The sequence below is a fragment of the Actinomyces israelii DSM 43320 genome, from assembly GCF_000711965.1.
Lineage (GTDB): Bacteria > Actinomycetota > Actinomycetes > Actinomycetales > Actinomycetaceae > Actinomyces > Actinomyces israelii.
On the sequence record NZ_JONS01000002.1, the window covers coordinates 1 to 55,755 of the forward strand.

A 55,755-nucleotide genomic window follows, 5' to 3' on the forward strand; every position below is an offset into this window, starting at 1 on the left:
GCGGTCATGGTGTGTCTCCGGGGTTGAGGGGCAGGGTCAGGGCGAGGACCCACTGGTGGCCCGTATCAGTATGCGTCAGACGCCCGCCCAGCAAAGAGGCCCGCTCCTGCATGCCCAGCAGACCGTAACCGGAGGACACGACGGCATCGTCGGGCCGACGCCCATCAGCAACCGGATTGACCACAAGCAGACCGACCTCGCCGTCAGCGACCTCAATACGAATAGTGCACCGCGCATCGGCGGCGGCGTACTTGACCATATTGGCCACCGACTCCTCCAGACAACGAACAAGAGTCGTGGCGACCACCGACGGCAGATCCTCAAGATCACCATCGCACGTCACCGAGGCCCTCAGCCCGGCCCCCTCCAGCGCACGACGAGCACCAGCAAAAGCCTCAGCCGCACTCAAGGAGGACAACGGCACAAGATCCGCCACCTCACGACCCTCCTGACGCAGCACACGCAGCATCGCACGCAGATCCCGCACGGACGAGCACCCCGCCGCAATGATCTCATCAAGAGCCTGCGCGACCCGCTCGTCGGGCGGCCCGAGGGCCCGAGCCTGCCGAGCCCACAGAACGATCTGGGTATTGGTACGGGCAAGGGTGTCGTGAAGCTCACGAGCGATAAGAGCGCGCTGAGCGCGCAGAGCCTCAGCACCAGCCGCCTCAGCGCGCCTCACCCGCTCACGGGACCGCCGCAGCGCCAGACCCGAGCTCAAGCCCGCTCCGAGCAGAATAAAACTGAAGGCCTGGGCGTCCTCGACGACGTGACCGCGCATGACCGCAATGAGCTCTCCGGCGGGGAAGCACATTGCGAGCAGCACCGACTGCTGGCTGCGCCCCTCGACGACGAGGAGCGGAAAAACGAGGAGAGCGGTAAGCAAAGTCGCAGTAATATAGCCGGCGGCCAAGAACTGCAGAACCCCCAGCGAGAGCAACCCGGTGACCGTCCAGGGGAAGCGGTCGACGAGCAGCACAGACACACACGACACCGCGGAGGCCGCGGTGGGAAGGTCTGCGCCGTTAACGGCCAGGTCAGCGCAGGCAGCGGCCAAGATCAGACCCGCCATCGCCCAGCGGAGCACCCGCTGGACCGCCGAGGCGTCTGGCGCGCAGAGGAGGACGCGCCACCAGTCGCGTCGGGTCCGCGCAGCACAAGACACAGGGATCACCACTGGCATGAGGCAAGCCTATGCCCAAGATCACTACAGGTCCATGGGCTCACCGGGGCTGGGGGACGGGCGAAGCGCACAATCACCGTCCTCTCCTACCAAAACAGGAGCAGTGACCAGCAAAAGGCAGGATCCGCCAACGCGGTGCTCGAACAGATGCTTGCCGTATCAGCAGCGAGCCGCGGCTCGCCGAGCCGCCCCGGGCAGCGGTCCGCGGGATCGATCGAACCACGCCGCACCCCGGCGCTCGGGTGCCGAGCCTCGATCAGGCCCCCGCGTCCACGGCCCCGTCCTCGACCACATCGAACTCGCTGGAAAGGAACACGATGAGCTCCTTCAAGGCGCTGACCGCGTCTCTGGCGCGCGCCTCCTTGCGCGATCCCGCCACACTGCTCTTCTTCTTCATCTTCCTTCCGACCCTTCTCGTCGTGCTGGCGAACGCGGCGAGATGCTGTCCGGGAGCCGATGGACACGGGATCGTTAACTCCATCGGCCCCAACGTGATGGGCTTCGGTGTCGCCCTCATCGGCATGTTCGCCGGGATGACGAACATGGCGGGGTGGCGGGAGAAGGATGCGATCCGGATCCTGCGGTGCGCCCCGATGAGCGTGCCGGCCATCCGCGCCTCCGCGCTGACGGTTGCGCTCCTCTTCTCCGTCATTCTGTCGGTCATCATCATGATGGTGGGGGTCGTTCCCGTTGTGGGGATGAGCCTGACCCCGTGGGCGCCGCTCGTCATGGTACCCGTCTTCCTGGGAACCCTTGTCTTCTACTCCTTAGGAGTTCTAGTCGGAGCAGTCGCGCCGACTGCTCCGGCCGGTTTCCCGGTCATGGTGGGAGTCACCACGACCATGAGTATCGCCTCAGGGGCAGTGGTCCCCGTCGAGGTGCTCCCGCAGTGGGTGCAGGCGCTGAGCGGCTTTACTCCGATGACCTACCTGTTGGAGGGCCTGCGGTGGCCGCTAACCGGCGTCAACAGCCCCGATGAGGCGCTGACCGGCTGGGCCGTGACGGCGGCGGTCGGTCTCGTCTTCTTCTGGGCCACTTCCGGGCTCATGCGCTGGAGGTGAGGAACAGCTCTCTCGCACAAACCCGCTCGCGCAGACCGGCCCCTGCATGCACGCGCTCCCCAGGCCGTCTCACACGAGGACCCAGCCGCGGGCGCGGGTCCGCTGCTCCCAGAAGTCCCGGTAGGGGCCCGGCGCGCCCACGAGCTCCTCGTGCCGGCCGCGCTGGACGACATGACCGCCGCCGTCGAGGACGACCACCTGGTCCGCCGCGGCGATCGTCTCCAGCTTGTGGGCGATGACGATGAGCGTCGAGGTGCGCCGCAGCTCCTCCATGGCGGCCACGATATTGGCCTCGTTCTCCGCGTCCAGGGCGCTGGTGGCCTCGTCGAGCAGGACGATCGGCGCGCGCTTGAGCAGGGCCCGGGCGATGGAGACGCGCTGGCGCTCCCCGCCGGACAGGGCGCGCCCGCCCTCCCCCACGCGGGTGTCCCACCCGTGCGGCAGGCGGTCGATGATCTCGGTGACGCCGGCGAGGTCAGCGGCCCAGCGCACCTGCTCGTCGGTGGCCCTCGGGTCCCCGACGCGGATATTGGCGGCCAGGGTGTCGTCGAAGAGGTAGACGTCCTGGAAGACCATGGACAGCTGCTCCATGAGCTGGGCGGTCGGCATGTCGCGCACGTCGGTGCCGCCCACGCGCACGGCCCCGGAGCCGGCGTCCCAGAAGCGGGCGACCAGCCGGGCGATCGTCGTCTTGCCGCTGCCGGAGGGGCCCACGATCGCGCACATGCTGTGCGCGGGCACGCTCAGCGACACGCCGTCGAGCACTCTCTCGCCCGTCCGGTAGCCGAAGACGACGTCATCGAGCTCGACGGCCCCGGGCTCGGCCGGCTCGGAGCGGGCCTCCGGCTCGGCCATGAGCTCGGCGTCCATGACGGCGTCGAGATGGTTCATCATCTGCCGGCGCTCCTCCATGGCCATGACGGAGGCGCCGACGTTGTCGAGCATGGTGGTGAAGCGCAGGCACATGCCGATGGTGGCGACCGCGGGGAGCGGCCCCATGGAGCCGCCGACGGCGAGCGCGGCCGTCAGGACGATCATGGCGATGACAACGGCCTGGGTGAGCGCGCCGTTGACGATATTGCCCCCGGTCTCCCACCACAGGGCGCGCCTGGAGGCGCGGGCCCCGTCGTCGAAGGCGGCTCTCAGGCGCGAGTAGCTCGCGGTGGCTCGGCAGGCGCGCAGGGCGCCCTGGCAGCGGGCGACCTCGACCACGCGGACGGCGAGCTCGCGCTCGGCGGGCTCGGAGATCGACTTGCCGTGGTTCAGTAGGCGGCGCGAGCCGCGGATGAGCCCGGCGAACAGCGGGGCGGCGAGCGTGAGCAGGAGGCCCAGGCGCCAGTCCCACGCCCATGAGCCGACGCCGATGACCACGCAGGCCGCGATCGTGGAGGCGAGCGTGTACATGAAGTGGGCGGCGGACTCGCCCAGGGCCACCATCTCCTGGCTGACGGCCCGCGACAGGGTGCCGGCGGTCTCGGAGGTGAACCAGCGCAGGGGCAGGCGCGCGATCCGGTCGCCGATCGCGTGGTGGACGTCGTGCATGAAGCCGAGCGCCCCGGACATGCCCCGGCGCTGCCCCTGGAACTCCGTGACGCCGGCACCGATGACGCAGACGGCCAGGGCCACGAGCCAGCCGCGGAAGGACAGACCCCAGCAGGGCCCGCCGGTGGCCAGGGCGACGCAGGCGGGCAGCAGCGCCAGCAGGGCGAGGCCCGACACTGCGCCGTTGACGACCGCCAGGATGATGCAGGCCCTCGTCTGCCGCCACGAGGCCTCGGCCATGAGCCGGTGGAAGCGGGCCAGCAGGGAGCGCGGGGCCTCGCGGGGGGCCTGGGGCCCGGGTGCCGGGGGCTCGCCGGTGTCGTTCTGCGCGGAGCCCGGGCCGCCGGCAGCCTCAGCTGTCTCAGCGGTCTCGGCGGCCCCAGCGGAGTCCGCGGCGCCGCGCGCCTCGGCGGCACCGGGCGCGCCACCGCTCGCGGCGGAGCCCGGGGCCTCCTCGGCCAGCTCGCCGGACTGGCGCAGCAGGGCGCGGTAGTGGGGCTCCTCCAGCAGGTCGGAGTGGGCGCCGACGGCGACCACGCGCCCGGCCTCCATGACGACGATGCGGTGGGCGCCGCGCACCGCGGCCGGGCGGTGGGCGATGACCAGGACCGTGCGGTCCCGCACCAGGGCGCTCAGCGCCTCCTGGATCTCGGCCTCGGACTCGGGGTCGGCCATGGCGGTGGCCTCGTCGAGGAGAAGGACGGGGGTGTCCAGCAGGATGGCGCGGGCGATGGCGATGCGCTGCTCCTGGCCGCCGGACAGGGCCGTGTCCCGGCCCAGGACGGTGTCGTAGCCAGCGGGCAGGGCCATGATCTCCTCGTCAATGCGGGCGACCCGGGCGGCGGCGCGCACCTGGTCCAGGTCGGCGTCGGGCCGTCCGAGCGCGATGTTCTCCCGGACCGTGGCGCCGAGGAGCTGGGCGTCCTGGAGGACGAAGGAGACGGTGGAGTAGAGGGTCTCCTCGTCCATGTCGCGCAGGTCCACCCCGCCGATGCGCACGGTGCCGGAGTCGGGGTCGGCGAAGCGGGCGATGAGGGTGGCCAGCGTCGACTTGCCCGAGCCGGAGGGGCCCAGGAGCGCCGTGACGGTGCCGGGCTCCAGGGCTAGGGAGACGTCGTCGACGGCGAGGGTGTCCCCGTAGGAGAAGGAGACGCAGTCGATCGCCACGCGCGCCCCCTCGGGGCGCCGGGGCTGGTCGGTGGCGGACAGGACGGGGGTGTCGAGGACCTCACACAGGCGCAGCGCGGCCGCGCCGGCCAGCTGGTAGGACCAGGAGATCGACGCGATGGTGATGAGCGCCCCGGGCAGGACCAGGGCGATGAGGGTCGTGGCCAGGACCTGGGGCAGGGTGACGACCCCCACGCCCATCAGCAGCGCCCCGCCGCCGAGGTTGACCAGGAGCAGGACGGGGATCGAGACCCATGAGAAGGACAGGCAGGTGATGGTCACCAGGGGCATGGCCCAGGCTCGGTAGAAGGCGGAGAACTCGTCGGAGGCGTTCAGGTAGGCGGCGTGGGCGCGCCCGACGCGCCCGAAGGCCTTGACCACGCCGATCCCGGAGACGAACTCGACCATGGTGGAGGACACGGCGGCCAGCTTGCGGTCCATCTCGACGGTCTTCTCCTTCATGCCGCGCATGGACACGGAGTAGGTCAGCACGTACAGCACCACGGGCACCAGCGTCAGCAGGGCCAGGCGCCAGTCGATCCAGAAGGCGCAGGCGAGCAGTGCCAGCGGGGTGACGACGGCGTTGAGCTGCTCGACGGGCCCGTGGGCGATGACAGTGTGGACGGTGGTGGTGTCGTCCTGGACGGCCTTGCGGATGCGACCGGAGGTGGACTCGGTGAACCAGGACAGCGGGGCGCGGGAGATGCGCGCAACGATGTCGCGGCGCAGCCGGTCCCGCAGGGCGAGGTCGGCCACATGGGTGATGAGCAGCGCCACGAAGTACAGGAACAGGCGCGTGGAGTAGGCGCTCACGAGCATGATGACGACACCGCGCACCCGCTGCCCGTCCGGGGCGGCGCCGGCGTTGTAGGCGTCCAGGAGGACACCGCCGAGCCGGACCAGCGCGACATAGGGCGCCACGGCCAGGACCGCCGAGACCAGGACGAGAACCTGCCCCGCCCGCAGCCGGGCGCGCACGGGGGCGCCGAGGCGCCTGATGGCGGCCTGCCCCTCGCGGGAGCGCCTCTCGCGGGCGTCCCTGGTGTCGGCCTCCGGCGCCGCTTGCTTGCTCATCGAGTGCCTCGATCCAATGGTCAACCTAATACTGAAGTACTTTCAGACCTGACGAAGGGCGACCTTACTCCCAGCGCCGTCCTGCGGGCAACCGCCGTCACCACCCACTACGGTGACCCCATGACACGACTGGGGAAGCCCACCGGACCGAAGCCCGGATTCTCACGCGCGGACGTGGTCGAGGCTGCCCTCGCCCTCGGGGTGGCCGACTTCACCCTGACCGCGGTGGCCGGCCGCCTGGGGGTGGCGGTCTCCGGGCTGTACCGCACGATCGCCTCGCGCGAGGACCTTCTGGCGGCCTGCCTGGAGCAGATCGCGGCTCGGGCCGACTTCGCCCACCAGGGCACCACCTGGCAGGACGAGGTACGCGCCAGCGCCGAAAGCATGTGGGAGCTGCTCGAACAGCACCCGGGACTGGCCGGCGTCCTCATAGGCGTGCCCTGGGCCCACCAGCTCTTCGCCGGCCCCTTCGCCGAGGCCCACCAGACCCTGGTCGACCGCGGCCTGGACCCCGAGGACGCCGGCATCGTCCTCGACTTCGTGGGCGACACCGTCATCACCATGCACGCGCAGATCGAGGTCATGCGCTCCCCCGCCGACCAGACCGTATTCCCGTCTCCACCCGGGGCGGCGGACGGGGCGGACGGCAAGGCCCCCAAGACCCTGGAGGATCGGAAGACCCGCCCGACGGGACTGGAGGAGGCGAGCCGTTTCGCCGCCGCCTCCGGCCGCTCCCGCACCATACCCGCAGTGCTGCCCCCCAATGAGAGCTGGATCGAACGGGGCGGGCTGGACCGGAAGATCGAGATCATTATCCGCGGCGTTGAGGCCTCCATCCCGGGCCTGGAGGAGCCGAGCAGCGCCCGCGGCAGCCGGCGAGTGCTCAGTAGTGGGTGACCACCGTGGTCCCGACGTCGATCCAGTCGTAGATCCAGTGCGCGTCCTCCACGGGGATGTTGACGCAGCCGTGCGAGGACTCGTCGGTGCCGATGCCGAACTCGCCGGCCCACGGCGCGCCGTGCAGGGCGTAGTCCTTGTGCCAGTATGCGATCCAGGGGACGTCCTTCTCGCAGTAGGGCCACTCAGGGGTGCAGCCCATGTCCTGCTTCTCGCGCTTGAGGTAGACGCGGTACGTGCCGGTGATGGTCTCGTGCCCGACGCCGCCGTGGTTGATGAGGATCGGCCCGTGGACCTGCGTGGTCCCCTCATAGGCCGTCAGGGTGGAGTCGGTCAGGTTCACATCGACCCACTTCTCGCCTGGGGCCGCCTGGTAGGCGAAGCGCTCGGGGCCGGCCGGCACCACCCGCTGCTCCGTGCTCGCGGGGTCCTCCTCGACCGTCAGCGAGCCGGAGTAGGCCGTCCCCGCCTCCAGCGCCTCCACAATGGCGCTGGTCGCGGCATCACGGTCGGTGACGATCCTTCCGGGCTTGGGAGGGCGGGCCGGCTCCAGAACGGTGCCGGCGTCGTCGACATTGTCAATGCCGTTGATCGGCGCCCGCTCGGCCGAGGCGGCGACCCCGTCGACCCACTCCGCGACCCTCTCCCGCGACAGGCCCGGCTCCAGCCGCCCGGCCGCCGCGGAGGACTTCACCCAGGAGGCGCGCACGGAGACCTCGGCGCTCGCCGTCGTCTTGTCGGCGCTCAGGGCGACCTGCGGAGCGATGAGCCTGTTCGCGGCCTCGGCGGCGGCCTCGGCGTCCGCCAGGGACACCGCGGGGTCCATGTCCTCGGCGGGCAGGTCGATCGCCTGGTCGCTCAGGCTGGTGGCGGCCGCCTCCAGGGCGCCGGTGAGCGCGCCGCGATCCACTCCGCGCCCCGGAGCACCGGCGACCGCCTCGAAGGCGGAGCCGTCCTCCGTCAGGCGCATGGAGGCGTCGACCGGGGCGCCGCCGGTCTGGGAGTCGATGCGGCGCCCCAGCTCCTCGACGGCGTCCCGGTCGACGGCGGTTCGCACCGGGACCGAGCGGCCTCTCACCAGCGACAGGGCACTGCCCCTCCAGGTCCCCGAGCCCGCCATGGCGGCGTCGGCGGTCGCGGCCGCGTCGATGACCCCTCCGGCCTCAGCCAGGGAGACGCTGGTCGTATGGCCCTCGCTGACAACGGTGAGCGTCACGGCGAGTGCCTTGTCGCTCAGAAGGTCGACGACCTGGTCTCGGCTCATCCCCCCGACCTCGTGCCCGGCCACGGTGACGCCGCCCAGCACCGTGTCGCGCTGGGCGTGGACCTGCGCGACCCACGCCCCCACGGCCGCCAGCGCAATGATCACCAGCCCGGACGCCAGAAGCACCGGCCGGCGCCATCTGCTCCGCGCCGCTCGCCTCTTGTGTCGGGCTCTGTGCCGGGGCCCGCGCCGGAACGGGCGGGCGGACCCGCCATCAGCGCCACGCGTACTCATCAGACCTCCGGCGCGTGATTGTATCGCAGCCCGCGTCCCCGGTCACGGCCGCCCGGAGCTCGCTGGCGCGGGGCCGCCCCTCCCGGCGGCAGACCCCCCGCGCCGGTGGCGCGAGCCGGGGAGAATCGCTCAGGCGTGCGTCTTCTGCCCCTTCCACAGGGCGTGGCCCAGGTCGCGGTTGAGCCGGGTGATGACCTCCAGCGGCACCGACTTGGGGCACACCGCGGCGCACTCGCCGATGTTCGTGCAGCCGCCGAAGCCCTCGGCGTCGTGCTGTCCCAGCATGCTGACCACGCGGGCGAGGCGCTCTGGCTGGCCCTGCGGCAGCAGGCCCAGGTGCGAGATCTTCGCGCCGGTGAACAGCATGGCCGAGGCGTTCGGGCAGGCCGCCACGCAGGCGCCGCAGCCGATGCAGGCGGCGGCCTCGAAGGCGGCGTCGGCCTTCTCCTTGCGCACGGGCACCGAGTGGGCCTCGGGGGCCGCCCCGGTGTTGACCGAGATGTAGCCGCCGGCCTGGACGATGCGGTCCAGGGCGGAGCGGTCGACGATGAGGTCCTTGAGGATCGGGAAGCCCGCCGAGCGCCAGGGCTCGATGGTGATGGTGTCGCCGTCCTTGAAGGAGGGGTCCTCGGCCAGGTGGCGCATGTGCAGCTGGCAGGTCGTCGAGCGGATCGGGCCGTGGGCCTGGCCGTTGATAACCACGCCGCACTGGCCGCAGATGCCCTCGCGGCAGTCCGAGTCGAAGGCGACCGGCTCCCTGCCCTCGGCGAAGAGCTGCTCGTTGAGCAGGTCCAGGACCTCCAGGAAGCTCATGTGCTCCTCGATGCCGGACATCGGGTACTCCTCGAAGTGCCCCTCGGAGCTCTGGTTCTGCTGCCGCCAGATCTTAAGCTTGATGTTCACTTGTAACTCCGCTGCTTGAGCTCGATGTCCTTGTAGATGAGGTCCTCCTTGTGGAGGATCGGCGGCCGGCCCTCGCCGCCCCACTCCCACGCCCCGACGTAGAGGAACTCGTCGTCGTGGCGCAGTGCCTCGCCCTCAGGAGTCTGGGACTCAGCCCGGAAGTGGCCGCCGCAGGACTCGCGGCGGTGCAGGGCGTCGATGCACATGAGCTCGGCCAGCTCGAAGAAGTCGAGCAGGCGGCCCGCCTTCTCCAGGGCCTGGTTGAGCTCGTCGGCCCTGCCCGTGATGCGGGCGTCGCGCCAGAACTCCTCCTTCAGGGCCCGGATCTGCCCGATGGCCTCGCGCAGGCCTGCGTCCCGGCGCTCCATGCCGCAGTACTCCCACATAATGCGCCCCAGCGCCATGTGGAAGTCGTCCACGCTGCGGGTGCCGCGCAGGGCCATAAGCCGGGCGATGCGCTCCTCGACGCTCCGCCTGGCCTCGGCGATCTCCGGGGCGTTCGGGTCCACCTTGCCCAGGCGCAGCATGTCCGCCAGGTAGTCGTTCATGGTGTCCGGCAGGACGAAGTAGCCGTCGGCCAGGCCCTGCATGAGGGCGGAGGCGCCCAGGCGGTTCGCCCCGTGGTCGGAGAAGTTGGCCTCGCCGCCCACGTACAGCCCGGGGATGTTGGACTCCAGGTCGTAGTCGACCCACAGCCCGCCCATCGTGTAGTGGACCGCCGGGTAGATGCGCATGGGGACCTCGTAGGGGTCGTCGCCGGTGATGCGCTGGTACATCTCGAACAGGTTCCCGTAGCGGGCCGAGACGGCGTCCCGGCCCAGGCGCCCGATGGCCTCGGAGAAGTCGAGATAGACGCCGCGGCGCATCATGCGCTCGTTACCGCTCGCGTCGCGCTCCTTGATGGCCGGACCCACGCCGCGGCCCTCGTCGCACATGTTCTTCGCCTGGCGCGAGGCGATGTCGCGCGGGACCAGGTTGCCGAAGGCGGGGTAGATCCGCTCCAGGTAGTAGTCGCGGTCCTCCTCGGGGATCTCGCGCGGGTCCTTGTCGCAGTCCTCGGCCCGCTTGGGCACCCAGATGCGGCCGTCGTTGCGCAGCGACTCGCTCATGAGGGTGAGCTTGGACTGGAAGTCGCCGGACTGCGGGATGCAGGTGGGGTGGATCTGCGTGTAGCAGGGGTTGGCGAAGTAGGCGCCCTTGCGGTGCGCGCGCCAGATGGCTGTGGCGTTGCAGCCCATGGCATTGGTGGACAGGAAGAAGACGTTGCCGTAGCCGCCGGTGGCCAGCACGACGGCGTCGGCGGTGAAGGTCTCGATCTCGCCGGTGACCATGTCGCGGGTGACGATGCCGCGGGCCCGGCCGTCGATGACGATGAGCTCGACCATCTCGTGGCGGCGGTACTCCTTGACGGTGCCGGCGTGCACCTGGCGCTCCAGGGCCTGGTAGGCGCCGATGAGGAGCTGCTGGCCGGTCTGGCCGCGGGCGTAGAAGGTGCGCGAGACCTGGACGCCGCCGAAGGAGCGGTTGTCCAGCAGGCCGCCGTACTCGCGGGCGAAGGGCACGCCCTGGGCCACGCACTGGTCAATGATGTTGGCGCTCACCTCGGCCAGGCGGTAGACGTTGTCCTCGCGGGCGCGGTAGTCGCCGCCCTTGACCGTGTCGTAGAAGAGACGGTAGGTGGAGTCGCCGTCGTTGCGGTAGTTCTTGGCGGCGTTGATGCCGCCCTGGGCGGCGATGGAGTGCGCGCGGCGGGCGGAGTCCTGGTAGAAGAAGCACTTGACGTTGTAGCCCTGCTCCCCCAGGGAAGCGGCCGCGGCGCCGCCGGCCAGGCCGGAGCCGACGACGATAATGTCGAGCTTGCGGCGGTTGGCGGGGTTGACCAGCTGGGCCTCGAACTTGCGCTGCTCCCAGCGCTTGTCGATGGGGACGGAGTGGGGCGCCTTGGTGTCGGCGATCTTGTCGCCCTCGATGTACAGGCCCTCGATGAGTTCAGTCATGGTCGTTCGCTCTCAGTGGGAAAGGACGATGCCGGCCTCGGCGGCCTTGATCGTGTACTCGGCGGCGCTCATGGGCTCCGGCACCCAGCCGAAGAGGATCGCCGTGGGCACGCACATGAAGGCGACGAACAGGCCGAAGGCGACGACGAAGGCAATGAGGCGGACGAAGGGGACGGTGTTGCCGCGGGTGGCGCCCAGGGTCTGGAGGGCCGACCACACGCCGTGCCACACGTGCAGGCACAGGGCCGCGAGCGCGACGAGGTAGATGAGGTAGACCCACCACAGCTGGAAGCCGTACCACATGTTCATATAGGCGCGGCCGTGCTCGTAGCGGCCGCCGGGGGTGATCGTCAGGGTGGTGAACTGCAGGATGTGCCAGATGATGAACAGCAGCAGGATGACGCCGCCCCATCGCATGGTGCGCATGGCGTAGCGCGAGGCGAAGTACTCGGCGCCGGGCTTCTTGACCGCGTACCTGTCGGTGCCGCGCGCCCTCTTGTTGCGGGCCCACAGGTGGAAGGCGCTGCCGGCGTGGACCAGGAGGCAGGCCACGAGGGCGGCGCGCAGGATCCACAGGACGCCGGAGGGGGGCAGGATCGGCACGAGCAGCCGGCGCAGGAAGTAGGCGTAGTGGTCGTAGGCGATCTCGCCCTCGAAGTAGTGGGTGTTGCCGTAGGCGTGGAAGAGGACGAAGACGAGGAAGAACAGGCCCGACCAGGCCATCAGGCGTTTCATGAAGACCGTCGTCGTGTAGGCGGTCCTCTTGGAGGGAACAGACGTTTTGACCACGAGGACAGGTTAACGAAAGTCCGCGGGCGACGGACCCGCATCCTGCGGGCCTCCCGGACCCCTTGATGACGAAGCGCGCGATCGCGCCGAAAGAACCGGTTCTCCCGTGCTCGCCGAGAGGAAGCCGGGTCACGGTTCCGCAGCGCTGGAGGGCCGTGGACTGACCTATTTCGTGACGCGCTAGTCAGACAAATGAGGAGGGCGCCCGACGACGGCGTGGTCGGCTCGTCCGGCGGCCCCGGAGTCGGCCGCCGCCTCGGCCCCCACGGCGCCGGCGCGGCCCGCAGAGCTCGCGGAGTCTGCGCCCGCGCCGTGTCGCACACCGGTGTCCGCGCGCATGACGAGCGCGTCCTCGACCGGTGCGAGGTAGTAGCGCCGCCGTCTGCCGATGGGGGCGAAGCCCAGGCGGCGGTAGAGCGCCTGGGCGCCTGCGTTCGAGGCGCGCACCTCCAGCAGGACGGCGGTGCAGCCCGCCCGTCGGGCGCGCCGCAGGAGGTGGGCGATCATGGCGGTGGCGACGCCCCGCCTGCGCGCGGCGGGGAGGGTCGCCACGGTCAGCAGGTCGGCGTCGCCGTCGCCGTCGCCGAACCAGAGCCCGGCATAGCCCAGGAGCTCCCCGCCGCCGGCACCGTCTGCACCGCCCGGTGCGGTGCGCGCACCCCCACCGACCCGCTCGACGACGACGTAGCACCGGTCGGCGGCCGGCCCGGAGGCGGCCGCCAGCTCGGCGTGCAGCAGTGCCGGGCTCCAGGCCTCCGCGCCGAACAGGAGGGCCTCTGCGCGGGCGACGGCCCCCAGGTCGTGCCGCCCCATGGGCCTCAGGCGCGCTCCGTCGGGCGGGGCGCCCTCCCCCGCCCGGCCGGGCTCCCGAGCGGTCCGCTGCGGCGGGCCCGGCGGGCTCTGCGCAGCCACCGGACCCGTCACCGGACCCGCTTGGGCGCGGTGGGCGGCTGCACGTCGGCGTGGCGCAGGTACAGCGGCTCGGCGGGGAGCACCGCTCCCGGTCCGGCGGCCGCGAGCCGGGCCAGGGCGATGCGGCACTGGGCGCGGGCGTCGCCGGAGACGGGCGCAAGAACGGGGCGCCCCGCCGCGATCTGCGGGTACAGCGCCGCGCCGGAGCCGGCCACGGCGTCGACGCCGTCCAGATCGGCGGCCGCGTCGGGGGCCAGCACTGCCGGCTCGTCCATGCGTTCGACGTCGTCGGCGCCCCGGGCGCGGTAGCGGGCGGCATAGACCTCGCGGCGGCGGGCGTCGGTGACCACGAGGACGGCGGCGCTCCCGTCCGCAAACCGGTCGAAAGCGGCCCGCGCGACCGCGTCCAGGCTGGGCACGCCGTGGACGGGGATGCCGCGGGCGCGCCCGAGCGCGCGGGCGGTCACCAGGCCGGCGCGCAGCCCGGTGAAGGGCGCCGGCCCGGTGGCGGCCACGACGGCGTCGAGCCCGCGGTCGGCGACCCCCGGATCTCTCAGGGCCTCGGCGAGCATGACCCCCAGGGACTCCGCGTGGCGCCGGGAGTCGGGCTGCTCGGCGCAGCTGAGCGTCTTCAGGGTCACCCGGCTTCCGAAGTCCGCGTCCGCGACGAGGAGCCGGCTGCCGAAGGAGGAGTCGATGGAGACAATGCGCACGGCCACAGCCTAAATGATTGACTCCGAGGCGGGCGGACCGGGCGACCCGGGCCCCAGTCCGCCGGCTCACGGGGCTCTCACGGGGCCCGGTCGGCGTCCTCGGCGGCCCTCGAGTCGGGGCTCTCGCGCAGGGGGGCCATGACGCGCCGCTCGTGCACGAAGGTGGTGGTGACGATGACCGCGCCAATGGCGAGGACGCCCACGCCCGTGTAGACGATGGCCAGGTCCAGCGTGTGCGAGCCCTTCCGGGTATCGGTCTTGTCTGTGTCGACGATGCCGTGCGCCCGGTCGTGGAGGACCTGGGCGTAGGCCGACAGGCCGACCGGCCCTGCCAGGCCGGCCGCGGCCTGCTCGTCCAGCGCGGTGACGACGTCGTCGGTCAGGGCGTACCAGGCGTCGCTCGCGGCGGGGTCCGCGATGTCCGCGTAGGTGTCGGCACCGTCGTCGGCACCGCCCCCGTCGGCGTCATCCTGCGCCGTGGCCGCCGGGTCCTCCGCGGAGTCCGTCGTCGTCCCCGGCGAGGGCCGCGGTGAGGGCGTGGGCGACGCCGCCGCGGCGGCGGAGGGAGGAGCCGGTTCCCGCAGGACGATGGCCCGCTCGGGCAGCGCCGTCAGGGCGGCCGCGAGCTCGGGGTCGCGCTGCACCATCGCGGACGGTTCGGAGCCGTCGGCCTCGACGACGAGCACGCCGACCGGGCCCTCTGCGGTGGAGATGACGGCGGCCCAGGTGTTCGTCGGATCGGTGGGGTCCTCCAGGTCGGTGGCGTCGAGCACGCCGTCCGACCAGGTCTCGACGTTGACGGGGCTGCCCGCGGAGGCGTCCCGGGCGACCTCCTGGTGGATCATGTCCTGACCCCGGCGGTTGATCCACTCCTGGACCTGGGGGGCCGTCATGCCCGGCGCAGCCGGCTCGGGGGACGGCGGGGAGGTCTGGGCGAGCGCCTGGGGGCCCGCCAGGAGCGCAGCCAGCAGCAGGAGAGCGCCCAGACCGGGAAGCGCGCGCACGAATGGCCCCCTCATGCCTTCAGACGGCTCAGATCGACGTCGGCCCACCGGGGGCCGGTCGCGGCGACGGTCACGGTGCGCCGGGAGTCGTCCGCCTCGGCCAGGTCGGCGACGGCGGCGGAGCCGGGGCGGGCCGCGGGGGCGCCGTCCCCGCTCAGGCCGCCGCGGGGCCGGTCAACGGTGATCTCCAGGCGGTTCTCAGACAGCGCCTCGACCTTGCCGCGCCCCCACTCGACCAGGGTCACGGACTCGCCCATGGAGGAGTCCAGGTCGAGGGCGTCGACCTCCTCCAGGGAGCCCAGGCGGTAGGCGTCCACGTGGATGAGGTCCGGGCCACCCGCCGGCGCCGGGTGGACGCGGGCGATCGTGAAGGTCGGGGACGACACGCGCCCGCGCACCCCCATGGCGGCGCCCACGCCCTGGGCGAGGGTGGTCTTGCCCGCCCCCAGCGCCCCGGAGAGCACGACGAGGTCGCCGGCCCTCAGCAGGGCGGCCAGGCGAGCCCCCAGGTCCCTGGTGGCATCGGCGTCAGCGGTCTCGATGACCACCTCGCGGCCCCGTTCGTGCGGGGCCCGGCCGCTCATCGCCCCTCCTGGTGCTCGGCCCCGCCCTCGACCGCGGCGACTGGAGCCGACGGCGCGCCCCGGACGGGTCCGGCGTCCCCGGAGCCGTCCAGCCCGCCGCCGCGGGCCACGCGGGGCACGCGGGCGCCCAGGCGGGTGACGATCTCGTAGCCGATGGTGCCGCACGCCTGCGCCCAGTCCTGGGCGGTCGGGGTGGCGGGGTCGGCGCCGGCCGCCGTCGGATCGCCCCACAGCACGGCGAGGTCGCCCGCCGCGGCCGGCGCCCCGCCGCCGTCGTCGGGCCCCAGGTCGATGACGACCTGGTCCATGCACACCCTGCCGACCACGCTCGTGCGCACGCCGTTGACGGCGACGGGGCCGGCCGAGGAGGCGGCGCGCGGCAGGCCGTCGGCGTAGCCGAGCGGGACGAGGCCCAGCCACCGGTCGGTGGGCGCCGTCCACGTGCCGCCGTAGGAGACGGCCCGGCCCGCGGGCACGCGCTTGACCTGCGCCAGGGGCGCCTCCAGCCGCATGACGGGGCGCAGCCCCAGCTCGTCCGCGGTGGCGACACCCGGGTCGGGCGACAGCCCGTACAGGCCGATGCCCGCGCGCACCAGGTCCAGGCGGGCGGCGGGGTGCCACAGGAGCCCGCCGGTGGCCGCCAGGTGACGCACGCGCGGGCTCAGTCCGGCCTCGCGCACGACCTGCTCGGCGGCGCGGAAGCGGGACAGGTGCTCCTCGGTGGAGCCGGAGGCGGGCTCGTCGGCGCGCGAGAGGTGGGACCACAGGCCGACCACCTCGACGTCGCCCGCCTCCTGGGCCCCGCGCGCGGCGTCGGCCAGCGCTGGCAGCTCGGAGGCGACGGCGCCGGCCCGGGACATGCCGGTGTCGACCTTGAGATGGACGCGGGCGGGCGGCGCACCGGGGCGGGCGGCGCGGCCTGCGGCTCCGGCCGCGGCCACCGCCGCGAGCTGGCCGGTGGTGGACGCCGACAGGTCGAGGTCCGCCTCCAGGGCGGCGCGAAGCGGGGAGCCGGGAGCGGCGGCCCGCTCGGGAGAGAGCACCGGGGCGAGCCAGCACAGCAGGCGCGGGTGCCCGGGATCGGGGCCGCGTCCCGGGACCGGGCGGGCGACGCCCGCGGCATCGAGCAGGCCGCGCAGGCGGAGCGCCTCGGCGAGCTGGGCGACGCCGAGCCAGGTGGCGCCCGCCCGCAGGCAGGTCAGGGCCACCGGCCCCAGGCCGTGCCCGTAGGCGTCGGCCTTGACCACGGCCATCCAGGGCACGCCGGCGACGCCGGCCAGGACGCGGGCGTTGTGGGCCAGCGCGTCCAGGTCGATGACGGCCCGCGACGTAGCGGCGGGCCCGGCGGGTCCTGCGAGCTCTGCGGGGGCGGCGGGCGGGGCGGGTGCTGAGCGGGTCACGACGCCCATCCTCCCACCGCGGCGCAGGCATGGGGCAGGTGGTCGGCCAGGTCGAGGGCGGCCAGCGGGCGGCCGGGCGGGGCGTCGCGCAGGCCCGAGGCGAGCTCGGCGGCCACGGCGTGGAGGCGCACGGCCAGCGCAGCGCACTGGGGGGCGTCGACGGCGGGGCCGCCGCGCTCGGCGTCGCACTGCGCGGCCGCCAGCACGGTGCCGAGGACCCCCGCCAGCGCGTCGCCACTGCCGGCGGTGGCCAGCCACCCGGGCCCGGCGTCCACGGACAGCAGGCGCGGGCGCGCGGAGCCGGCGGGCGCGGAGGGGGCGTCAGGCGCAGCGATGAGCGTCGGCGCACCCTTGAGCAGGACGGTGCCCCCGGTCAGCCGGGCCAGCTCGAGGGCGCACGCGGCCGGCGCCGCCTCGACCCGGGCGCGGCTGGTCGGCCCGCCCAGCGTCGTCAGGAGGGCGGCGGCCTCCCCCGCGTGCGGTGTCAGGATGTGCGCGGGGGCGCAGCGCATCCCGCCCCGCAGGCGCTCGGCGAGCAGCAGGAGGGCGCCGGCGTCGAAGACGGCGGGCAGGGGCCCGCGGGCCGGGTCCGCGGGCGCCGCCGGGTCCGGCCCGTCGTCGTCCAGTGCCCTGACCACCACGGCGTCGAGCTCGGCGCCGCGCACGACGTCGGCCGGGTCGGTGCCCGGCCCGATGACGAGGGCCTGGCAGCGGCCGGGCGCGGGGACGACCTCGGGGCGGCGGGCCAGGACGAGGTCCTCCACGCGGTGCGGCGCGCTCAGGCGGACCATCCCGGCCCCGCAGCGCACGGCCGCCGAGGCGGTCAGGACCGCGGCCCCGGGATAGGTCCGGCTGCCGGCCCACAGGCCGACCACGCCGCGGGTGTACTTGTGGTCGGCGTCGCCGGGGACGCGCAGGAGGCGCCCGAGGTCGGCGTCGGCGGGCCGCGAGGCGACGACGGCGCCGGGGTCCGCGGGGACGGGCAGGCCGAGGTCGGCCACCTCGACGCGCCCGCAGGCGCCGGCCGCGGGCGGCAGGATGTGGGCACCCTTGAGGCAGGTGAAGGTGACCGACAGGTCCGCTGCCAGGACGGGGCCTGCCACGGTCCCGTCGTCCACGCCGGCGCCCGAGGGCAGGTCGACCGCCATGACCCGGAAGGGCCGCGCCCCCCGCCGCCCCGCCGCGGCCAGGGGCGCCACCAGGGCGGCCGCGCGGGCGCGCAGGGGGCCGGTCGCGCCGATGCCGGTCAGGCCGTCGATGACGAGGGCGGTCCCGCCGGCGGCGGCGCGCTCGCAGGCCGCCGCGGGCTCCGGGGCGGGGCGCACCCCGGCGCGCTCCGCCTCCCGCAGCGCGTCCGCGTGGGGGTGATCGGTGGCCAGCGCCGCGGTGACGGCGCAGCCGCGCCGGGCCAGCAGGGCACCCGCCAGCAGGGCGTCGCCGCCGTTGTGCCCGCCGCCGACCAGGAGGAGGACGTCGCGGCCGGTCGCGCGGCCTGCAGCGCCGCGCAGCTCGCGCGCGGCCGCGAGCGCGAGGGCGCGGGCGGCCAGGTGCATGTAGCGGTCCGTCGAGGCGGTCAGGTCGCGCTCGGCCCGGGCGACGGCCTCGGCGCGGTAGGCGGTGGCCGGCGAGAGGGTCGGGGAGGGGGGAGGCGCGGTGCTCACTGTGCTCACGGTCCCAATAGTGTCACCGGGCGGCGCCTGCGCGCGGCCTCACGCGCCTGGTCCGGCCGCGGGCCGGCGATCTCGTGGCCCGCGGCGCGGAGCCGGACCGGCCTCGGCGCGGGTTCCGAGCGATCGCGGCGCAGGAGGGCACACTGGCGGGTGTGATTCTGGGAATCGGCACGGACCTGGTCGCCGTCGGGAGGCTGGAGGCCCGCCTCGTATCCGTCCCGGCACTGGCCGGGCGCCTCTTCACCCCCCGGGAGCGCGCCGCCTGCGCCGGGCGCGCCGCCTGCCTGGCGGGCCGGTTCGCGGCCAAGGAGGCGGTGGTCAAGGCGCTCGGCTCGGCCCTGGCGGAGGCGGGCCGGGGCGCGCCGAGCGGCTGGCGCTACACCGACGTCGAGGTCGTCTCCGCCCCCGGCGCCCCGCCGCGGCTGGCCCTGCACGGGGTCGCGCGGGCCACCGCGGCCGGGCTGGGGGTCGCCGGCTGGCGCCTGTCCCTGACGCACGACGACGGCCGGGCCCTCGCCTTCGTCATCGCCGAGGGCGGTGGCGAGGGTCCGGACGCCCCGGGGAGCCGTGCCGCGCCGGGCGCCCCCGTCACTCCACGGTGACGGACTTGGCCAGGTTGCGCGGCTGGTCGACGTCCAGGCCCTTGGCCTTGGCCAGGGCGGCCGCGAAGATCTGCAGCGGGACGACCGTGAGCAGCGGCCACATGAGCGTCGGCGTGGCCGGGACGCGGATGACGTGGTCGGCGAAGGGCGTGACCGCCTCGTCGCCCTCCTCGGCGATGACAATGGTGCGGGCGCCGCGGGCGCGGACCTCCTGGATGTTGGAGATGACCTTGTCGTGCAGGACGGGGCGGCGCGGCGTGGGCACGATGACGAAGACCGGCAGGCCGTCCTCCACCAGGGCGATGGGGCCGTGCTTGAGCTCGCCGGCGGCGAAGCCCTCGGCGTGGACGTAGGCGACCTCCTTGAGCTTGAGCGCCCCCTCCAGGGCGACGGGGAAGCCGACGTGCCTCCCCAGGAAGAGGAAGGAGGCCCGGTCCGCCAGCATCGCGCCGAGCTCCTGGACGTCCTCCTCCTGCTCGTTCAGGAGCCGCTGGATCCTGGCGGGCATCCGCTCGAGCTGGGCCAGGTAGTCGGCGACCTCGTCGTGCCACTTGTTGCCGCGCAGCTGGGCCAGGTAGAGGCCCAGCAGGTAGCAGGCGGTGATCTGGGCGAGGAAGGCCTTGGTGGAGGCCACGGCGACCTCCGGCCCGGCGTGGGTGTACAGGACGGCGTCGGCCTCGCGGGCGATGGTCGAGCCGTAGGTGTTGACGATCGCCAGGACGCGCGAGCCCTGCTCGCGGGCGTGGCGCACCGCCTGGATGGTGTCCATGGTCTCCCCGGACTGGGAGATGGCCACGGTGAGGGTCTTCTCGCTCACAATGGGGTCGCGGTAGCGGAACTCGTGGGCGAGCTCGATCTCGACGGGGATGCGGCACCAGTGCTCGATGGCGTACTTGGCGACGTGCCCGGCGTAGGCGGCGGTGCCGCAGGCGACGACGATGATCTTGTCCACGCTGCGCAGCACGGAGGCCTCGATGCGCATCTCGTCCAGGATGAGGTCGCCCGCCTCGTTCACGCGTCCGCGCAGGGTGTCGGCCACGGCGGTGGGCTGGTCGTGGATCTCCTTGTCCATGAAGGTCTCGTAGCCGCCCTTGACGGCGGCCGAGGCGTCCCAGGAGACCTCCCAGGCGGCGGGCTCGACGGCGGTCCCGTCGGCGTCCCACACGCGGACCTCGTCGGCGGTCAGCAGCAGGACCTGGTCGTCGTCGACCTCGGCGGCGCGCCTGGTGAAGGCGACGAAGGCGGCCACGTCGCTGCCCAGGAAGTTCTCGCCCTCGCCCAGGCCGATGACCAGGGGGCTGGAGCGGCGGGCGGCGACGATGGCGCCGGGGGCCAGAGACGTGACGGCCAGGAGCGCGAAGGCGCCCTCCAGGCGGGAGGTGACCGCGCGCATGGACTCCACGAGCAGGGCGGCGACGCCGGCCTCCTCCAGGGCCTCGCCGGCGGCGTCGAGGCGGGCGGCCAGGTCGAGGTCGAGCAGGTGGGCGACGACCTCGGTGTCGGTGGCCGACAGCAGCTCGCGGCCGGCTGCCTCCACCTCGGCGCGCAGGGAGCGGAAGTTCTCAATGATGCCGTTGTGGACGACGGCGACGCTGCCGGCCCGGTGCGGGTGGGCGTTGACCGTCGTCGGGCCGCCGTGGGTCGCCCAGCGCGTGTGGCCGATGCCGCAGACCGCGGGGGGAGGCGGGGCGGCCGCCAGCGCCCCGCGCAGGTTGTCGAGCTTGCCCGCGGCCTTGACGACGTCGAGCCCGCCGGGGCCCACGAGGGCGACGCCGGCGGAGTCGTAGCCGCGGTACTCCAGGCGCCCCAGGCCGTCCATGAGGACGGCCAGGGAGCGCTCGGACGGGGTCGGGGGGCCGACATGGCCGACAATTCCACACATGGGGATGATGGAATCACGCCCGCCCCCACGAGACAACGGGTCATCCTCCGTATCACGTGAGACCTGCGGCATTCCGGGGCGCACGGTGCTCGCGCCTGAGCGGCGCCCGTGCGGATGCGTCAGACTTGGGCGGTGAGCTCCGCGCCGTCCCCCTACATCGAGTTCAGCCGCAACCAGTGGCGCGCACTCGCCTCGACCACTCCCCTGCCCCTGACCCAGGCCGACGTCGAGAAGCTGCGGGGCCTGGGGGACCCGATCGACCTGGCGGAGGTCGACGTCGTCTACCGGCCGTTGACGGCGCTGCTGGAGGACTACATCGCCACCTCCCGCGAGCGGGCCCGGCGCATCTCGGACTTCCTGGGGGTGGGCCCGCACCCGACGCCCTTCGTCATCGCCGTGGCCGGCTCGGTGGCGGTGGGCAAGTCGACGACGGCCCGCCTCATCGCCCACCTGCTGGCCCGCTTCCCCCAGACCCCGCAGGTCACGCTGGTGACCACCGACGGCTTCCTGCTGCCCAACGCGGTGCTGGAGGAGCGCGGGCTCAGCGCCCGCAAGGGCTTCCCGGAGTCCTACGACCGGCGGGCCCTGCTCGACTTCGTCGCGGCGGTCAAGTCGGGGGCCGAGCGGGTCGAGGCGCCGGTGTACTCGCACACCGTCTACGACATCGTGCCCGGGGGCTCCGTCGTGGTCGAGCGGCCCGACGTCCTGGTGCTGGAGGGGCTCAACGTCCTCCAGCCGGCGCCGCGCCCCCGCCGGGTCGACCGCGGATCCGGCCCGGCGGAGCGCGAGGCGGACGCCCCGGCGCTGGCCGTCAGCGATTTCATCGACTTCTCCATCTACGTGGACGCCGACCCCGAGGATATCCGCCGCTGGTACCTCGACCGGTTCCTCACGCTCAAGCGCACGGCCTTCAGAGAACCGGGCTCCTATTTCCAGCGCTATGCCACTATCCGCGACGACATCGCCGTGGCCGCGGCCAACGAGGTCTGGGAGAGCATCAACCTGGTCAATCTGCGCGAGAACATCGCTCCGACCCGGGGGCGGGCCACCCTGGTGCTGCACAAGGACTCCCAGCACCATATGCACCGGGTTCTGCTGCGTAAGATCTGAGTCCTGCCCGAATACTGTCTGGGTGCCGCCGGGTCGGCGCCGCCCCGGCGGCGCCGCGCATTCCCCCGCCCCCTCGGAACCACTGCCCATTTCCGCCCCACGGCCGAGTCCGCGCTCAAGAGCGCCCCATGTTGAAACCGACCAAGTCCCACGACATAACAACGGCACGGCTCAGCCTGAAAACCGCTTGCGTGTGACAGTATCGGCGCCATGAGCAGCACCGCCGATATCAGCAGCAATAACCCGGGTGATAACACGTCCTCCGGCCCCCGGCCGGCCGGCGCCCACGACGGCCGCAACGTTTACGACGTCGTGGTCATCGGCGCGGGCCCGGCCGGGGAGAACGTCGCCCAGTACGCCACCCAGGGAAGCGGACTGAGCGCCGTGCTCATTGAGGGCGGGCTGGTGGGCGGGGAGTGCTCGTACTACGCCTGCATGCCGAGCAAGGCCCTGCTCCGCCCCCTGGAGGTGGCCGCCGCCAGCGCCCACCTCACGGGCCTGGAGGCCGCCAGGATCTCGGTGCCCGGGCTGCTCGAGCGCCGTGACACGTGGGTGTCCCGCTACGACGACGCCGGGCAGGTGTTCTGGGCGGCCAGCGCGGGCATCGACGTGATACGCGGCTGGGCGCGCCTGGACGGGGAGCGCCGGGTGGTGGTGAGCACGCCCGAGGGCCTGCGCCTGCTGGAGGCCCGCCACGCCGTCGTCCTGGCCACCGGCTCGCACCCCGTCATCCCCCCCGAGCTGCAGGGCGTGCACGCGTGGGGGTCCCGCGACGTGACGGCCGTTCAGGAGGTGCCCAGCCGGCTCGTCATCGTCGGCGGCGGCGTGGTGGCCTGCGAGGCCGCGACCTGGATGTCCGCTCTGGGCAGCACGGTGACCATGCTGGTGCGGGGGCCGCGCCTGCTGAGCAGGGCCGAGCTCTTCGCCTCGAAGATCGTCACCGAGGCCCTGACCGAGCGCGGCATCAGGGTGGTCGCCGGGGCCCGGGTGTCCTCCTGCGAGCGGATCCAGGCCACCGACCGCGGCCTGGGCCGCCTCCACGGCGGCGCGGTGCGCGTGGCCTGCGGCCAGGAGGTCTTCGACGCCGACGAGGTCCTGGTCTCCACCGGGCGCAGGCCCGCCCTGAGCGGAGTCGGCCTGGACACGGTGGGGCTGAGCCCCGACGACGTCGTCGCCGGCATGCTCCCGGAGTGGCTCTACGCGGTGGGGGACGCCAGCGGCCAGGCGACGCTGACCCACATGGGCAAGTACCAGGCCCGGATCGTGGGCGAGCGGATCGGGGCGCGCGCCGCCGGGTGGGCGCCCGAGCCGGTGCCCACCGACGTCCCGATCCCCCAGGTGGTCTTCACCGACCCGCAGGTGGCCTCCAGCGGGCTGACGCAGGCGCAGGCGCGCGACGCGGGCATGAACATCGTCACCGCGCGCGTCGCCTACACCTCCGCCGCCGGCGCCGTCCTGCTGCGCGACGACGCCCAGGGGGAGGCGGGTCTCGTGGTGGACCGCGCCAGCCGCACCGTCGTGGGCGCCACCTTCGTGGGGCCGGAGGCCGGAGAGCTCATCCACGCCGCCACCATCGCCATCACGGCCAAGGTCCCGATCCCGCTGCTGCGCCACGCCGTGCCGGCCTACCCCACCGCCAGCGAGATCTGGCTACGCCTCATCGAGTCCCTGCCCGCCGACATTCTCCACCCCGGCCAGTAGCGCCGGCCGGAGCCCCGGGCGCGGGGCGGTCGGCCCGCGGGCGCGTGCGGCGCGCCGGTCGCCCGGCGGGCGCTCACACGCACCACTCGCACCGCTTCGGCCCCAGGGGCATCGTGCGTCTCCTGCAGTCGCCGCCTCCGCGTCTCAGTACCCATCTGCACCCATCAGTGTCCGTCGGCACCCGCGCGCACGTGGAAGGATGTGGGGTGTTCGCGACACCTATCGCACAGGAGGAATCCGCTCATGACACGACTCTTCGGCACTGACGGCGTGCGAGGCCTGGCCAACGACCTGCTCACCCCGGCCCTGGCCGTCCAGCTCGGAGAGGCCGCGGCCCGCGTCCTGACCCGGGACACCCCGGCCTCCAAGCGCTCCCGCTCCGGGCGTCCGCGCGCCATCGTCGGCCGCGACACGCGCGCCAGCGGCGAGTTCCTCGACCACGCCATCAGCGCGGGCCTGGCCTCCTCGGGGGTCGACGTCACCCGTGTCGGCGTCCTGCCCACCCCGGCCATCGCCCACCTGACCGCCACGCAGGACATCGACCTGGGCGTCATGATCTCCGCCTCCCACAACCCCTTCCAGGACAACGGCATCAAGTTCTTCGCCCGCGGCGGCTACAAGCTCGAGGACGCCGTCGAGGACGAGATCGAGTCCCTGCTGGGCAAGGTCGAGGACCTGCCGACCGGCGCCGGCGTGGGCCGCGTCGTCAAGGGCGAGACGGTCGCCGACCGGAACTACATCAACCACCTCGTGGACTCCGTGGCCACCGACCTGTCGGGGCTGCGCATCGTCGTGGACGCCTCCAACGGCGCCGCCAGCAATGTCGGTCCCGCCGCCCTGCGCGCCGCCGGGGCCGAGGTCATCGCCATCAACGCCTCCCCGGACGGCCTCAACATCAACGCCGACTGCGGCTCCACCCACCCCGAGCAGCTCCAGAGCTACGTGCGCTCCGTGGGCGCCGACATGGGCGTGGCCTACGACGGCGACGCCGACCGCTGCCTGGCCGTCGACACCGAGGGCAACCTCGTCGACGGCGACCAGATCATGGGCATGCTCGCCGTGGGCATGAAGGCCGACGGCACGCTCGGCTCCGACACGCTCGTGGTGACCGTCATGAGCAACCTCGGCCTCCTCCTGGCCATGCGAGAGCACGGCATCCGCATCATCCAGACTGGCGTGGGCGACCGCTACGTGCTGGAGAAGATGCTTCAGGGAGGCTTCACCCTGGGCGGCGAGCAGTCCGGCCACGTCATCGACACCATCCACGCCACCACCGGGGACGGGGTGCTCACCTCCCTGCGGGTCGCCGCCCGCCTCAAGCGCACCGGCAAGACCCTGGCCGAGCTGGCGAGCATTGTCACGCGCCTGCCCCAGACCCTCATCAACGTCAAGGGCGTCGACAAGGCCGCCGCGGGCACCAACCAGGCCGTCCAGGACGCCGTCGCCGACGCCGAGGCCGGGCTCGGCGAGACCGGGCGCGTCCTGCTGCGCCCCAGCGGCACCGAGCCGCTCGTGCGCGTCATGGTGGAGGCCGCCACCCAGGACGAGGCGGACTCCGTGGCCCGCTCCCTGGCCGAGGTCGTGAAGGCCAACCTCGCCCTGTGAGCCCCGCGCGCCCCGGGGCCGGCGGCGGCTCCGGGCCCCGGGAGCCCTCCGCCTACCCGCTGTCCCTGCTGGGGGCCGAGCCGGCCTGGCGCGGCAGGGCGCTCAGCGGCCGTCCCCTCGGTCTCCTCGCCGCCCTGGCGGACTGCGAGGGGGCCCGTATGGGCGACGGCGCGATCATTGAGGCCCTGTGGCCCGAGGACGCCCCGGCGCGCCCGCTGCGGGCCCTGCACGTCGTCGTCTCCCGCGTGCGCGCCCTGGTGGGGGACGGCGTGGTCGAGCGCGTCGACGGCGGCTACCGGCTGGCCCTCGCCGCCGCGGACGTCGATGCCCGCGACCTGGCTGCCCGGGCCGAGGCGGCCCGCGCCTGCGCCGCGGCGGGCCGGTGGTCCCGGGTCCTGGAGCTGACGGACGGCCTGCCCCGCCCGCCCGAGGGCGGGGCCGTAGCCGCCCCGGCCCAGGGCCCTCCCCGCCGGCCGACGACGCGAGCGGGCTCGCGGCGCGCCGGCGGCGCCCTCCCGCCGGGCCCCCTGGCCCGGCTCCGCGAGCGCGCCGCCGCCCACGCCGCGGCCGCAGGGCGCGCACGCGCCCTCGCCCTGGAGGCCACCGGCGAGCACTGGCGGGCGGCGCCCCTGCTGCGCGCCGCCGTCGAGGACGATCCCGGAGACGAGACCGTCCTGGCCGCGCTCATGCGCGCCGAGGCCTGGACGCGCTCGCCCGCGGCCGCCCTGGAGATCTACGAGGGCTACCGCCTGCGTCTGCGCGAGCGGGGGGCCGTGCCCGGTCCGGCGGTGCGCGCCGCCCACGAGGCGGCCCTGGCCGCGGAGAACCCGGTGCGCCGTGGGCTGGAGCCCGCGCCCGACCACTTCCTGGGCCGCGAGGGCGACGTCGCGGCCGTCGGCAAGGCCCTGAGCACCCGCCGCCTGGTCACCATCACCGGGCCGGGCGGCGTCGGGAAGACCACGCTCGCCCAGGCCGTGGCGGCCCGCAGCCGCCGCCCCGCCGTGTACGTCGTCGCCCTGGCCGACGTCGTCCCTGGGGCCGACCTGGTGCGGGTCCTGCTCGACGCGCTGGGGAGCCCGCCGGTCGCCGACGCCGAGGCGCGCAGGTCGCTGACCGCCGCCCTGGCCGCCCCGGGGACGCTCCTCGTCCTGGACAACTGCGAGCACCTGGCGGAGGAGGTGGCCGACCTCGTCGGCCCGCTCCTGGCGACCTGCGCGGACCTGCGGGTGCTGGCCACCTCGCGCCGTCGGCTGGACCTGGGCGCGGAGCGCGTCCACCGTCTGGAGCCCCTGGACCCCGCCTCCAGCGCCGGTCTCTTCCGGGCCCGCGCCCTGGCCGCCCGGCCCGACCAGATGATCGACGAGGCGGACCTCGAGGAGCTCCTGGGCCGCCTGGAGGGCATCCCCCTGGCCATCGAGCTGGCGGCCGCCCGGACCCGCACCCTGTCCGTGGGCCAGATCGCCGCCCGGCTGCCCGGGCGCCCGGGGCTGCTGGCGGGCGCGCGCGACGCCCCGGCACGCCAGCGCACCCTGAGAGCCGTCATCGCCTGGTCCTGGGACCTGCTCGACGATTCCGAGCGCCGCGGCCTGGCGAGCCTGGCGCTGCTGCCCGACGGCTTCACCCTCGCCGCCGCCGAGGCCCTCGTCGGGCCCGGGGCCGCCGACGTCCTCGACGCCCTGGCGGGCCACTGCCTGCTCAATGTGCGCGACCGCGGCATCCCCCGCTTCCACATGCTCGTCACCGTCAGGGACTTCGCCCTGGCCCGGCTGGCCGGCTCCGGCGGCGAGGCGGCCGCCCGGCGCCGCCTGCACGACTGGGTGGTCGCAGTGTGCTCCGAGGTCCGCCTGCCCTTGGGAGCGGGCGGCTTCGGCGACATTAACAGCCCGCAGGCCGAGCGGCAGAACCGCGTCTTCCAGCAGCTGATCGACGACGAGGCCGTCGTGGTCCAGGAGCTCGAGCACGTGCTGCAGCAGGTGGCGGCCGGCGGCCCCGGCCGGGACGACGACTCGGACGCCGCCTGCCTCATCGGCGCCGCCCTCATGCGGCTGTGGAGCGTCACCTGGAGCTATGACCGCCTGGCCGACTACGCGCCGCGCCTGGTCGAGCTGGCCGCGCTGCCGGCCCGGAGCCCGCGCGGCAACGAGGCCCGGCTCACCGTCATGGCCCTCCACGCCGGCCTCTCCGGCCTGCTGGGCCCGCTGCCCGCGCGGGTCCGCGAGGACCTGCCCTGCTCCTTTGACGGCGAGGGGCCGATGGCGCGGGTTCGGCGCTTCCTGCGCTCCCCGGCCCGGCAGTGGCCGGATCTCATCGACGACGCCGACCCGTGGGTGGCCTGGATCGCCGGCCGCTGCCTGTCCGCCCAGCTGGAGAACGAGGGCAGGCCGCAGGCCGCCCTGGATGTCGTCGAGACGCTCCGCGGCCGGCTGCGGGGAGCGGACCTGGCCGGGATCTACCTGCTCGAGCTGAGCGCCAGCCGCCTCCAGGTGCTCATGACACTGGGCAGGTACGGGCAGGTGGCCGACGAGTGCGCCCGGGCGCTGGCGCTGGTGGACCGCCTGCTGCCGGCCTGGGGCGCCTCCTACCGGGAGGCACTACAGCTGGAGAGGGCCTACTGCCAGGTCTGTGCCAGCCCTCATGCGGACCTGGCCGCCGGCCTCCTGGCCTCGACCGACCTCACCGGCCTGCCCGGCACCCTGCGCTTCGTGGCCCGGTCCGTCAGCGGCGAGCTGGAGCTGGTTCAGGGGCGCACCCGCGAGGCCGCCCTCATCCAGCGTGAGAGCATGCGCTACGCCGGGAGGTGGCGCACCATTATGGGCGCGGGGTCCCCGTGGGAGCTCTACATCCTGGGCATGTGCCTGGTCACCGACGTCGAGCTCGATCGGGACGACGCGGCGGAGCTCGACGCCTCCGGCATCCGCGCCCGGGCCGTGCCCCTCCTGCGCGACATGCTGGCCGATCCCGCCCCCCGGCAGCGCGACGTGCCCGCCGTCATGGCCTTCGCCGCGGCCGTGGGGCTGTCGGTCATGGCGGGCGCCGGGCAGGAGGAGGGCCCGGCGGGCTGGGACGGGAGCCGGGGTGCGGACCGGAGGGCCGCCGGCGCCGAGCTGGTGGCCACCGCCCTGGCCGTGGGCACCAACCAGACCTGCCGCCTGCTCTCCCACGGCTACCTGCGCACCCGCGCCCGGGCGCTGGACGACCGGGCAATGGCCGTGGCCGAGGAGCGGGCGCGGCACCTGGACCGCGCCCGGCTGCTCACCCGCGCGGCCGGCCTCGCCCGCCGTCTGGCGGACGAGGCCGGCTGAGCGGGCCCGCGAGGACCCCGGATCAGGCGTTGCGCCGCTGGTAGCGGGCGATCGTCCACGGGGCCATGACGGCCAGGACCAGGAGCGAGCCGATGATGGCCGAGCGCACGTCGGCCGCCGAGCCCGTCCCGTCCAGCAGGTAGCGGCAGCCGCCCACAATGTGCGAGACCGGGTTGTTGCGGGTGAAGGCCTTGAGCCAGCCCGGCAGCGTCGAGGTGGGCACCATGGCGTTGGACAGGAAGGTCAGGGGGAACAGGACGATCACCGCGAAGGAGGTGACCGCCTGCGACGAGGAGAAGAGCGTCCCCAGGAACAGGAACCCCCAGGCGATGGCCCAGGCGCAGCCGCCGGCCAGGACGACGGCGCCGGCGGCTCCCGACCAGCCGTTGACCGGGCGGTAGCCCATGACCGCGCCGGTGGCGATCGTCAGCGAGGTGCAGATGAGGTAGCGCAGCACGTCGGCCACCATGGGGCCCAGAACCGGGGCGATGCGCGACATCGGCATGGTGCGGAAGCGGTCGAAGACCCCCTTGTCCATGTCCTCGCGCAGGTCCACGCCCACGCTCTGGCTGGTGGTGAGCGCGTTGATGATCACCAGGCCGGAGACGATCGTGGGCAGGTAGGCCTTGACGTCCCCGGCGATGGCCCCGCCGAAGAGCTGACCGAACATGACGGTGAAGATCACCGGCTGGATGAGGATGTCGTAGGACTCCCCGGGGTTGCGCACCATGGTGATCAGGGAGCGCCAGGCCATGGCGGCGGTGTCCGGGACCAGTCGCGCCTCGCTGAAGCGGGAGGCGGCGGGGCGGTAGGCGGTCGTGGGGGCGGTTGCGGTCGTAGAGGCGGTGGAGGTCATGACTGCTCCCGGTTCTCGGAGGGGCGGGCGGATGAGGGGCGCGCGGCGGACGATGACGGCGCGGGGACCAAGGGCCCGGCTGGCGCCGGGGGCTCCTCCTCGGAGTGATCCCGGGGCCCGCCGGTCAGGGCCATGAAGACCGAGTCCATGCTGGGGCGGTCCACCGAGACGGTCCTGGGCGGCAGGCCGGCGTCGCGCAGGGCCACGAGCACCTCGGTGGCCACGGCCGCCTCGCTCAGGGGCGTCTGGAGGCGGGCGCCCTGGTCGATGATCGCGGGGGCGCGGCCGGTCACCCGCTCGATGATCGCGGCGGTGGCGGCCCGGCCGCCGGGCGCGGCCGGGGTCAGGACGAGGGCGCTGCTGCCCACCCGGTCCTTGAGCTCGTCGGCCGTGCCCTCGGCGATGAGCCGGCCGTCGTCGACAATGCCGATGCGGTGGGCCAGCCGGTCGGCCTCCTCCAGGTACTGGGTGGTCAGCAGGATGGTGGAGCCGCCGGCCACCAGGGAGCGGATGACGTCCCACATCTGCTCGCGGGTGCGCGGGTCCAACCCGGTGGTGGGCTCGTCGAGGAAGACCAGCGGAGGTGCGGCGATGAGCGAGACGGCCAGGTCGAGCCGGCGTCGCATGCCGCCGGAGTAGCCGCTGACCCGCTTGCCGCCGGCCTCGGTCAGGGCGAAGGAGGCCAGCAGCTCATCGGCCCGCTCGCGCGCCCGGCGCCGGCCCAGCCCCAGCAGGCGGCCGAAGAGCCGGAGGTTCTCAACCCCGGTGAGTATCTCGTCGACGCTGGCGTACTGGCCGGTCACCCCAATGACGCTGCGCACGGCGTGGCGCTCGGCCACGACGTCGTGCCCCAGGACCCGGGCGCTGCCGCCGCTGGGCGCCAGCAGCGTGGTGATCATGCGCAGGGCCGTGGACTTGCCGGCGCCGTTGGGGCCGAGCAGGCCGTAGACGATGCCGGTGGGGATCGTCAGGTCCAGGGAGTCGACGGCTGTGAAGGAGCCGAAGGTGCGGGTCAGGCCGTCGGTCTCGACGGCCGGCGGCGAGGACGCCCGGGAAGGCGATGTCTGCGTTGCTGTCTGAGCTGTCATACCCACGAGGGTGGGCCCCCGCGGTTTCAGACCGCCTTCGCCCCGGCTTCACGGGTGCCCCCGCCCGCTCACTCCAGGGCCCGGATGATCGCCTCCACCGTCTCCTTGGCGTCGCCGAAGAGCATGGAGGTGTTCTCCTTGAGGAACAGCGGATTCTGCACGCCCGCGTAGCCGGTGGCCATGGAGCGCTTGAACACCACGACCTGTGCGGCCTCCCACACGCGCAGCACCGGCATGCCGGCGATCGGCGAGCCGGGCTCCTCGGCCGCGGGGTTGACGGTGTCGTTGGCGCCGATGACCAGGACGATGTCGACCCTGCCGAAGTCGTCATTGATCTCGTCCATCTCCAGGACGATGTCGTAGGGGACCTTCGCCTCGGCCAGGAGCACGTTCATGTGCCCGGGAAGGCGCCCGGCGACGGGGTGGATGCCGAAGGCGACCTCGATCCCCTCGCCCCGCAGCATCTCGGCGAGCGTGGCGACGGGGTACTGCGCCTGGGCCACCGCCATCCCGTACCCGGGGGTGACGACGACGCGCCGTGCCGCCTGCAGGTCATGGGCCACGCGGGAGGGGTCGGTCCGGTGGACCGCGCCCTGCTGCCCGTCACCCCGGGCTGGGGCGCCGGAGTCGGTTCCGAAGCCGCCCAGCAGCACGGAGACGAAGGAGCGGTTCATGGCCCGGCACATGAGGTAGGACAGGTAGGCGCCCGAGGAGCCCACCAGCGCGCCGGTGATAATGAGCAGGTCATTGTTGACCATGAAGCCGGTGAAGGCCGAGGCCCATCCCGAGTAGGAGTTCATAATGGACACCACCACCGGCATGTCGCCGCCGCCGATGGCGACCACCAGGTGGATTCCCAGCAGGAGGGCGAGCGCCGTCATGACCGCCAGGCACGTCCAGGCGGCCCTCGAGCCCTGCGGCAGGACCACGAAGGCGACCATGAGCCCCAGGCACGCCACCAGCACGAGCAGGTTGAGCAGGTTGCGCCCCGGCAGCGTCAGCGGTCGCCCCGGGATGCGACCGGCGAGCTTGAGGGCGGCGAGCACCGAGCCAGTGAAGGTCACCGCCCCCACGAAGACGCCCAGGAACACCTCCCCCAGGTGGAAGGCGCCCAGCGACTCGGCCAGAGGGTCGGGCTGGACGTAGGAGCTGTACCCGACGAGCACGGCGGCCAGCCCCACCAGGCCGTTGAGGACGGCGATGAGCTGGGGCATGCCGGTCATGGCGACCCGTCCGGCGAGCACCAGCCCGATGACCGCGCCCAGGCCCAGCGCCAGGGCGATGAGGAGGGCGGTGACGACGACGCCCTGCCCGGGCCCGGTGGCCAGGGTCAGTCCGGCCACGGCGGCGACGGCGACCGCCATGCCGAACGCGCCGGCGACGTTGCCGGCCACGGCCGTCTCGTGCCGGGACAGTCCGGCGGCCGCGAGGATGAACAGGATGGCGGCGGCCACGTAGGCCAGGGCGATCGGGGAGGCGAGGCCCGTGGCGGACACGGTCGGCTCAGCCGGCACGGTCAGCGCGGTCGGCACGGTCAGCGCAGTCAGCGCAGTCAGCGCGGTCGGCACGGTCTCAGCCCTTCCTGAACATGGCGAGCATGCGGTGCGTGACCGCGAAGCCGCCGAAGACGTTGATGGTGGCCAGCACGGTCGCCGCGAAGGCGACGGCGGCGATGCGCGGGTCCGCGTTGCCGATCTGCGAGATCGCGCCGAGCAGGATGATGCCCGAGATGGCGTTGGTCACCGACATCAGCGGCGTGTGCAGGGCGGGGGTGACGTTCGAGATGACGTGGAAGCCCAGGATGATCGACAGCGCGAGCACGATGTAGTGGCTGGTGGCCGCCGCCGGGGTGATGAGGACGAGGGCGGCGGCCAGGGCGACGACGAGCCCGAGCACGATCCGGCGTCGGCGGGAGCGGGGCCGGTCCTGCGCGACCGGCGCCTCGGCCGCGTCAGGTCCGCCGGGCTGCTCGGCCTCGGCGGGCCCGCCGGCGGCGCTCGGAGCGGCCGACACGCTCACGGGCGGCGGCGGCCACAGGATCTCGCCGTCATGGCAGACGGTGATGGTGCGGACCACCTCGTCGTCCAGGTCCAGCGCGAGCGCCCCGTCCCCGGCCGGGGTCATCAGGTCCAGCAGGTTGACGAGGTTCTGGCTGTAGAGCAGGGAGGACTGCAGCGGCAGGCGGGAGGCCAGGTCGGTGAGGCCGACGACGGCGACGCCGCCCCCGGTGGTGACCACCCGGCCGGGGACCGTCAGCTCGGTGTTGCCGCCCGTGCCCGCGGCCATGTCGATGACGACAGAGCCCGGCCGCATGCCCTCGACCGCCTCCCGGTCGAGCAGCAGCGGGGCCCGGCGCCCGGGGATGGCTGCCGTGGTGATGACCACGTCGGCCTGCGCGGCCTCGTCGGCGTACAGGGCGGCAGCGGCGGCGGCCTGGTCGGCGGCCATCTCGGTGGCGTAGCCGTCCCGGGACTCCTCCTGCGCGGCGGGCAGGGGGACGAAGCTCGCGCCCATGGACTCCACCTGCTCGGCGACCTCGGGGCGCACGTCGGTGCCGCGCACGACGGCGCCCAGCGAACGGGCGGCGCCGATCCCGGCCAGCCCCGCCACGCCGGCGCCGATGACGTAGACGCGCGCGGGCTCGAACTTGCCCGCCGCCGTCACCTGCCCTCCCAGGGGGCGGCCCAGGTGCGCCGCGGCCTCGATGACGGCGCGGTAGCCGGCCAGGTTCGCCTGGGAGGAGAGCACGTCCATGGCCTGGGCCCGGGACAGGCGCGGCACGGCGTCCACCGCGAGCGCGGTGAGGTCGCGCGCCCTCAGGTTCTCCAGCAGCCCGGGGCGACGGGCCGGGTCCAACCTGCTGATGAGCACCGCGCCGCGGCGCATGAGGCCCAGCTCCCGGTTCGACGGCGTGTGGGCGGCCAGGACCACCTCGCACCCCCATGCCGCCTCCGCATCGACCAGGTCCGCGCCCGCCTCCCGGTAGTCGTCGTCGGGGATGTGGGCGACGGTCCCGGCGCCGCGCTCGACACGGACCGTGTACCCCAGGGAGACCAGCTTCTCCACCGACTGCGGCGTGGCGGCAATGGGCGCCTGCTCCGGCTGCTCGTGAGGGACTCCTATGTCCATGACCTCTCCTCGTGGCCGCAGGTGGAAGGGGCCGCGGCAAGGGCGGCGGCCCCGCCACGGGTGGATGAGGAGAACTTTAAGGGGCGTGTCAATACATGCCGGTAATATCCGTGATAGGGACGTGATGACCCGGGCGGGGCCATGAGGGGACGACGGCGCCCCGCCCGCCCGTCGCGCTGACGGGAAGGCGGGGCGCCGCTGTCGCGCGGCCGGGCGTCTCCGGCGCGGATCAGCGCTTGGAGTACTGCGGGGCGCGGCGGGCCTTGTGCAGACCGGCCTTCTTGCGCTCGACGACGCGGGCGTCGCGGGTCAGGAAGCCCGCCTTCTTCAGGGTGGCGCGGTTGGCGTCGCGGTCGATCTCGTTCAGGGCGCGGGCGATGCCCAGGCGCAGGGCGCCGGCCTGCCCGGAGACGCCGCCGCCGTTGATGCGGGCGATGACGTCGAAACGGCCCTCGAGGTCGAGCACGGTGAAGGGGGCCCGCACGAGCTGCTGGTGCAGCTTGTTGGGGAAGTAGTCCTCCAGGCTGCGGCCGTTCAGGGTCCACTGGCCGGTGCCGGGGATGAGGCGGACGCGGGCGACGGCCTCCTTGCGGCGGCCCAGGCCGGCGCCGGGAGCGGTGATGGACTGGCCACGGCCCTCGGATGAGCCGGTGGTCTCGGTGGTGTAGCTGGAGGGGGCGTTCTCCTCGTCCAGCGCGTCGATGTCAACAGTGGTCTCAGCCACAATGTGTCCTTTGCTTGTCGCGGGGTGCCGGGCGCCGGGGCGCTTACTGGGCGACCTGGGTGATCTCGAAGGGCTGCGGGTTCTGCGAGGCGTGCGGGTGCTCCGCACCCGCGTAGACCCTGAGCTTCTTGAGCTGGGCACGGCCGAGCCTGGTGTGGGGCACCATGCCCTTGACGGCCTTCTCGACGGCGCGCTCCGGGCGGGTCGCCAGCAGGTCGCGGTAGGAGATCGCCTTGAGGCCGCCAGGATAGCCCGAGTGGCGGTAGGCGAGCTTCCGGTCGGCCTTGCCGTTGGTCAGGACGACCTTGTCGGCGTTGACAATGATGACGTAGTCGCCGCAGTCCTCATTGGGGGCGAACTGGGGCTTGTGCTTCCCACGGAGCAGGGTCGCGGCCTGAGCCGCGAGGCGGCCGAGGACGACGTCGGTGGCGTCAATGACGTACCAGTTCTTCTCGACGTCGCCAGGCTTCGGTGTGTACGTGCGCACGGGCGTTGCCTTCGTTTCTCTTTGGCGAGTGGACGCGCCGGAACCAGCGCTGAAGCATCACTGGACGACGAGACCACCATGGTCAGGTGAGTGGTCGGCGCACCGGCGACCCGGGCGAGTGGGACGACACCACGGATGCGATCGCGTGCTGCACGACGCCCTCATACGATACCGGCGGCGCCGGATGGGGGTCAAAGGAACCGCTCGTTACCGCACGTGAATCCCGCCACGCGCCCGCAACGGCCCGTCGGCAGCCCCGCGAGACGGCCTCCTCAGCAGCAGCGGCCCCTTCCCCCGCGTGCGGGACCGCGCAGGGTCCGCGCGCGCTCGGCCTGCGCCGCCAGCTCGTCGTCGGCGGGGTAGTCCACGGCCTCCAGGGTGAGCCCGTGGGCCGGGGCGAGCGGCGCGGCGTCCCGGCGCGAGCGCGCCGCCAGCAGCGCTGCGGGCCATGCCGGGGGCCTGCGGCCCCGCCCGACCGCGATGCCGGCCCCGACCAGGGATCGCACCATGGAGTGGCAGAAGGCGTCGGCCTCCACCGTCAGGGCGACCAGTCCGGCGTCACCGCCCGGGTCCCCGGTGGCCGCCCGCCGCCACTCCAGGCGGCGCAGGGTGCGGATGGTCGTGGCGCCGGCGCGCGGCCTGCAGTAGGACAGGAAGTCGTGCTCTCCCAGCAGCGGCGCGGCCGATGCCGCCATGGCGTCGACGTCGAGGCGCCCGGCCTCCCACAGGACCTGCCCGCGGCGGGCGGGATCGCGCGGCGAACCGGCGTCGGCGATCCGGTAGACGTAGCGGCGGCCGACGGCGGAGAACCGGGCGTCGAAGGCGGCGGGCACCACGCGGGCGCCGGTGACCGCGATGTCAGAGGCGCCGCGCGGCGTGCCGGGCAGGCCGCGGGCCTCGCGCGCCAGGACCCCGGCCAGGCGGGCGAGCAGGGCGGTCCCGGGGGGCCGGTCGGAGCGCCCCGGCAGCCCCGCCCAGGCCTCCCGGCTCACGTCCAGGTGCGCCACCTGGGCGGCGGCGTGCACGCCGGCGTCGGTGCGGCCCGCCACCGTCAGCCTGACGGGCGAGCGCAGGACCGTGCGCAGGGCGTCGGTCAGGACGCCCTCGACGGTGCGCAGGCCCGGTTGCGCGGCCCAGCCGCTGAAGGCGGCGCCGTCGTAGGCCAGGTCCAGGCGCAGGCGGAGGACTCGCGGGTCCCGCTCCCCCGCAGTGCGAAGGGTCTCGGTCATAGGGGCCATTCGATCACGTCCGGACGATTGAGTCCGGGGGTGGCGTGCGAAGAGGCGTCCTTCGCTCGGCTCCACAGCCCCCGCCCTCTTCTTCTTGTCGAGATCTACCGGTCTTGGCGAAGGGGGCCGCGGGCCCGCCCGACGCGCTCCGCGCTGTCGGAACCGGGCATCTGGCGCGCCCGCGGGCGGCGCGCGCGGGCGGTCGACGCGGTAGCGTCGTGCCCGTGACCACGATCTCCACGCTCTCCGTCGACTGCGGTGGCGGCGGCATCAAGGCCTCGGTGCTCGACGCCGCCGGCGCCATCGTCTCCCGCGCCGTGCGCACCCCCACCCCCTACCCGCTGCCCCCGGCCAAGCTGGTCGAGACGATCGCGGGCCTGGCCGAGCAGCTGCCCCAGGCCGACCGGGTGACGGTCGGCATGCCGGGCATGATCCGCCACGGCGTCGTCATCGCCACGCCCCACTACATCACCAGGGACGGCCCCCGGTCCCGGGTCCTGCCCGAGCTGGTCGAGCAGTGGGCCCGCTTCGACATGGGCGAGGCGATCGCCGCCCGCCTCGGGATCCCCTCCCTCATACTCAACGACGCCGAGGTGGCGGGGTGCGGGGTCGTCACGGGCCGCGGGCACGAGATGATCGTGACGCTGGGGACGGGGCTGGGCAACGCGGTCTTCGACAACGGGATCCTCGCCCCGCACGTCGAGGTCTCCCAGGGGCCGGTGCGCTGGGGCCTGACCTATGACGACTACATCGGCGAGCACGAGCGCCTGCGCCTGGGCGACGCGCACTGGTCGCGCCGGGTGCGGCGGGTGGTCGATGCGCTGCGGCCCATGTACCTGTGGGACCGCCTGTACCTCGGCGGTGGCAACTCCCGCCGCATCACCGCCTTCCAGCTCAGCAGGATCGGCGACGACGTCGTCGTGGTCCCCAACGAGGCCGGCATGACCGGTGGCGCCCGATGCTGGGAGATGGCTCGCGCGGCCCGCTCCTGAGGCCCGCACACACGCACCGGTCCCCCGGCTCAGCCGAGCCGGGGGACCGGTGGTTATTCAGATGCGCTGCGGGGCGCCTCGCCCTCAGGCGCGGCGGCGCGACAGCTTCAGGCCGAGACCACCGGCGGCCAGGGCCGCGACGGCGGCCAGGCCGGTCGCGCCGGCGGCGGCACCGGTGTGGGCCAGCGCGGGCTTCTTGGGCTCGGTAGCCGGAGCGGCGACCGCGTCGGTCGTGGCGGCAACGGGCTCACCGGCGGCCGGCGCAGCGGGCTGCTCCGGGGCGGCGGGCTTCTCCGCGCCACCCTGGCCCTGGCCGTTGTCACCGGGCTTCTCCGCGCCGTCGTCGGGCTCGATCGGAACCTCGGGCAGGACGGGGTTGGCGGGGATCTCCACGTCTCCACCGCCCTTCCTCTCGTTACCGCCGGCGTCGTTGGAGCCGCCGTGGTTGGAGGGGTTGGTGGGCGTCGCAGTCGGCTCGGCGGTCGGAGCGGGCTCCGTGGGGACGACCGAGGGAGTCGGGGTCGGCTCGTCGTTGGTTCCGTCGCCGTCGCCCTGGCCGACGGTGCGGGCCTTCGCCGTGGCGGTCAGGTTCTCGCCGTTGACCGTGGCCGTGTTGTCCTTGGTGTCGGAGTCCGTGCTGGAGGTCGAGGTGTAGAAGACTCGGCAGACGGTCTCGCTGTTGTCAACCGACCAGGAGACCGTGTGGTTGTCCTTGTCGTTCTTGACGTCGGTCACCCTCCACTTCTGGGACCAGTCGGAGTTCGTGCACTCGACCTTGCTGTAGGTGCCCTCGGGGTCGACGACGGTGTAGGAGGTGGAGCCGTAGACGTTGACCGTCCAGGTCCAGGTGTAGGTGCCGTCCTTCAGGTCGCTCATCCAGCCGATCTTGGCGTTCTTCTTGCGGGCCTGCTCGGGGATCACGCCGTCGCAGTGGTCGGTGTCGCAGGTGCCGTCGCCGTCGCTGTCACCGGGGACGACCTTGAAGGTCTTGCCGTTGGCAACGACCGTCGACTCCTTCTTGCCGATGAGGTCGGGGGTGATCTGGCCGCGGGCCGACAGGGTGCCGACGACGTGGTCCCACTGCTCGACGGTGTTGTTAAGAGTGCAGGTCAGGTGCTGGGAGTTGATGACCGCGGTGCAGTCGCCGAGGGTGACCGACGGGTCGTCCTTCTTGACGAGCTTGAAGTCAACGCCGCTGGCCCACTGCAGCCCCTCGCCGAGGTCGAGGGTCAGGGTCTGCCCGGCCTTCGGGTGGTCGGCGTTCCAGTCAGCGGTGATGCTGAGCTGGGCCCAACTCTCGGCGTTGTTCGACTTGGTGACGACATTGGTGACGTTCACGGGTCCCGGGTCGTCGGCCTGGGCCACGGGCACGGCCAGTGCGGCCCAGCCCAGGGTCGTGGCGAGACCGGTGGCGGCGAACACGCCAACCACACGCCGCGTCAGGGATCGCGTGGTCGGCCTGCTGGCAGATGTTCTTGCTAGAGGCATGGGAACTCCATCGGGGTAGATCGCAACTTGAGTTACCGGATCAGCCTAGCGCGATCGTGACCAAAGTGAAACCTCATAAGGGAAGAACATCGAAATCAAGCGTGAGTCTTGTCACGACAAATATGTGATTATGAGACGTCTACGACAGCCGTGGGGTCCGGTCGCCAGTCGGCGACCGGACCCCACGGCGCGGAGAGCGTGCGCACAGGCCTCAGGCGCCGGGCGCCTCGTCGCCCTTGTCGGCGGCATCGGCGGCACCGTCGGAGGGCGCCTGCACGGAGGCCTCCTCCGTCTGGTCGGCACCCTCCCCGGCCTGCTCGGTCCCCTCGGCGCGGTCGGTCGCGGCCTTGGCAGCGGCCCGCTTGGCGGTCTCGACGGCGTCGGCCACAGCCTCCTTCTTGGCCACGGGCTCCAGGACCAGCGAGATCACGGCCATGGGAGCGTTGTCGCCCCTGCGCGGCCTGGTCTTGATAATGCGGGTGTAGCCGCCGTTGCGCCCCTCGAACTGGGGGGCGAGCTCCTCGAAGAGGCGGTAGACGGCGTACTTGTCCGTGATCTTCTTCATCACAGTGCGGCGGGCGTGCAGGTCGCCGCGCTTGCCCTTGGTGATGAGCTTCTCGGCGTAGGGGCGCAGGCGCCGGGCGCGGGCCTCCGTCGTCGTGATCGACTCATGGATGATGAGCTGGGTGGCGAGGTTGGCCAGCATGTGGCGCTCGTGCTGGGCGCTTCCACCCAGGCGGGGACCCTTGGTTGGGCGAGGCATGGTTGTCTCCTAATGAAATGACGGGCGGGCTCAGGCGTGCTGCTCGTCGCTGAACGTGGGGCTGGTGTAGTCGTCCTCGGAGGCGTAGTCGGCCGGGGAGCCCTTGAGGGACAGGCCCAGCTCGGCCAGCTTCTCCTTGATCTCGGAGATCGACTTGGCACCGAAGTTGCGGATGTCGAGCAGGTCCGCCTCGCTGCGTGCGACGAGCTCGCCGACGGTGTGGATGCCCTCGCGCTTGAGGGCGTTGGAGGAGCGCGCCTGCAGGTCCAGCTCGTCGATCATGAGGGCGAGGTCCTGCTGGAGCGCCTGGTCCATGGGCGAGGGGCCGACCTCGATGCCCTCGGCCTCGACGTTGAGCTCGCGGGCCAGCCCGAAGAGCTCGACCAGCGTCTTGCCGGCCGAGGCCAGCGCGTCGCGGGGCGTCATGGAGGCCTTGGTCTCGACATCGACGATGAGGCGGTCGAAGTCGGTGCGCTGCTCGACTCTGGTGGCCTCGACGGCGTAGGAGACCTTCTTGACCGGCGAGTAGATCGAGTCCACGGGGATGCGGGAGATCTCCGCGTTGGGGTCCTTGTTCTGGTTGGCCGACACGTAGCCGCGGCCGCGCTCGACGGTCAGCTCGATCTCGAGCTTGCCCTTCTCGTTGAGGGTGGCGATGACCAGCTCGGGGTTGTGGATCTCGACGCCGGCGGGCGGGGTGATGTCACCGGCGGTGACGGCTCCCGGCCCGGACTTGCGCAGGTACATCACGACCGGCTCGTCGTTCTCGCTGGAGAGCACGATCTCCTTGATGTTGAGGATGATCTGCGTGACATCCTCCTTGACTCCGGCGATCGTGCGGAACTCGTGCGGGACTCCGTCGATGCGCACGGAGGTGACGGCCGCGCCCGGGATGGACGACAGCAGCGTGCGGCGCAGTGAGTTGCCGAGCGTGTATCCGAAACCGGGCTCGAGGGGCTCGATGACGAACCGCGAGCGGCGGCTGTCCTCGACGACCTCCTCGGAGAGCGCGGGTCGCTGTGCAATGAGCACTGGGTTTCCTTTCGTCGCGGCGCCCGCTATATGACGCCGTTCCTCATGGTGCGGCTGCCGTCGGGGGACGCTCCCGACGGCGGCCGGCCCACCCCGGCGGGATGGACCCGTTCAGCCGTCGGCGCCCCCGGCCCTCCACCGGGCGGGGACGCCGAGGGCCGTGGAGCCTCAGACGCGGCGGCGCTTCGGGGGGCGGCAGCCGTTGTGGGCCTGGGGTGTCACGTCCGTGATGGAGCCGACCTCGAGGCCGGCGGCCTGGAGAGAGCGGATCGCGGTCTCGCGGCCAGAGCCGGGCCCCTTGACGAAGACGTCGACCTTCTTCATGCCGTGCTCCTGCGCCCGGCGGGCGGCGGCCTCGGCGGCGAGCTGGGCGGCGTAGGGGGTCGACTTGCGGGAGCCCTTGAAGCCGACCTGGCCGGAGGAGGCCCAGGCGATGACGGCGCCGTGGGGGTCGGTCAGGGACACGATCGTGTTGTTGAAGGTCGACTTGATGTAGGCGTGGCCGTGCGTGACGTTCTTGCGGTCCTTGCGGCGCGGCTTGCGCACGGTGGAGCGGGTCTTGGGGGGCATTCTTCCTTCTTCTTCGATGAGGTCGTTCCACGGCGGGCCGGGCCCGCGCCGTGGGCTGCTGCTTACCTGTTACTTGGCCTTCTTCTTGCCGGCCACGGTCCGCTTGGGGCCCTTGCGGGTGCGCGCGTTGGTCTTGGTGCGCTGGCCGCGCACCGGCAGGTGGCGGCGGTGGCGCAGACCCTGGTAGCAGCCGATCTCGATCTTGCGGCGGATGTCGGCCTGGACCGCGCGGCGCAGGTCGCCCTCCACCCGGTAGCTGGCCTCGATGTGGTTGCGCAGGGCGACCAGCTCGTCCTCGGCGAGGTCCTTGACGCGGGTGTCCGGGTTGACCCCGGTGGCCGCGAGGGTCTCGGCCGCACGTGTGCGCCCGACCCCGAAGATGTAGGTGAGAGCGACCTCGACTCGCTTGTCGCGAGGCAGGTCGACACCGGAAATACGTGCCACTGCGGTGGTTCTCCTGTGTGCTCCCGGAGGTCGTCACCCGCCCCTCCGTCATCTCATCGACGGCCCCGGCCTCCGGGAACCGGGGGTTGCGGACCGGCGCGAGCCGGCGGCCGCTGGAGCGGGCGCTGATTGTGGGCCACCGATCGGCGCTGATCGCCGCAGTGGCCGCGCGCGCGGGCTCAGCCCTGGCGCTGCTTGTGCCGCGGGTTGGAGCAGATGACCATGACGCGGCCGTGGCGACGGATCACCTTGCAGCTGTCACAGATCTTCTTCACGCTCGGCTTGACCTTCATAATGTTCCTCCGTCGTCCCCGTGCGGGGAGGACTGTCACTTGTACCGATAGACGATGCGGCCGCGGGAGAGGTCATAGGGGCTCAGCTCCACGACCACGCGGTCCTCGGGGAGGATGCGGATGTAGTGCTGCCGCATCTTGCCGGAGATGTGCGCGAGCACGACGTGCCCGTTGCTCAGCTCCACCCGGAACATCGCGTTCGGAAGGGCCTCGACGACCGAACCCTCGACCTCGATGACGCCGTCCTTCTTAGCCATGTTCCTCCGCCGGTGCTTTCTCGCTCGAGTTCCTCCGACGACGACGCCGTCGGACGACGCGCCCTCGGGCCCACCGCCTCGCCTGCACCCTTGCGGGCTCCCCACGCGGCCTGCAAACGCGAGCGCGCCGGGCCACCTGGCGCACCGACTGCCAAGAATACGACAGGCCGCCCGCCAACCACCATGCGAGATCAGGCGCAACCGCGGTGTTTCCGGACACACCGGGACGGGGGGCCGGGGCTGCGGCCTCAGCGCAGCGGGCGCGGCTCGATGCCGTAGGGGTCCAGCCCCTCCACCCCGCCGTCGGAGGCGGTCAGGACCCACACGCCCCCGGGCACCAGCGCCACCGTGTGCTCCCACTGGGCGGCACGCGACCCGTCGGCGGTCACCACCGTCCACCCGTCGTCGAGCTCCTCGACCTCGGGCTCGCCGGCGGTGAGCATGGGCTCGACTGCGAGCACCATGCCCGGCCGCAGGCGGGCCCCGCGGCGCCTGACCGAGTAGTTCAGGACGTCGGGCGCCATGTGCATGGCGGTGCCGATCCCGTGGCCGACGTAGTCCTCGAGGATGCCCAGGCAGATGCCGTGGTCGCGGCACGCCTCGGCGACGACGTCCTCGACGGCGTCGCCGACGGCGTTGATGCGCCCCGCGCGCCCGGAGGCGTCCCCGGCCAGCGCGCGGGCGAGCGCCGCGATGGCCGCCCACAGGGCCCGGCGGGTCGTGGTGTCCAGGACCCGGTCGGCGTCGCCGGCGTAGCGCCCGCCGACGACGGTGGTGAAGGCGGCGTCGCCGTGCCACTGGGTGCCGGACTCGTCGAGCACGTAGGCGCCGCAGTCGAAGGTCACCAGGTCGCCCTCGCGCAGCACCCGCTCCCCCGGGATGCCGTGCACGACCTCCTCGTTGACCGAGATGCACACGGTGGCCGGGTAGTCGTAGTAGCCCAGGAAGTTGGAGTGGGCGCCGGAGCGCTCGATCGTGGCCGCGCACACGGCATCGAGCTCGCCGGTGGTCACCCCCGGGCGCACCGCCTCGCGCAGAGCGGCATGGACATCGGCGACGACGAGGCCCGCGCGTCGCATGTGACGCACCTGGTCGGGCGTCTTGATCTCAATGCGGTTGCGCAGTCTCACGCTTCCTCCTGCGTGTGGTGGCCGACCGGTCAGGCGGCCGTGCGGGAGGCGAGCGCGGCCATAATGCGCTCGGTGACCTCGTCGACGTCGCCGGTGCCGTCGACCCGCACGAGCAGGCCGCGGCCCTCGTACAGCGCGGCCAGCGGCTCGGTGGCCTCGGCATAGACCTCGAGACGACGGCGGATGACCGACTCAGTGTCGTCGGCGCGGTTCTGCTCGGTGGCCCGCTTGAGGAGGCGGTCGACGACGACCTCGGCGTCCGCGGTGATCTCCAGGACGACGTCCAGGGCGAGACCGCTGTCGGCAAGCATGGCGTCGAGCTCGTGGACCTGCGCCTGCGTGCGGGGGTAGCCGTCCAGCAGGAAGCCCTGCGCGGCGTCGGCCTCGGCCAGGCGGTCGGCGACCATCGCGTTGGTCACGGAGTCGGGCACGTACTCGCCCCTGTCCATGTACTGCCTGGCGCGACCGCCGAGCTCGGTCCCCCTGGAGACGTTGGCGCGGAAGATGTCGCCGGTGGAGATGGCCGGGATGGACAGGCGCTCGCAGATGCGGGCGGCCTGGGTGCCCTTGCCCGCCCCGGGGGGGCCGAGGAGGACCATGCGTGTCATGAGAGGAACCCTTCGTAGTGGCGCTGCTGAAGCTGGGAGTTGATCTCCTTGACCGTCTGGAGACCGACCCCGACCATAATAAGGATGGTCGTGCCGCCGAAGGGCAGGTTCTGGGACAGCCCGAGCCAGATGACCGCGAGGGTGGGCAGCAGGGCCAGGACGACGAGGTAGACGGATCCCGCCACCGTCACGCGGTTGATGACGTACCGCAGATAGCGCGCCGTCGGCTCGCCGGCGCGGATGCCGGGGATGAACCCGCCGTACTTCTTCATATTGTCCGCGATCTCCTCGGGGTTGAAGGTGATCGCCGTGTAGAAGAAGGTGAAGAAGAGGATGAGGACGCCGTAGCCGACGAGGTAGAAGGTGTCCGTCTGCCTGAGGTTATTCCCGATCCACTGGACCCATGAGCTCCTCGGGTCGCCGAACTGGGAGACGAGCTGGGGCATGGACAGGATCGAGGAGGCGAAGATGACCGGGATGACGCCCGCGGTATTGATCTTGACGGGGATGTAGGTGGTCGAGCCGCCGTACTGGCGCCGGCCGACCATGCGCTTGGCGTACTGGACCGGTATGCGGCGCGTAGCCTGCTCGATGAAGACCACCGCGACGGTGGCCGCCAGGATGATGGCGACCACGATGAGGAAGTTGGAGATCCCGCCGCCCTTGGCGCTGCCCCGCGCGATGGCCAGCAGGTTCTGGGGCATGCGCGCCACGATCGAGGTGAAGATGAGCAGCGACATGCCGTTGCCGATGCCGCGCTCGGTGATGAGCTCGCCCAGCCACATGATCAGGCCGGTGCCGGCGGTCATGGTGACGACCATGAGCGCCAGCCTGAGGGTGTTGCCGTGGGCGGTGTGGGGGATGACCGGCACGCTGCAGTTGCCGAAGAGCCTGCCGGCCGCGGCCGTGGCGACAATGGTGGAGGACTGCAGCAGGCCCAGGCCGATGGTGAGGTAGCGCGTGTACTCGGTGAGCTTGGCGGTGCCCGCCTGCCCCTCCTTGTAAAGCTCCTCGAAGCGGGGGATGACGACGCGCAGCAGCTGGATGATGATCGACGCCGTGATGTAGGGCATGATGCCCAGCGCGAAGACGCTCAGCTGCAGCAGGGCACCGCCGGAGAAGATGTCGATGAGGCTCAGCAGGCCGGCCGCCCCCTGCTGCTGGCTCTCCCCGATGCACTGCTGAACATTGGTCAGGTCCACGCCCGGCGTCGGCATGACCGACCCCAGGCGGAACAGGGCCATAATGCCGAGGGTGAAGAGGAGCTTCGCCCTGAGGTCCGGCGTCCTGAACGCCTGCATGAACGCGCTGAGCACTCGGTCTCCTCTGGTTGCGGAAAGATGTCAGGGCGCCGACCTGCCCGCCACGGGCGCTGGCGCTCCGGCGCCGGGAGAGCACCGCACGCCACCCTACCCTGCCTCCGGCCAGTGTCACCGGGTCGCGGCTCGGCCGCAACGGGGTATCGGTCACGCCGCCGGGGCCGCGCCGCGAGAGAGCGGGAACGGGCACGCACCGGCCCCCTTCGCCGAGATCGGTCGTATTCCGGCTCGAGATCGGTCCGTTTCCGCACCGAGATCGGTCCGCTTCCGCACCGAGATCGGTCCGCTTCCGCGCCGAGATCGGTCGAGTTCCGGCTCGAGATCGGTTCCGAGTACCAGGAGCCCCAAAAATCTCTTCAGTCACACCCGTCCCGTTATGGATTACGGGCCGCTCAGCTCACCGCGGCCGATCGCAGCCCGGCCCCAGAACCGGATGTCCGTCAGAATGACATTAGAGCTCCTGGGCGCCGTCCCGCTCGACGACCGCCCCTGCAATGACGCGGCTCCCCACCGGTGCTCCGAGAGCCCGGGCGGCCAATGTCATTCTGGCGGACACCCGCCCGCCCCGGAGCCGGCCATCGAGACGGCTGACTCCGGGGCAACGAGGATGACCGGCAGGCTCCGCGAACCGATCTCGACGCGGAAGCGAACCGATCTCGGCGGAAGGGGCAGCATGGCGCCTCCCGACCCGGGTCCCGGAACGCCACCGACGACCCCCGCCCCCTCCGGCGAACAGATCCCGACGCCGCCGCGTCGAGAAGCCGGAGCCAGAACCGGAACCTAGACGATTGATTCCGGGGCGGGACCGAGCCGAGCGCCCGCCCCAACGTCAACGGAGGTTCATCGCATGAACGTACCTTTCTCGCATCCTACTGGGGGTAGAGCTCAGTAGGATGCGAGAAAGGTACGTTGACGTTGCGAAGGTACGTTCACGTTCGCCGGCGCACCCCGGGCGGACGCCCAGACGACGGGCCCCGCACCGCTCTGCGCCGCCTCGCGCCGTCTGCGGCGGCTCCTCAGGCCGGCAGACCTCCGCGTCGAGATCGACCAGATCCCCCACGAAGTCGTACCCTCACCCACCGGGTCGCACCTCAGGGGGCGCGGCCGTGCCTTTAACGTACGACCGCTCCCCCTGAGGTACGACCGCGAAGGATGCGACCGGGCGACCCGCCCTGTTGGAACCAATCATCTAAGCCCTGTTGCGAAAGTGCGGAGGTGGTCGGCGCGGGCTGGTGAGCCGTAAAGAGCGGTCGCGCACGTGGAGGCGGACCCCGCAGGAGCGGTCGCCGCCTCCCCGCATGAAGCTGCGGCGAACCGGGCATCAGCAAGCAAGGGAACGACCATGGGCGCCGTCGTTGGGGAGGCCATCGAGCAGCGTGCGAAGACCCTCATGGACGTCCCCGCCTGGATCGACGAGGGGCCCTCGGCGCCGGCTGGAACCGCTTCTGCCCCCGAGGCGCTGAGCGCATGTTCCGCACAGGGGCCTGCCGACCGCGATCGGAGCCAGGGCCCCTGCCTCCTCCGCAACAGCGAGGGCCCCGTCCTGCGGCTGAGCGGCAGGACGGGGCTCCTGGGCATGCACGGGGAGGTACCCCGCGCACGTGACGAGATATCAGCGAGCGGTGAGTGAGCCTCCGGCCGCCTCGATCTTCTCCTTGGCGGAGGCGGACCAGGCGTCGACGACGACGTCGAGCTTGACCTCCACATCGCCCGAGCCCAGGACCTTGACCAGGCGGCGCCCGCGCACGGCGCCCTTGGCGACGAGGTCCTCAACAGTGACCGCGCCGCCGTCGGGGAAGAGCTCGACGATGCGGCCGACGTTGACGGGCTGGTACTCGATGCGGTTGGGGTTCTTGAAGCCGCGCAGCTTGGGCAGCCGCATGTGCAGCGGCATCTGACCGCCCTCGAAGCCGGGACGGACCCGGCGACGGGCCTTGGTCCCCTTGGTTCCGCGGCCGGCGGTCTTGCCCTTGGAGCCCTCACCGCGGCCCACGCGGGTCTTGGCCTTCTTGGATCCGGGGGCGGGGCGGAGGTGGTGCAGCCTGATGATCTGCCCCTCCTCGGCCTGCCCCCCGGTCTTCTTGGTGTCAGCCATCTCAGGCCTCCTCAACGGTGACGAGGTGCGCCACCCTGGCGATCATGCCGCGGACGGACGCGTTGTCCTCGCGGACGACGGACTGGCGGATCTTGCGCAGGCCGAGGGACTTCAGCGTCTCGCGCTGACGACGCGTGCCGCCGATGCCCGAGCGGACCTGGGTCACCTTGACCTGCTTGGTGGTAGTGGCCATTACGCACCCACTCCTTCAGCGGCCTTGGCGGCCTCCTTCTTCTCGGCCTCGGCGCGCTTGTGGGCCTCGCCCTCGGCCCGGGCCCGCAGCATGGACTGCGGGGCGACGTCCTCCAGGGGCAGCCCTCGGCGAGCCGCGACGGACTCCGGCTGCTCGAGCTTGGTCAGCGCGTCCACCGTCGCGTGGACGATGTTGATCGCGTTGGAGGAGCCGAGCGACTTGGACAGGACGTCGTGGACACCGGCGCAGTCCAGCACGGCGCGCACCGGACCGCCGGCGATCACGCCGGTACCGGGCGAGGCCGGGCGCAGGAGGACGACTCCGGCGGAGTCCTCGCCCTGGACCAGGTGCGGGATGGTGCGGCGGATCATCGGGACGTGGAAGAAGTTCTTCTTCGCGATCTCGACGGCCTTGGCGATGGCGGAGGGGACCTCCTTCGCCTTGCCGTATCCCACGCCCACGGTGCCCTCGCCGTCGCCGACGACGACCAGCGCCGTGAAGGTGAAGCGACGGCCGCCCTTGACGACCTTGGACACGCGGTTGATGGTGACGACGCGCTCAATGTACTTGTCGTCGTTGCCGCGGTCGCGGCGGTCGCGACGCTCGTTGCGGTCGCGACGGCCGCGGCCCTCGCCGCGCTCGTTGTCGCGCTGGCCCGAGCCGCCGGACGACGCGGACCTGTCTCGCTGCGGTGCAGCCATCAGATACTCCTTTGCTTTCTCGTCGTCTTGCTCACAGCGTCAGGCCGGCCTCGCGGGCGCCCTCGGCGACGGCCGCCACGCGACCGTGGTACTTGTTGCCGCCGCGGTCGAAGACGACCGCCTCGATGCCGAGCGCTCTGGCGCGCTCGGCCACGAGCTCGCCGACCCTGCGGGCGGCGCCGACCTTGTGGCCCGGGACCCCCTTGACGGCCTCCTCCAGGGTCGAGGCGGAGCACAGCGTGTGACCGATGGTGTCGTCCACGACCTGGGCCACCATGTGGCGGTTGGAGCGGCTGACGACCAGGCGCGGGCGCTCCGGGGTGCCGTTGACGCGCTTGCGCACGCGCTGGTGGCGGAGCTTGCGGGCCACAGCCTTGGAGTTCCTGGTCCTCTTGATCGAGTAAGCCATGGTCACTTACCAGCCTTTCCGACCTTGCGGCGCACGTTCTCGCCGGCGTAGCGCACGCCCTTGCCCTTGTAGGGCTCCGGCGGGCGGATCTTGCGGATGTTCGCGGCGACCTCGCCGACCCGCTCCTTGGAGATGCCCGAGACGATGATCTTCAGGTTCCCCTCGACCTTCAGGTCGATGCCCTCGGGGGGCTCGACCGTCACGGTGTGGGAGAAGCCCACCGAGAGCTCGACGCCGGTGCCCTTCTGGACGGCGCGGTAACCGGTGCCGACGATCTCGAGCTGCTTGGAGTAGCCCTCGGTGACGCCGATGACCATGTTGTTGATGAGCGTGCGGGACAGGCCGTGCAACGAGCGGGACTCGCGCTCGTCATTGGGGCGGGTCACCAGGATGGTGCCGTCCTCCTGGCGGGTGACGCTCAGCGGCTGGGCGATTGTGCGCGACAGGGTGCCCTTGGGGCCCTTGACCGTCACCTCGTTGCCCTCGATAGTGACGTCCACTCCGGCGGGAACCGGAACGGGAAGTCGTCCAATGCGAGACATGGTTCTCCTCCGTTCCTTATCTCACCAGACGTAGGCGAGCACTTCGCCGCCCACGCCTCTGGACTCGGCCTGCTTGTCGGTCAGCAGGCCGGAGGAGGTGGACAGGATCGCCACCCCCAGGCCGCCGAGGACCTTGGGCAGGTTCGTGGACTTGGCGTAGACGCGCAGGCCGGGCTTGGAGATGCGCTTGAGGCCCTGGATGGCCCGCTGGCGGTTGGCTCCGTACTTCAGGCTCAGCGTGAGCGTCTTGCCCACCGTCGCGTCGGTGACCTCGTAGCCGGCGATGTAGCCCTCGGCCTTGAGCATCCGCGCGATGTTCACCTTGAGCTTGCTCGACGGCATCGAGACGGTGTCGTGGTAGGCGTTGTTTGCATTACGCAGACGAGTCAGCATGTCTGCGATCGGGTCTGTCATAGTCATGAGTGGGCCTCGGCCCTTCCTCGTCGTGGTTTCCTCATCGGACCTGCGACGTAAGTTCTTACCAGCTGGACTTGCTCACGCCGGGGAGCTGGCCGCTGAGGGCCATCTCGCGCAGGCAGATACGGCACAGGCCGAACTTGCGGTACACCGAGTGCGGCCGGCCGCAGCGCTGGCAGCGGGTGTAGGCGCGGACGCGGAACTTGGGCTTGCGGTTGGCCTTCTCGATCAGAGCGGTCTTCGCCATGTCACTTCTCCTTGAGGGGGAAGCCGAGCTGCTTGAGCAGCGAGCGGGCCTCCTCGTCGGTCTTGGCCGTGGTCACCACGGTGATGTCCATGCCGCGGACGCGGTCGATCTTGTCCTGGTCGATCTCATGGAAGACGGCCTGCTCGGTCAGACCGAAGGTGTAGTTGCCGTTGCCGTCGAACTGCTTCGGGGACAGGCCGCGGAAGTCGCGGATGCGGGGAAGCGCGATCGAGATGAGGCGGTCGAGGAACTCCCACATGCGGTCGCCGCGCAGCGTGGCGTGCGCGCCGATCGGCTGGCCCTCGCGCAGCTTGAACTGGGCGATGGACTTGCGGGCCCTGGTCACCTGGGGCTTCTGCCCCGTGATGGCGGCCAGGTCGCGCACGGCGCCCTCGATCATCTTGGAGTCGTGGGCGGCCTCGCCCACGCCCATGTTGACCACGACCTTGACGATGCGCCCGACCTCCATCACGTTGCCGTGCTTGAACTCCTTGCGGAGGGCCGGGTGCACCTCCTGGATGTACTTCGTCTTCAGGCGGGGGGTGATCTTGTCAGCCTTGTCAGTCATGATCACAGGTCCTCCCCGGACTTCTTGGCGTAGCGCACGCGAACCAGGCGCTTGCGGCCGTCGGGGCGCACGCCCTCCTCGACGCGGAAGCCGACGCGGGTGCGCTTCTTGGTCTTGGGGTCGATGGGCATGACGTTGGAGATGTGGATCGGGGCCTCCACGGTCTCGATGCCGCCTGTGCGGGCGCCCTGGGCGTTCTGCCCGGCCTTGACGTGCTTGGTCACGCGCTGAACGCCCTCGACGACGACGCGGTCGACGGCGGGCATCACCTTGAGCACGCGCCCCGTCTTGCCCTTGTCCTTGCCGGCGATGACGATGACCTGGTCACCCTTCTTAATGCGCGCCATATTCAGATCACCTCCAGGGCGAGCGAGACAATGCGCATGAACTTCTTCTCGCGAAGCTCACGGCCGACGGGGCCGAAAATGCGCGTGCCGCGCGGCTCCACGTCGTTCTTGAGGAGGACGGCGGCGTTGTCATCGAAACGGATGTACGAGCCGTCCGGGCGCCGGCGCTCCTTGCGCGTGCGCACGATGACGGCCTTGACGACATCGCCCTTCTTGACATTGCCGCCGGGGATGGCGTCCTTCACGGTGGCGACGATCGTGTCACCGATACCCGCATAGCGCCGACCCGAGCCGCCGAGCACACGGATGCAAAGGATCTCCTTGGCACCGGTGTTGTCGGCGACCTTCAGTCGCGACTCCTGCTGGATCATTGAGTGTTCTCCTGTCGTCGAGCCGGTTCTCGACCCTCCCGAGGGCGAGCGAGCCTGGCCGAACGTTCCTTCTTCTCTTGCGTGCTGCTCTGCCCGCCGGGGGCGGGTGGAGTCCGCGGCTCGCTCTTCCGCCAGACACAGGCGCACGAGGCACGAGGTCTCCGGCGGACGCGCCGAGGGCGCACGCAACTCCGTCACTCTAGTGCAGGCCGCAAGTGAGGCGGTACCGCGCAGCCTTCCGCCCGCCTGTGCCTTTGCTCACCGGCGCCGCCCGCTCCCGTTTCGGCTCTACGACGACGGCGCCGTCGTCGGCCGATCGCCGCCGCCCGCGCGGCCACCGGGACGGTGGGCGGGGACGCGAGCGGCGATTGACGGACGCCGCAGCGCCCGGGCGGGGTGCTGCGGCGTCGCGCGCGGTCGCCGGCCTCGGTGGGCCGGACTCAGCAAGAGGTCACTTGGCCTTCTCAATGATCTCGACCAGGCGCCAGTGCTTGGTGGCGCTCAGCGGGCGGGTCTCCATAATCCGGACAAGGTCGCCGGGGTGAGCCTCATTGTGCTCGTCGTGGACCTTGACCTTCTTGGAACGACGAAGGACCTTGCCGTACAGGGAGTGCTTGTAGCGCTCCTCGACCTCGACGACGACGGTCTTGTCCATCTTGTCGGACACGACGTAGCCGCGGCGGACCTTGCGCTGGTTGCGCTCCTTGGGCTCGGTGGCGCTGTTGTTACTCTGCTCGCTCACTTGGACTCCTGGCTGCTGGGAGCGGTACGGATGCCGAGCTCGCGCTCGCGCACGATCGTGTGGATACGGGCGATGTCGCGACGCACGGCCTTAAGACGGCCGTGGTCCTCGAGCTGTCCGGTCGCGGCGGCGAACCGGAGGTTGAACAGCTCGGCCTTGGCCTTGGAGAGCTCCTCGGCGAGGCGCTCGTTGTCCATGGCGTCCAGGTCGGTCGGGGTCAGATCCTTCGAGCCGATGGCCATCAGACGTCACCACCCTCACGAGTCACGAAACGGGTCTTCATCGGAAGCTTGTGCTGGGCGCGGCGCATGGCCTCGCGGGCGAGCGCCTCATCGACACCGCCGAGCTCGAACATGACGCGTCCGGGCTTGACGTTGGCGATCCACCACTCGGGGGCGCCCTTGCCGGAGCCCATGCGGGTCTCGGCGGGCTTCTTGGTCAGCGGGCGGTCCGGGAAGATGTTGATCCACACCTTGCCGCCGCGCTTGATGTGACGGGTCATGGCAATACGGGCCGCCTCGATCTGGCGGTTGGTGACGTAGGCGTGCTCCAGGGCCTGGATGCCGTACTCACCGAAGGCGATCCGATTGCCGCCCTTGGACATGCCCGTGCGGTGCGGGCGGTGCTGCTTGCGGAACTTGGTCCGGCGAGGGATGAGCACGGCTCAGGCCTCCGTTCCCTGGTCTGCTGCGGCAGCGTTCTTCTCGGCGGCCGGCGCCTGCTCGGCCTGCTGCTGCTCACTCTGGCGCGGAGCGCGATCGCCGCGGCGGCCGCGGCGATCGCCTCGGCCGCCACGACCGCGCGGACCGGACTCGGCCTGCTGGCGAGCGAACTCGCGCTCGGTCATGTCGCCCTTGTAGATCCACACCTTGACGCCGAGACGTCCGAAGGTGGTCTTGGCCTCGTAGAAGCCGTAGTCGATATTGGCCCGCAGGGTGTGCAGCGGCACACGGCCCTCGCGGTAGAACTCCGAGCGGCTCATCTCGGCCCCGCCCAGGCGGCCGGAGCACTGCACCCGCACGCCCTTGGCGCCGGCGCGCATGGCCGACTGCATGCCCTTGCGCATGGCGCGGCGGAAGGAGACGCGGCTGGCGAGCTGCTCGGCGATGCCCTGGGCCACCAGCTGGGCGTCCAGGTCGGGGCTCTTGACCTCCAGGATGTTGAGCTGGACCTGCTTGCCGGTCAGCTTCTCGAGCTGGCCGCGCAGACGCTCGGCCTCGGCGCCGCGGCGGCCGATGACAATGCCGGGGCGGGCGGTGTGCAGGTCGACGCGGACGCGGTCGCGGGTGCGCTCGATGTCGACCTTGGAGATGCCGGCGCGCTCCATGCCGTCCGCCATGAGACGACGGATCTTGACGTCCTCGTCCACGAAGTCGCGATAGCGCTGGCCGGACTTCGTGGAGTCGGCGAACCAGCGCGAGCGGTGGTCCGTGGTGATGCCCAGGCGGAACCCGGTCGGGTTGACCTTCTGCCCCATTACCGGGCTCCTTCCTTCGTTGCGGCGTCGGAGGCGTCCCCGACGATGACGGTGATGTGGCTGGTCCGCTTCAGGATCCGTCCGGCGCGCCCCTGAGCGCGCGGGCGGAACCGCTTGAGGGTCGGGCCCTCGTCGGCGTACACCTCGGTGATGAACAGGTCGTTCTCGTCGAAGCGCTCGCCGTCGCGCTCGGCCTTGAACCGGGCGTTGGCGATGGCGGACTCGATGACCTTGCGCACCGGCACCGCGGCGGCCTGCGGGGCGAACCGCAGCACGTTCACGGCCTCGACCGCCCGCTTGCCGCGGACGACGTTGACGATCCGGCGCGCCTTCATCGGCGTGCAGCGCACGTACTTGGCCTGCGCCTTGGCTTCCATGTTCTCTGCCTCTCTATCTTCCACCGGCGTCAGCGACGCGACTTGCGGTCGTCCTTGACGTGCCCGCGGAAGGTGCGGGTCGGAGCGAACTCGCCGAGCTTGTGGCCCACCATGGACTCGGTGATGAAGACCGGGACGTGCTTGCGGCCGTCATGGACGGCGAAGGTGTGTCCGAGGAAGTCCGGCGTGATGACCGAACGGCGGGACCAGGTCTTGATGACGTTCTTGGTGCCCTTCTCGTTCTGGGTGTCCACCTTCTTCTGGAGGTGGTCGTCGACGAAGGGACCCTTCTTCAGGCTGCGCGGCATATCAGGCTCCTATCAGCGCTTCTTGCCGGTCCGACGACGACGCACGATGAGGCGGTCGCTGGACTTCTTGGGACGACGGGTACGGCCCTCGGGCTTGCCCCATGGGGAGACGGGGTGGCGGCCGCCGGAGGTGCGGCCCTCACCACCGCCGTGCGGGTGGTCCACGGGGTTCATGACGACGCCGCGGACGGTCGGGCGCACGCCCTTCCAGCGCATGCGGCCGGCCTTGCCCCAGCTGATGTTGGACTGCTCGGCGTTGCCGACCTCGCCGACGGTGGCGCGGCAGGCGGCCTCGACGTTGCGGATCTCGCCGGAGGGCATGCGCAGCTGCGCGTACTTGCCCTCCTTGGCGACCAGCTGCACCGAGGCGCCGGCGCTCCGGGCGATCTTGGCCCCGCCGCCGGGGCGCAGCTCGACGGCGTGGACCACGGTGCCGGTGGGGATGTTGCGCAGCGGCAGGTTGTTGCCGGGCTTGATGTCCGCGTTCGGCCCCGCCTCGACCCGGTCGCCCTGGCCGAGCCGGTTGGGCGCGATGATGTAGCGCTTCTCGCCGTCGGCGTAGTGCAGCAGGGCGATGCGGGCGGTGCGGTTGGGGTCGTACTCGATGTGCGCGACCTTGGCCGGCACGCCGTCCTTGTCCGCGCGACGGAAGTCGATCAGGCGGTAGGCGCGCTTGTGGCCGCCGCCCTTGTGGCGGGTGGTGATGCGGCCGTAGCTGTTGCGGCCGCCGGTCTTGCTCAGCGGGCGCACCAGGGACTTCTCGGGCTTGGAACGCGTGATCTCAGCGAAGTCGGCCACGGAGCCGCCGCGGCGACCCGGGGTCGTCGGCTTGTACTTACGGATTCCCATGTCGATCCTCTACCTTCCGGGTCACTTCGTCACGTCGCCGAAGATGTCGATGGTGCCCTCGCTCAGCGTGACGATGGCGCGCTTGGTGTCCTTCGACTTGCCCATGCCCGTGCGGGTACGACGGGTCTTGCCCCGCCGGTTCTGGGTGTTGACGGAGGCGACCTTGACGTCGAAGATGGCCTCGACGGCCAGCTTGATCTCGGTCTTGTTGGAACCCGGCGTCACGAGGAACGTGTACTGGCCACGGTCCATGCAGGCGTAGGACTTCTCGGAGACGACCGGGGCGACAATGACGTCGCGGGGGTTCTTGGACTTCTCGAGGCTCACTTGGACTCCTCCTCGCCCCTGCCCAGGAAGCGGTCCAAGGCGTCGGCAGTGAAGATGACGTCTTCGCTGTTGAGGACGTCGTAGGTGTTGAGCTGGTCGGCCCAGGTCACGTGGACGTCGGGCAGGTTGCGCAGGCTGAGAGTGGACAGGGTGTCCTCGCGGCCCACGACGACGAGCGCCTTGCGGTCGGTCAGGTTGCGCAGCCCGGCCAGCGCCTGCTTGGTGGAGGGCCTGTCGGCCACGAGGAACTCGGTGATGACGTGGATGCGGCCGTGGCGGGCGCGGTCGGACAGCGCCGAGCGCAGGGCGGCGGCCTTCATCTTCTTGGGGGTCCGCTGGCTGTAGTCGCGCGGCTGGGGGCCGTGGACGACGCCGCCGCCGGCGAACTGGGGGGCGCGGATGGAGCCCTGGCGGGCGCGGCCGGTGCCCTTCTGCCGGTAGGGCTTGCGGCCGCCGCCGCGGACCATGCCGCGGGTCCGGGTGGCGTGGGTACCCTGGCGGGCCGCGGCGAGCTGGGCCACGACGACCTGATGCATGAGCGGGATATTGGGCTCGACGTCGAAGACCTCGGCGGGCAGCTCGACGGTGCCGGTCCTGCGCCCCTCGGAGTCGACGATCTCGACGGAGAGCGTCTCTGTGCGGTTCTCGGGCATGAGTCTCAGGCTCCCTTCACGGCGGTACGGACGAGGACGACCGCGCCCTTGGGACCGGGGACGGCCCCGCCCACGATGAGCACGCCCTTGTCGACATCGACGCCGCGGACCTTGAGGTTCTGGACGG

At 72.1% G+C, this 55,755-nt stretch carries 59 protein-coding genes (1 of these 59 only partly in view); 9 read left to right on the top strand and 50 right to left on the bottom strand.

Annotation, left to right across the window (positions count from 1 at the left end; all coding sequences use genetic code 11):
* Nucleotides 1-4 precede the first annotated feature (4 nt).
* The gene (locus tag O145_RS01195) at nt 5-979 is read right to left on the bottom strand and encodes a sensor histidine kinase (RefSeq protein WP_169740308.1); all 975 of its coding nucleotides are present in this window, start codon (nt 977-979) and stop codon (nt 5-7) included.
* A 521-nt stretch (nt 980-1,500) separates the two neighbouring features.
* On the opposite strand from O145_RS01195, the gene O145_RS01200 reads away from it, so the two are divergent.
* Nucleotides 1,501-2,244: an ABC transporter permease gene (locus O145_RS01200; RefSeq protein WP_084682283.1), complete on the top strand. Its 744-nt coding sequence runs from the start codon at nt 1,501-1,503 to the stop codon at nt 2,242-2,244.
* A 69-nt stretch (nt 2,245-2,313) separates the two neighbouring features.
* Here the strand turns inward: O145_RS01200 and O145_RS16820 are convergent, their stop codons facing one another.
* Entirely contained in the window at nt 2,314-6,027 is a 3,714-nt protein-coding gene (locus O145_RS16820) for an ABC transporter ATP-binding protein (RefSeq protein ID WP_084682284.1), read from the bottom strand.
* A 120-nt stretch (nt 6,028-6,147) separates the two neighbouring features.
* On the opposite strand from O145_RS16820, the gene O145_RS01215 reads away from it, so the two are divergent.
* Nucleotides 6,148-6,924, top strand: coding sequence for a TetR/AcrR family transcriptional regulator (locus O145_RS01215; RefSeq protein WP_043558592.1), 777 nt, complete (start codon nt 6,148-6,150; stop codon nt 6,922-6,924).
* On the opposite strand, the gene O145_RS01220 is transcribed toward O145_RS01215, so the two are convergent.
* The 10 genes from O145_RS01220 to O145_RS01265 form a co-directional block, all read right to left on the bottom strand.
* Nucleotides 6,911-8,314: a L,D-transpeptidase family protein gene (locus O145_RS01220; protein WP_043558594.1), complete on the bottom strand. Its 1,404-nt coding sequence runs from the start codon at nt 8,312-8,314 to the stop codon at nt 6,911-6,913. The genes O145_RS01215 and O145_RS01220 overlap by 14 nt on opposite strands.
* Nucleotides 8,315-8,551: 237 nt before the next feature.
* Nucleotides 8,552-9,325: a succinate dehydrogenase/fumarate reductase iron-sulfur subunit gene (locus O145_RS01225; RefSeq protein ID WP_043558595.1), complete on the bottom strand. Its 774-nt coding sequence runs from the start codon at nt 9,323-9,325 to the stop codon at nt 8,552-8,554.
* Nucleotides 9,322-11,322, bottom strand: coding sequence for a fumarate reductase/succinate dehydrogenase flavoprotein subunit (locus O145_RS01230; RefSeq protein WP_043558597.1), 2,001 nt, complete (start codon nt 11,320-11,322; stop codon nt 9,322-9,324). Before O145_RS01230 ends, O145_RS01225 begins: the two co-directional genes overlap by 4 nt.
* A gap of 12 nt (nt 11,323-11,334) precedes the next feature.
* On the bottom strand, nt 11,335-12,111 hold the full coding sequence (locus tag O145_RS01235) for a succinate dehydrogenase cytochrome b subunit (RefSeq protein WP_043558599.1): 777 nt from the start codon (nt 12,109-12,111) through the stop codon (nt 11,335-11,337).
* Between the two features lie 180 nt (nt 12,112-12,291).
* Nucleotides 12,292-12,924, bottom strand: coding sequence for a GNAT family N-acetyltransferase (locus tag O145_RS01240; protein WP_084682286.1), 633 nt, complete (start codon nt 12,922-12,924; stop codon nt 12,292-12,294).
* Nucleotides 12,925-13,031: 107 nt separating this feature from the next.
* The gene (gene tsaB / locus O145_RS01245) at nt 13,032-13,736 is read right to left on the bottom strand and encodes a tRNA (adenosine(37)-N6)-threonylcarbamoyltransferase complex dimerization subunit type 1 TsaB (RefSeq protein WP_043558927.1); all 705 of its coding nucleotides are present in this window, start codon (nt 13,734-13,736) and stop codon (nt 13,032-13,034) included.
* A 77-nt stretch (nt 13,737-13,813) separates the two neighbouring features.
* Entirely contained in the window at nt 13,814-14,755 is a 942-nt protein-coding gene (locus O145_RS01250; RefSeq protein WP_043558601.1) for a hypothetical protein, read from the bottom strand.
* Nucleotides 14,752-15,324 carry a tRNA (adenosine(37)-N6)-threonylcarbamoyltransferase complex ATPase subunit type 1 TsaE gene (gene tsaE, locus O145_RS01255; RefSeq protein WP_043558603.1) on the bottom strand — a complete coding sequence of 191 codons (573 nt, stop codon included), beginning with the start codon at nt 15,322-15,324 and terminating at the stop codon, nt 14,752-14,754. Before tsaE ends, O145_RS01250 begins: the two co-directional genes overlap by 4 nt.
* Complete coding sequence (gene alr / locus O145_RS01260; protein WP_084682287.1) at nt 15,321-16,733, bottom strand: alanine racemase; 1,413 nt, start codon at nt 16,731-16,733, stop codon at nt 15,321-15,323. Before alr ends, tsaE begins: the two co-directional genes overlap by 4 nt.
* On the bottom strand, nt 16,721-18,394 hold the full coding sequence (locus tag O145_RS01265; RefSeq protein WP_229118280.1) for a bifunctional ADP-dependent NAD(P)H-hydrate dehydratase/NAD(P)H-hydrate epimerase: 1,674 nt from the start codon (nt 18,392-18,394) through the stop codon (nt 16,721-16,723). Before O145_RS01265 ends, alr begins: the two co-directional genes overlap by 13 nt.
* A gap of 152 nt (nt 18,395-18,546) precedes the next feature.
* On the opposite strand from O145_RS01265, the gene O145_RS01270 reads away from it, so the two are divergent.
* Nucleotides 18,547-18,996 carry a holo-ACP synthase gene (locus O145_RS01270; protein WP_084682288.1) on the top strand — a complete coding sequence of 150 codons (450 nt, stop codon included), beginning with the start codon at nt 18,547-18,549 and terminating at the stop codon, nt 18,994-18,996.
* On the opposite strand, the gene glmS is transcribed toward O145_RS01270, so the two are convergent.
* On the bottom strand, nt 18,983-20,878 hold the full coding sequence (gene glmS / locus O145_RS01275) for a glutamine--fructose-6-phosphate transaminase (isomerizing) (RefSeq protein ID WP_043558605.1): 1,896 nt from the start codon (nt 20,876-20,878) through the stop codon (nt 18,983-18,985). The two genes, O145_RS01270 and glmS, sit on opposite strands and share 14 nt — an antisense overlap.
* 114 nt (nt 20,879-20,992) lie before the next feature.
* On the opposite strand from glmS, the gene coaA reads away from it, so the two are divergent.
* The 4 genes from coaA to O145_RS01300 all read left to right on the top strand — a co-directional run bounded on the left by coaA (nt 20,993) and on the right by O145_RS01300 (nt 28,596).
* Nucleotides 20,993-21,988: a type I pantothenate kinase gene (coaA, locus tag O145_RS01280; RefSeq protein WP_229118281.1), complete on the top strand. Its 996-nt coding sequence runs from the start codon at nt 20,993-20,995 to the stop codon at nt 21,986-21,988.
* 210 nt (nt 21,989-22,198) lie between these two features.
* Nucleotides 22,199-23,689: a dihydrolipoyl dehydrogenase family protein gene (locus O145_RS01290; RefSeq protein WP_043558609.1), complete on the top strand. Its 1,491-nt coding sequence runs from the start codon at nt 22,199-22,201 to the stop codon at nt 23,687-23,689.
* A 243-nt stretch (nt 23,690-23,932) separates the two neighbouring features.
* On the top strand, nt 23,933-25,294 hold the full coding sequence (gene glmM / locus O145_RS01295; RefSeq protein WP_043558611.1) for a phosphoglucosamine mutase: 1,362 nt from the start codon (nt 23,933-23,935) through the stop codon (nt 25,292-25,294).
* Nucleotides 25,291-28,596, top strand: coding sequence for an ATP-binding protein (locus O145_RS01300; protein WP_084682289.1), 3,306 nt, complete (start codon nt 25,291-25,293; stop codon nt 28,594-28,596). The genes glmM and O145_RS01300 overlap by 4 nt, the downstream gene beginning before the upstream one ends.
* 22 nt (nt 28,597-28,618) lie before the next feature.
* Here the strand turns inward: O145_RS01300 and O145_RS01305 are convergent, their stop codons facing one another.
* The 7 genes from O145_RS01305 to O145_RS01335 all read right to left on the bottom strand — a co-directional run bounded on the left by O145_RS01305 (nt 28,619) and on the right by O145_RS01335 (nt 36,109).
* On the bottom strand, nt 28,619-29,452 hold the full coding sequence (locus tag O145_RS01305; protein WP_043558612.1) for an ABC transporter permease: 834 nt from the start codon (nt 29,450-29,452) through the stop codon (nt 28,619-28,621).
* On the bottom strand, nt 29,449-30,540 hold the full coding sequence (locus tag O145_RS01310) for a daunorubicin resistance protein DrrA family ABC transporter ATP-binding protein (protein WP_043558613.1): 1,092 nt from the start codon (nt 30,538-30,540) through the stop codon (nt 29,449-29,451). Before O145_RS01310 ends, O145_RS01305 begins: the two co-directional genes overlap by 4 nt.
* Nucleotides 30,541-30,608: 68 nt before the next feature.
* Nucleotides 30,609-32,060, bottom strand: coding sequence for an NAD(P)(+) transhydrogenase (Re/Si-specific) subunit beta (locus O145_RS01315; protein WP_229118293.1), 1,452 nt, complete (start codon nt 32,058-32,060; stop codon nt 30,609-30,611).
* A 52-nt stretch (nt 32,061-32,112) separates the two neighbouring features.
* Nucleotides 32,113-33,669, bottom strand: a complete 1,557-nt coding sequence (locus O145_RS01320) for a Re/Si-specific NAD(P)(+) transhydrogenase subunit alpha (protein ID WP_043558614.1) — start codon at nt 33,667-33,669, stop codon at nt 32,113-32,115.
* Nucleotides 33,670-33,898: 229 nt separating this feature from the next.
* On the bottom strand, nt 33,899-34,393 hold the full coding sequence (gene rpsI, locus O145_RS01325) for a 30S ribosomal protein S9 (protein ID WP_043558616.1): 495 nt from the start codon (nt 34,391-34,393) through the stop codon (nt 33,899-33,901).
* 43 nt (nt 34,394-34,436) lie between these two features.
* Nucleotides 34,437-34,880, bottom strand: coding sequence for a 50S ribosomal protein L13 (gene rplM, locus O145_RS01330; protein ID WP_043558619.1), 444 nt, complete (start codon nt 34,878-34,880; stop codon nt 34,437-34,439).
* A gap of 272 nt (nt 34,881-35,152) precedes the next feature.
* Nucleotides 35,153-36,109, bottom strand: coding sequence for a tRNA pseudouridine synthase A (locus O145_RS01335; RefSeq protein ID WP_052374470.1), 957 nt, complete (start codon nt 36,107-36,109; stop codon nt 35,153-35,155).
* A 224-nt stretch (nt 36,110-36,333) separates the two neighbouring features.
* Here O145_RS01335 and O145_RS01340 point away from each other — a divergent pair, with 224 nt between their 5' ends.
* Nucleotides 36,334-37,101, top strand: coding sequence for an ROK family protein (locus O145_RS01340; protein WP_043558942.1), 768 nt, complete (start codon nt 36,334-36,336; stop codon nt 37,099-37,101).
* An 84-nt stretch (nt 37,102-37,185) separates the two neighbouring features.
* Here the strand turns inward: O145_RS01340 and O145_RS01345 are convergent, their stop codons facing one another.
* The 10 genes from O145_RS01345 to secY form a co-directional block, all read right to left on the bottom strand.
* Entirely contained in the window at nt 37,186-38,523 is a 1,338-nt protein-coding gene (locus tag O145_RS01345; RefSeq protein WP_043558622.1) for a hypothetical protein, read from the bottom strand.
* A 277-nt stretch (nt 38,524-38,800) separates the two neighbouring features.
* A complete protein-coding gene (rplQ, locus tag O145_RS01350; protein WP_043558625.1) occupies nt 38,801-39,352 on the bottom strand; it encodes a 50S ribosomal protein L17 in 552 nt (183 codons plus the stop codon).
* Nucleotides 39,353-39,382: 30 nt separating this feature from the next.
* Nucleotides 39,383-40,384 (bottom strand): DNA-directed RNA polymerase subunit alpha, encoded by a 1,002-nt coding sequence (locus O145_RS01355; RefSeq protein ID WP_043558628.1) that lies wholly within the window; start codon nt 40,382-40,384, stop codon nt 39,383-39,385.
* A gap of 168 nt (nt 40,385-40,552) precedes the next feature.
* A complete protein-coding gene (rpsK, locus tag O145_RS01360) occupies nt 40,553-40,954 on the bottom strand; it encodes a 30S ribosomal protein S11 (protein ID WP_043558631.1) in 402 nt (133 codons plus the stop codon).
* A 69-nt stretch (nt 40,955-41,023) separates the two neighbouring features.
* A complete protein-coding gene (rpsM, locus tag O145_RS01365; RefSeq protein WP_043558633.1) occupies nt 41,024-41,398 on the bottom strand; it encodes a 30S ribosomal protein S13 in 375 nt (124 codons plus the stop codon).
* 179 nt (nt 41,399-41,577) lie between these two features.
* Nucleotides 41,578-41,691, bottom strand: a complete 114-nt coding sequence (rpmJ, locus tag O145_RS01370; RefSeq protein ID WP_008729428.1) for a 50S ribosomal protein L36 — start codon at nt 41,689-41,691, stop codon at nt 41,578-41,580.
* 35 nt (nt 41,692-41,726) lie between these two features.
* Nucleotides 41,727-41,948 carry a translation initiation factor IF-1 gene (infA, locus tag O145_RS01375; protein ID WP_003781847.1) on the bottom strand — a complete coding sequence of 74 codons (222 nt, stop codon included), beginning with the start codon at nt 41,946-41,948 and terminating at the stop codon, nt 41,727-41,729.
* 248 nt (nt 41,949-42,196) lie between these two features.
* A complete protein-coding gene (gene map / locus O145_RS01380) occupies nt 42,197-43,078 on the bottom strand; it encodes a type I methionyl aminopeptidase (protein WP_043558640.1) in 882 nt (293 codons plus the stop codon).
* Nucleotides 43,079-43,107: 29 nt separating this feature from the next.
* The gene (locus O145_RS01385) at nt 43,108-43,677 is read right to left on the bottom strand and encodes an adenylate kinase (protein WP_043558641.1); all 570 of its coding nucleotides are present in this window, start codon (nt 43,675-43,677) and stop codon (nt 43,108-43,110) included.
* Nucleotides 43,678-43,682: 5 nt separating this feature from the next.
* Nucleotides 43,683-45,002 (bottom strand): preprotein translocase subunit SecY, encoded by a 1,320-nt coding sequence (gene secY, locus O145_RS01390; RefSeq protein WP_043558644.1) that lies wholly within the window; start codon nt 45,000-45,002, stop codon nt 43,683-43,685.
* A gap of 1,345 nt (nt 45,003-46,347) precedes the next feature.
* Here secY and O145_RS01395 point away from each other — a divergent pair.
* Complete coding sequence (locus O145_RS01395) at nt 46,348-46,635, top strand: hypothetical protein (RefSeq protein WP_043558646.1); 288 nt, start codon at nt 46,348-46,350, stop codon at nt 46,633-46,635.
* On the opposite strand, the gene rplO is transcribed toward O145_RS01395, so the two are convergent.
* From rplO to rplC, 20 genes are all read right to left on the bottom strand, one after another.
* Nucleotides 46,618-47,100: a 50S ribosomal protein L15 gene (rplO, locus tag O145_RS01400; protein ID WP_043558648.1), complete on the bottom strand. Its 483-nt coding sequence runs from the start codon at nt 47,098-47,100 to the stop codon at nt 46,618-46,620. The genes O145_RS01395 and rplO overlap by 18 nt on opposite strands.
* Nucleotide 47,101: 1 nt before the next feature.
* A complete protein-coding gene (gene rpmD, locus O145_RS01405) occupies nt 47,102-47,293 on the bottom strand; it encodes a 50S ribosomal protein L30 (RefSeq protein ID WP_043558651.1) in 192 nt (63 codons plus the stop codon).
* A complete protein-coding gene (gene rpsE, locus O145_RS01410) occupies nt 47,293-47,994 on the bottom strand; it encodes a 30S ribosomal protein S5 (RefSeq protein WP_043558654.1) in 702 nt (233 codons plus the stop codon). Before rpsE ends, rpmD begins: the two co-directional genes overlap by 1 nt.
* A gap of 31 nt (nt 47,995-48,025) precedes the next feature.
* Nucleotides 48,026-48,403 (bottom strand): 50S ribosomal protein L18, encoded by a 378-nt coding sequence (rplR, locus tag O145_RS01415; RefSeq protein ID WP_043558944.1) that lies wholly within the window; start codon nt 48,401-48,403, stop codon nt 48,026-48,028.
* Nucleotides 48,404-48,405: 2 nt separating this feature from the next.
* Nucleotides 48,406-48,945 (bottom strand): 50S ribosomal protein L6, encoded by a 540-nt coding sequence (gene rplF / locus O145_RS01420; protein ID WP_043558656.1) that lies wholly within the window; start codon nt 48,943-48,945, stop codon nt 48,406-48,408.
* A gap of 21 nt (nt 48,946-48,966) precedes the next feature.
* Complete coding sequence (rpsH, locus tag O145_RS01425; RefSeq protein WP_043558658.1) at nt 48,967-49,365, bottom strand: 30S ribosomal protein S8; 399 nt, start codon at nt 49,363-49,365, stop codon at nt 48,967-48,969.
* A 58-nt stretch (nt 49,366-49,423) separates the two neighbouring features.
* Complete coding sequence (locus O145_RS01430) at nt 49,424-49,609, bottom strand: type Z 30S ribosomal protein S14 (RefSeq protein ID WP_043558661.1); 186 nt, start codon at nt 49,607-49,609, stop codon at nt 49,424-49,426.
* Between the two features lies 1 nt (nt 49,610).
* Entirely contained in the window at nt 49,611-50,177 is a 567-nt protein-coding gene (gene rplE, locus O145_RS01435) for a 50S ribosomal protein L5 (RefSeq protein WP_043558664.1), read from the bottom strand.
* A gap of 2 nt (nt 50,178-50,179) precedes the next feature.
* Nucleotides 50,180-50,524, bottom strand: coding sequence for a 50S ribosomal protein L24 (rplX, locus tag O145_RS01440; protein WP_043558667.1), 345 nt, complete (start codon nt 50,522-50,524; stop codon nt 50,180-50,182).
* A gap of 2 nt (nt 50,525-50,526) precedes the next feature.
* Complete coding sequence (rplN, locus tag O145_RS01445; protein ID WP_043558669.1) at nt 50,527-50,895, bottom strand: 50S ribosomal protein L14; 369 nt, start codon at nt 50,893-50,895, stop codon at nt 50,527-50,529.
* A gap of 451 nt (nt 50,896-51,346) precedes the next feature.
* Nucleotides 51,347-51,637, bottom strand: a complete 291-nt coding sequence (gene rpsQ / locus O145_RS01450) for a 30S ribosomal protein S17 (RefSeq protein WP_043558673.1) — start codon at nt 51,635-51,637, stop codon at nt 51,347-51,349.
* Complete coding sequence (rpmC, locus tag O145_RS01455; protein ID WP_026406680.1) at nt 51,634-51,879, bottom strand: 50S ribosomal protein L29; 246 nt, start codon at nt 51,877-51,879, stop codon at nt 51,634-51,636. Before rpmC ends, rpsQ begins: the two co-directional genes overlap by 4 nt.
* On the bottom strand, nt 51,879-52,298 hold the full coding sequence (gene rplP / locus O145_RS01460; protein WP_043558676.1) for a 50S ribosomal protein L16: 420 nt from the start codon (nt 52,296-52,298) through the stop codon (nt 51,879-51,881). Before rplP ends, rpmC begins: the two co-directional genes overlap by 1 nt.
* 3 nt (nt 52,299-52,301) lie before the next feature.
* A complete protein-coding gene (gene rpsC / locus O145_RS01465; RefSeq protein ID WP_043558678.1) occupies nt 52,302-53,114 on the bottom strand; it encodes a 30S ribosomal protein S3 in 813 nt (270 codons plus the stop codon).
* Nucleotides 53,114-53,491 carry a 50S ribosomal protein L22 gene (gene rplV / locus O145_RS01470; RefSeq protein WP_043558681.1) on the bottom strand — a complete coding sequence of 126 codons (378 nt, stop codon included), beginning with the start codon at nt 53,489-53,491 and terminating at the stop codon, nt 53,114-53,116. Before rplV ends, rpsC begins: the two co-directional genes overlap by 1 nt.
* 29 nt (nt 53,492-53,520) lie before the next feature.
* Complete coding sequence (gene rpsS, locus O145_RS01475) at nt 53,521-53,799, bottom strand: 30S ribosomal protein S19 (protein ID WP_043558685.1); 279 nt, start codon at nt 53,797-53,799, stop codon at nt 53,521-53,523.
* A gap of 12 nt (nt 53,800-53,811) precedes the next feature.
* Nucleotides 53,812-54,648, bottom strand: a complete 837-nt coding sequence (gene rplB, locus O145_RS01480) for a 50S ribosomal protein L2 (protein WP_043558687.1) — start codon at nt 54,646-54,648, stop codon at nt 53,812-53,814.
* Nucleotides 54,649-54,669: 21 nt separating this feature from the next.
* A complete protein-coding gene (gene rplW, locus O145_RS01485; protein ID WP_043558689.1) occupies nt 54,670-54,975 on the bottom strand; it encodes a 50S ribosomal protein L23 in 306 nt (101 codons plus the stop codon).
* Complete coding sequence (rplD, locus tag O145_RS01490; protein ID WP_043558691.1) at nt 54,972-55,628, bottom strand: 50S ribosomal protein L4; 657 nt, start codon at nt 55,626-55,628, stop codon at nt 54,972-54,974. Before rplD ends, rplW begins: the two co-directional genes overlap by 4 nt.
* Before the next feature lie 5 nt (nt 55,629-55,633).
* Nucleotides 55,634-55,755, bottom strand: partial view of a 50S ribosomal protein L3 gene (gene rplC, locus O145_RS01495; RefSeq protein WP_052374472.1) — the end only. It continues 547 nt past the right edge of the window; the window shows 122 of its 669 coding nt (coding positions 548-669); the start codon falls outside the window, past its right edge — the gene reads right to left on this strand; the stop codon is at nt 55,634-55,636.

Excerpts from the sequence above, each read along its gene's own strand:
- O145_RS01200 (WP_084682283.1), top strand. The coding sequence starts at position 1,501 with ATGAGCTCCTTCAAGGCGCTGACCGCGTCTCTGGCGCGCGCCTCCTTG.
- O145_RS16820 (WP_084682284.1), bottom strand. The coding sequence starts at position 6,027 with ATGAGCAAGCAAGCGGCGCCGGAGGCCGACACCAGGGACGCCCGCGAG.
- O145_RS01215 (WP_043558592.1), top strand. The coding sequence starts at position 6,148 with ATGACACGACTGGGGAAGCCCACCGGACCGAAGCCCGGATTCTCACGC.
- O145_RS01230 (WP_043558597.1), bottom strand. The coding sequence starts at position 11,322 with ATGACTGAACTCATCGAGGGCCTGTACATCGAGGGCGACAAGATCGCC.
- O145_RS01240 (WP_084682286.1), bottom strand. The coding sequence starts at position 12,924 with ATGGGGCGGCACGACCTGGGGGCCGTCGCCCGCGCAGAGGCCCTCCTG.
- O145_RS01250 (WP_043558601.1), bottom strand. The coding sequence starts at position 14,755 with ATGAGGGGGCCATTCGTGCGCGCGCTTCCCGGTCTGGGCGCTCTCCTG.
- tsaE (WP_043558603.1), bottom strand. The coding sequence starts at position 15,324 with ATGAGCGGCCGGGCCCCGCACGAACGGGGCCGCGAGGTGGTCATCGAG.
- alr (WP_084682287.1), bottom strand. The coding sequence starts at position 16,733 with ATGGGCGTCGTGACCCGCTCAGCACCCGCCCCGCCCGCCGCCCCCGCA.
- glmS (WP_043558605.1), bottom strand. The coding sequence starts at position 20,878 with ATGTGTGGAATTGTCGGCCATGTCGGCCCCCCGACCCCGTCCGAGCGC.
- coaA (WP_229118281.1), top strand. The coding sequence starts at position 20,993 with ATGCGTCAGACTTGGGCGGTGAGCTCCGCGCCGTCCCCCTACATCGAG.
- O145_RS01290 (WP_043558609.1), top strand. The coding sequence starts at position 22,199 with ATGAGCAGCACCGCCGATATCAGCAGCAATAACCCGGGTGATAACACG.
- glmM (WP_043558611.1), top strand. The coding sequence starts at position 23,933 with ATGACACGACTCTTCGGCACTGACGGCGTGCGAGGCCTGGCCAACGAC.
- O145_RS01305 (WP_043558612.1), bottom strand. The coding sequence starts at position 29,452 with ATGACCTCCACCGCCTCTACGACCGCAACCGCCCCCACGACCGCCTAC.
- O145_RS01310 (WP_043558613.1), bottom strand. The coding sequence starts at position 30,540 with ATGACAGCTCAGACAGCAACGCAGACATCGCCTTCCCGGGCGTCCTCG.
- O145_RS01320 (WP_043558614.1), bottom strand. The coding sequence starts at position 33,669 with ATGGACATAGGAGTCCCTCACGAGCAGCCGGAGCAGGCGCCCATTGCC.
- O145_RS01335 (WP_052374470.1), bottom strand. The coding sequence starts at position 36,109 with ATGACCGAGACCCTTCGCACTGCGGGGGAGCGGGACCCGCGAGTCCTC.
- rplQ (WP_043558625.1), bottom strand. The coding sequence starts at position 39,352 with ATGCCTCGCCCAACCAAGGGTCCCCGCCTGGGTGGAAGCGCCCAGCAC.
- rpsK (WP_043558631.1), bottom strand. The coding sequence starts at position 40,954 with ATGCCCCCCAAGACCCGCTCCACCGTGCGCAAGCCGCGCCGCAAGGAC.
- rpmJ (WP_008729428.1), bottom strand. The coding sequence starts at position 41,691 with ATGAAGGTCAAGCCGAGCGTGAAGAAGATCTGTGACAGCTGCAAGGTG.
- infA (WP_003781847.1), bottom strand. The coding sequence starts at position 41,948 with ATGGCTAAGAAGGACGGCGTCATCGAGGTCGAGGGTTCGGTCGTCGAG.
- O145_RS01385 (WP_043558641.1), bottom strand. The coding sequence starts at position 43,677 with ATGGTCCTCCTCGGCCCCCCCGGGGCGGGCAAGGGCACCCAGGCCGCC.
- O145_RS01395 (WP_043558646.1), top strand. The coding sequence starts at position 46,348 with ATGGGCGCCGTCGTTGGGGAGGCCATCGAGCAGCGTGCGAAGACCCTC.
- rplO (WP_043558648.1), bottom strand. The coding sequence starts at position 47,100 with ATGGCTGACACCAAGAAGACCGGGGGGCAGGCCGAGGAGGGGCAGATC.
- rpmD (WP_043558651.1), bottom strand. The coding sequence starts at position 47,293 with ATGGCCACTACCACCAAGCAGGTCAAGGTGACCCAGGTCCGCTCGGGC.
- rpsE (WP_043558654.1), bottom strand. The coding sequence starts at position 47,994 with ATGGCTGCACCGCAGCGAGACAGGTCCGCGTCGTCCGGCGGCTCGGGC.
- rplR (WP_043558944.1), bottom strand. The coding sequence starts at position 48,403 with ATGGCTTACTCGATCAAGAGGACCAGGAACTCCAAGGCTGTGGCCCGC.
- rplF (WP_043558656.1), bottom strand. The coding sequence starts at position 48,945 with ATGTCTCGCATTGGACGACTTCCCGTTCCGGTTCCCGCCGGAGTGGAC.
- rpsH (WP_043558658.1), bottom strand. The coding sequence starts at position 49,365 with ATGACTATGACAGACCCGATCGCAGACATGCTGACTCGTCTGCGTAAT.
- O145_RS01430 (WP_043558661.1), bottom strand. The coding sequence starts at position 49,609 with ATGGCGAAGACCGCTCTGATCGAGAAGGCCAACCGCAAGCCCAAGTTC.
- rplE (WP_043558664.1), bottom strand. The coding sequence starts at position 50,177 with ATGACTGACAAGGCTGACAAGATCACCCCCCGCCTGAAGACGAAGTAC.
- rplX (WP_043558667.1), bottom strand. The coding sequence starts at position 50,524 with ATGGCGCGCATTAAGAAGGGTGACCAGGTCATCGTCATCGCCGGCAAG.
- rplN (WP_043558669.1), bottom strand. The coding sequence starts at position 50,895 with ATGATCCAGCAGGAGTCGCGACTGAAGGTCGCCGACAACACCGGTGCC.
- rpmC (WP_026406680.1), bottom strand. The coding sequence starts at position 51,879 with ATGGCCATCGGCTCGAAGGATCTGACCCCGACCGACCTGGACGCCATG.
- rpsC (WP_043558678.1), bottom strand. The coding sequence starts at position 53,114 with ATGGGGCAGAAGGTCAACCCGACCGGGTTCCGCCTGGGCATCACCACG.
- rplV (WP_043558681.1), bottom strand. The coding sequence starts at position 53,491 with ATGGAAGCCAAGGCGCAGGCCAAGTACGTGCGCTGCACGCCGATGAAG.
- rpsS (WP_043558685.1), bottom strand. The coding sequence starts at position 53,799 with ATGCCGCGCAGCCTGAAGAAGGGTCCCTTCGTCGACGACCACCTCCAG.
- rplB (WP_043558687.1), bottom strand. The coding sequence starts at position 54,648 with ATGGGAATCCGTAAGTACAAGCCGACGACCCCGGGTCGCCGCGGCGGC.
- rplD (WP_043558691.1), bottom strand. The coding sequence starts at position 55,628 with ATGCCCGAGAACCGCACAGAGACGCTCTCCGTCGAGATCGTCGACTCC.